We start from the raw sequence: 57,671 nt of genomic DNA on the forward strand, positions 1-57,671 counted from the left end.
TCGCTTTATCGTTTGTTCAGTGTCTATAATAGTGTCTAAGACCATAAACATGATGTCCATTTAATAAATAATGGACACTATCGGGATGTTAAGCAGATAAGAAAAGTGGGGTTCAGCGGACGCTTACCAATTAATTATATTTATGACCAATGGTTTTGGAATCTTTTGTTATTCCCATCATCCTTTAATAAGAATATAAAAGATATTAAGCTTATTATAAGAATAAAAACTCTAATGAATAAAATTGAAATCTTTATAGTTGGATTAGCTATATTAGTTATATCTTTAATTATTTACTCCATAGGACAGACATTCAATTAGAAAAGCATTACTCCAAACCATGGTTTTTTAACAATTGAACCCCTAAGTAATTATCTAATATTTCGATAGAAAAATACTTAAAATGGCTAAACATAATATTACAAAAGTATCTGGAAATGTAATCGGGTAAATTAAAAAAATAATGTAAAGTTTCGCTCTAAATAAAGAGACGGCGCTTTATGAAGAATTTAGGTATATTGATATTTATTGCAATATTAGCAGGTTGCAGCTATCAGGAATTCAACGAGCAGAAACCTGATCCGAACGTATTGATAGAACAGCAGCTCAAATCTGCAAGAGCGATAACCAAAAAATTCCTTCTAAATCCTGATTCGGCTAAATTTCGTAATCAAATAAGAGATTGCGGGGAAGTTAGTTATAAAAAAGAAGGAGGTAACATTACTAATGCTTTTCAGCGTTTTATTGTGCTGGATAAAAATATAGTCCTTTTAGAAAACGGGATAGATCAAACACAGTTTGAGTTATCTTGGAAGAGCGCTTGTACACCAAGCTGGATGTGAAAAATATAAAGCCCTACGAGAGGGCTTTTTTAAATCATCCGATGATTCTGATTTATTCTCTTTTCAGCTGCATACTCTAAAGCAATTTGTTGTGCTTCAGCGGCAGCTGAGGCTTCTATGGGTATAGGTTCAGCTGCAATAGCTAAAGTTCCAGTGAGTCCGAATAAACTTAGTAATAGAACTTGCGAATACTTTTTCATTTGAATTTTCTCTCCGTTTCTAAGACTAGATTTCAGCGTATAGTCTAAATTAAAACCCACATGTATCAGCTATGTCCGGATATGTAAGATAGTCAAGCTTAAAGTTATAGATATACCGGGTTATGTAAGAGCAATTATCTAAAGATTTTTTTTGTTATTGTTTTAAAAAATCAGTAACTCCTAGTGATTAAACATTTTATTTTTAGTATATGGAATGCAGTTATAGGTGAGGGTGTATAAATAAAGCCTGCTTTAACGGGGGGGGGCTGCCATTTTTTCATTTGTAAGATACAGTAAATTTTTGGCAGTCTTAATGTTATCAAGTGTTCACTTTATTTATTATATAAATAATAAAAGGTGGAAGTTTGACTCGCTAACAAAGTAAAAGTTCTTATGATTGAGGGGAATACTACTAACTTTAAGCTGACTGTTTATGAAATGGGTGAGGAAAGTCATTGGACATTCTATTAGTTAGGCTCTGGTACAGGTGCTAAATTAAGTCTTAAATCATTAAGAATCACCTTCGTATAATTATGGTTAAGTATAAGTACCCAGCTAAAGATTGGTTATATAGTGCTAAAGAAAAGATAAGAAAGTATTTCTTTCTCATATGAAGTGAAATCGTAGTAAAGTTTAAAAAATATAGGGATAAATATGAAAAATGGTTTATTAAGAGTGCTGGTTGTTAATGCAAACGATTCTCTCGTTGTAGAGAAGAAGGAGACACTACCTATTACTTTGAGTGTAAATGGTCAGCTGATTAGTGGTGAATTAATATCTAGAAGTGAATTCTTCACCCTCGAACAGAATGCGACATTGAAATACCACGTGGATATTATTGATGCCGAGATAGTTCAGAAAAAAGGTGAAATTCCAGAAATACCAATGGAAGAAATCCAGTTTCTTCACCTCAAAAATGCGGCGTATTGGGTTAATGGGGTCAAAGTTCCTTCCAGTCAAACCAGCATAATCGTTAATATCGATTCAGTAGATGCCTTCAATATTGGCATGTTGCAATGCAGTTAAGGGGCTGCTCAAAAAGCCAGCCTTAAGTTTCTTCAGGATGGCTTTTTGAGCTAAGGCGTACAGCAAATAGACAGGGCTTTGTTGCATAAAAATTTAAAAGATAAAGCTACCTAACCTGCTTAAATTTAAGTGGCTTCTTGGATATGAAGTCGACCTGATTCCGTGAAACTTTTGAGCATGGCTATAGGTGCAGGAATTGCATTGACCTGGCGGTGAAAGTTCTTTGCATTGGGGGCATCTCCTCATAAGTTAATGTAATACATTTTGTTTTCTATCCAACTTTGACGGTGATAACCTGCCTATTTTTTCAGATCATTGTTCCTAAACTTTTGGCCATTTTCAGTAATTCATTTCTCTCAACTGAGCGGGCGCTTTTGTCTTTCTATAAGATTACATTTTTTTTCTGGGTAGAATCAGCACATGTACCTGCCCGTTTGTACTGATCCTACGGCAATGTATAGTTTCATGAGCGCCATCTCAAATTCAATCAGTACAGTCTCTAGCAGTTCACCATGCAAACTTCACATGCACAATAACGGCCTTGATATTACTTAGTCTTTAATATGTGCAGGTGCTAAACCAGCAGTTCCTTTCACGGGATCACTTTTTCTATGCATAATTGCATAATCAGAAAAGTCTTGTCGTGCTAAAGAATAGATATTCTTCTCGGAAATATCTAAACTAGCGATATGCTGTAGTGCTCCTGTTTTTGTCCTGGCAAAGCTGCCTGCTTCTTCCAAATACTGAAAAATGAATTCTCTGAGTATTTTGTGCTTTATTTGCACTGCCGTATTCAAGATTTTTTCAGGGTACAATTCGATTTCTGCTTCTGTACGTTAAATCCAGTCCTTAGCTAATGATTTCTTGCTGAAGGTCTCGGACTTTTTTAATTTAGGGTAGCCTTGACGTTGTACACGGACTTGAGCTCTATACTGAGGTGTTCCATCTTTTGTTTGTCGCCTAGTGACAGTTCCCATGAATTTGCATCATTAAAATATTGGGGTGCAAGTAAGGTGTAATCAAAGGACACTAAAATTCACTACGATGCGGCTAAACAAAGTTAAACGAGGTTAAAGATTTTGAGCAAAAACAATGTAATTGAAGAATTGTTTGGAAGATCAATAGATAGGAAACTTTGGGTGGCTCCCATGGCAGGTGTGACCGACCGTCCGTTTAGAACCTTGTGTAAATACTTTGGTGCAGGCCATGCGGTTAGTGAAATGATGACATCCGACAAAACTTTGCGCATGAGTAAAAAAAGCCTATATCGTGCCAATTTTGATGGAGAGCTGGCACCAATCTCGGCGCAGATTGCCGGTTCAGACCCGCATGATCTGGCCGAGGCTGCACGTTATCAGGTAGCCAATGGCGCACAAATTGTGGATATTAATATGGGCTGTCCAGCCAAAAAGGTCTGTAACCGACTGGCTGGTTCAGCTTTGTTGCAGGATGAAGGTCTGGTGGCACGCATTCTGGATACTGTCGTTGCTGCAGTGGATGTACCGGTGACTTTGAAAACCCGTCTCGGGTATTTGAATGGTCAGGAAAATATTATGCGGGTTGCAAAACGTGCTGAACAAGCCGGAATTGCAGCGCTCGCCTTGCATGGCCGTACCCGTGAAGACATGTACCTGAATACCGCACGTTATTCACTCATTAAAGATGTGAAGGAAATATTGAATATTCCCGTAATTGCCAACGGTGATATCGATAGTCCTGAAAAAGCCAAATATGTACTGGATTATACTGGTGCAGATGCGATTATGATTGGTCGTGCAGCACAAGGTCGGCCCTGGATCTTTCGTGAAATTGCACATTATTTAAAAACCGGTCAACATCTGGATGCACCGAGTATTGCAGAAGTTAAAAATGTACTACTAGGACATTTGGCAGAATTATATGAGTTCTATGGCGAGTATTCTGGCTGCCGAATTTCCCGTAAACATATTGCCTGGTACACCAAAGGTCTGCGTTCCAGTAATGAATTTCGCCAGAATATGTATCAGGTAGAAAACACGGCTGATCAATATCGTGTGGTAGAAGATTATTTTAATGCCCTGCTGGAACATGGTTTAACCATGAATGATGTACAGGTCGAGCAGGTGAATTTACTGGAAACCAAGTAATAACTGGCAAAAATCTGCGAAGCTATTAATATTTTTTGTGTGAAATCCCTACCTTTTTTATCTTGAGCAGGCGGATTTTAGCATTCTGTTTACACTTCAGCCTGTCTAATACAGAGCAACATATTTTGTTCACTTAAACTGGACAGGACTTGGACATTGCTTACTGAAGCTTCCTCTATGATGAACCTATCTATATATGAACCAGATGTGAATCGTCTGGTTGATTGTTATCATTGAGGGAGATTTATATGACAAATACCAATCGTCCAGTTACAGAATTTAGTCATAAAACGTCAACTGAATTGCCACAAGAACGTAGTGAAGGCCTGAATATAAATCCTACAGATACCAATGCACGTCCAGATTTGAATACACCCGTGAAAGATAATCCTCATGTTCCAGATATGAATGAAGGTAAGGATAACCTGGCTGCGACAGGTGCCGGTACTTTAGGTGGGGCTGCTATAGGGGCCGTTGCAGGTTTGGTAGGTGGCCCTCCAGGTGCAGTGGTAGGTGGTATTATTGGTGGAATTGTTGGCGGTATTGCAGGTAATGACATTGCAACGCCGGATCATCAAAAGCAGACAGATAATTACCAGCATCCAGAGAATTTACCTGAAGCAGATAACTATCAACATCCAGATCATCTCAGTGCTGAAGATAACTACTGGAGAGATGAGTATCATAACCGCCCGTATTTTAATGAAACACGGACTACATATAGCGATCTAGATTATGACCGTGATTATCGTGGGGCCTATCGTGTGGGTTATGAAAACCGTGCGATGTATGATCGTGATACTGATTTTGATCATGCGGAACCTGAATTACGTACCAAGTGGGAACAGGTGAAAGGTGATTCCCGCTTAAATTGGGAAGAAGCCAAGTTTGCAGTCAAAGACGCCTGGCATCGACTTACACACTGAAATCTGAATAAATTAAAAACCTCTCCTATTGGAGAGGTTTTTTATGATTGCACTATATCCTATTAAGGATGTCTCATTTCCAGAACAAGTTGGTTAATCAGATCAGAAGCTTCCATTTCACGAATCTGTGCCACATTTGAGCCTGCCCAGAAGGCGCCATAACCCTGATCGCCCTGTTTGGCTGCGGCGGCATGTAATTGTTTGGCCAGATCATAAGTATAAGGATAAGCCGGAACATCCAGCCGGTCTGGTGTGTCAACTTCAATATGCCAGTGGTTGATGATTCCGCGTGCAGGACGACCGGAAATACTGGCGCTCACTTGAGTAAGTGGCCTGGAAAGTAACGCTTTACGATAGGCCTCATTGGCATTGGAAGATTTGCACTGTACAAATGCAGTCCCCAGTTGCACGGCATCGGCACCAAAATCCAGCATCTGTCTTGCCTGCTGACCATCCATGATTCCGCCTGCTGCTACAATCGGCAGGGAAGAATGCCGTTTGATCAGCTTCACCAGATTGGAAGTTTTGACTGAGGCATCAAACTTAGTAGAGAAAATCCCGCGGTGTCCGCCGGCCTCAATACCTTGTGCAATAATGATATCAATTCCGGCTGCTTCAATAGCCTTGGCTTCGGCAAAATTTGTCGCAGATACCATAGTCAGAATTCCGGCCTGCTTTAAGGCCTGAATCTGATGCAGATGCGGGATACCAAAATGAAAGCTAACAGCCTGTGGCTTGGTTTCCAGCACCAGATTCAGCGAATCATCATTGTCTTTAAAACTTGTATAAATACAATTTAAATGGTCGGGTGCCTGTACCCCATATTCTGCAAACTTATCTTTAAACTGTGCGATCCAGGCTTGCGCGACAGTTTCCTCTAAAGGCACGCTCTCATGACAGAAAAAATTTACCTGAAAAGGGTGATCTGTCAATTCCTGAGTTTTTAAAATCTGTTGTCGTGCTGCTTCGATACTGCTGGCCCCCAAGCCCAGTGAACCCAAGCCGCCTTGATTGGACACTTCGGCTGCAAGCTCAGGTGTGGAGACACCTGCCATCGGTGCCAAGAAAATAGGATGTTTAATTCCGAGATTTTCTAATAAAGACATAGATTTGCTCCTTGTTATGCTTTTACTTTGCCTTTGAGCACAATATTAAGCAAATCATATTGGTTATTTTATTTTGAAATACTTAAACTTTGTTTATTTGGTGTTTACACCTCTTACGGCACGTTTTGTCGCTAGCATGACGGAGCGCCTATAGAGCCGTAATTTAAGACTTTATAATAGTATTTTGGTCAACTCTTTCTAAGCGTCTGATCGTATCCGTGAAAAAATGCAAATTTTAGCCGATGCTGCCAAGTGTGATGTGTCGTGTTTATTCAGTGGAAGTAATCGTAAAAACAAAGAGAAGGGCGTGGGCAATACCGGAAATGGCATCTGTCATAGCTATACTGAAGATGGCCGCTGTGTTTCCTTGCTGAAAATCCTGTATTCCAATGTCTGTATTTTTGACTGTTCCTATTGCGTCTCGCGCCGTTCCAATGATGTCCAGCGTGCTGCATTTACCGTACAGGAAGTTGTAGATTTGACCATGAATTTTTATCGCCGTAATTATATTGAGGGTCTGTTTTTAAGCTCCGGTATTTTTAAATCGGCCGATCACAGCATGGAACGGATGCTACAGGCAGTCAAAAAATTAAGACTAGAAGAAAACTTTAATGGCTATATCCATCTGAAAACCATTCCGGGTACTTCACAGGAAATCACTACCGAAGCCGGACTGTATGTAGACCGTATGAGTATTAATCTGGAAATGCCGACTGAAGCCGGATTACAGAAATTTGCGCCTGAGAAAACCCATGCCGAAGTACAAAAAGACTTAGGAATTGTACGAGACCAGTTAATCCAGCTCAAAGATGAACGCAAGCTAATCAAGTCGGTGCCAAGATTTGTGCCTGCCGGGCAAACCACACAGATGGTGGTCGGAGCACATAGTGAAACCGACCAGGATATTATTTTGATGGCCGATCGGCATTACAAGGATTTCAAACTGAAATGGGTGTATTTCTCCGGCTATATTCCGATTAATCTTGAAGAAAAAGCCTTGCCTGCAGTCGGTTCCGCACCGCCATTATTAAGAGAAAATCGTCTCTATCAATCCGACTGGCTGATGCGTTTTTATGATTTTTCTGCCGATAAAATTGTCGATGATCAGCATCCGAATCTGGATATTGATCCCAAACTCAGTTGGGCCGTGCGTCATCCTGAAGCCTTTCCGGTGGAGATTAACCGAGCAGATTATAAAATGATTTTACGGGTTCTGGGGGTTGGGGTGTGTTCGGCCAAAAAAATTGTGCAGGCATGCCGTTTTGGTCAGCTTCATATTGATCAGTTAAAACGTATGGGCGTGGCTTATAATCGGGCGCAGCATTTTATCCGCTGTGCCGATACGCCGAAATTCAAGAAAGATCAGCAATCGCATCAGATCCATCAGCAGCAATTATCGCCGCAGCTTGGACTGGCATTCTGATGGCCTGCTACTGTTTTGATGGCAGCATGACAGGCTTGCTCAGTTGTGTATTTCGTGCTTTCGAGTTTAAAGAACTGGATGCCCGCATCACCGCCAATCCTCAAGGGCAAAATGGCCTGTTTGATGAATTTATCCATGTCGCATTCCAGTGATCAACATAGACAACGGGTCTTGCAGGGATTGAAGCAGAAAATATCTTCCAGCAGTTTGCATGCCTTTTACTACACTTTTCTGGCAGAACAGGAAGCAGCGTTTCAGACTCTGTTTGATTTTGCAGTCTATGTATTTCAAAACCAGCGACCCGTCGATAAAGACTATGGTCATCCTGCCGTCATCGGCATGTCGCAGGGCCAAGCAAGTGGGCCGGGAAAAGCATCGTATGGAGGCTTTTGTGCGCTTTAAAAAAGCCAGAGATAGATTGTTTCTAAGTCTGATCAGACCGGATTTTAATGTCTTGCCTATTATTTCCCGACATTTTAGGAGCGCTATCAGGATCAACCCTGGCTGATTTACGATGAGCAGCGTAATTACGGTATTTATTATGATTTAGAGCAGATGCATCAGGTCGAAATGAATGCTGAAGTGATCGATCAACACATCCAGATTGGTCACAATCAGTCCTTCAGTATTGAACTGGATGAGGAAGAGTTACTATATGACGAGCTCTGGAAGGATTATTTTAACAGTGTGAATATTCAGGCGAGCAAGAACATGAAATTGCATATTCAATATGTGCCGAAGCGTTACTGGCGCTATATGAATAAGAAAACACTTTAAACAATACATCTGGCTGCTTTGAGGCATAATAGGTGTTTATATATTTAAATTGAGTGTATAGACATGAAGGTATGGCTAACGTCATTGGCGCTGCTTGTTGGATTAACTGCATGTTCGGAACAAGTACAAAAACCTGTTGTGGATCCAGTCAAGTATCAGGTTCAGACGGCACAAGAACTGCAGCAACGTTTTGATACACTCAATCTCCAGTTAGCGCAGGATTTTCAGAAATTTAAAAAAGTAGAAAGCATTGCTTTCGCGCATCAGTTTCCTTTAGATGTGAATAATTTGCAAAGCTTGAACCGCCACTTGGTCAGCAGTACGGCATTAAAACCAACTAAAATGGCCTATTGCGATATGATGAATGCTTATTTTGCAGATATGTACCGTTTGGGGCATTACAATTTGGACCTGGTCGATGACATCAAACTGCCGAATGCTGCGAATGAAAATTTAAAAGACGATTTTTCAGATGCTGACCATTTTTATAATTTTATTATGGATCGCTATACCACTTATCGTCAGGTACAGCAGATCATGGGTTATGGCTGTAATTTAAAAGCTGCGCTTTAAATCCTGAAGTCAGAAAAAAGCCCATTATTTCCGATGGGCTTTTGATTTCAACCATTAACAGCCGGTCAGTTTTTCAGGCTGGGGTTTTTCATTCGGGAAGAAGATCGGACGAAGTTTTACCCCAATCCCATTACCAATAAAAGCGAAGACCAACCATAACCAGCCATGCAAGCTACCTGAGGCAATACCACTGAAATATGCACCAATATTACAGCCATAAGCTAATCGTGCGCCGTAACCGAGCAGTAAACCACCTATGACAGCAGCAATCAGGGAGCGTCTTGGAATATTTAGATTTGGCGCAAATTTACCTGCCAGACTGGCCGCCAACAAAGCACCCAGCATGATGCCAAAGTTCATCATCGAAGTGATGTCATACCAGAGTGAGTTGGCCAGAGCTTTTGCATTATCTGCTTGTTGCCAGTAATCCCAAGCAGCTACATCAACACCGACTAGCGTAGCGCCTTTTGCACCCCAAACCGCGAGGGCAGAGGTCACACCCCAAGGACGACCCGCCAGTGCTAGCGTAGCAAAGTTGAGTAAGGTCAGGATAATACCGCCCCAAATCAGAGGCCATGGACCACGAGTAAAGCGCTTCCAGCCTTTGTGTTCACTGCTAGGCTCAATTTCGAGACTGCCATGACGTTTCTTTTCGAAATAAATAGTCGTCACAGCAATGATGGCAAAAACCATAAAACTCAATAATAATCCAGGGATTACACCCAAACTTTCTACCAGTGAAATTGGTTCAAGATGTGGCAGGGCAAACCACCAGTCTAAGTGCGAGGTTGCAATTACAGAGCCGATACAGAAGAACAAGAGGGTTACCAGCATACGTGCACTACCGCCACCCACGGTATACAGCGTCCCTGATGCGCAACCGCCACCCAGCTGCATGCCGATGCCAAAAATAAAGGCACCAATCATGACTGACATAGAAACAGGGTTAACGTTACCTTTGACCGGATTGCCAAACAATTCACCTGCACCTAAAGCCGGGAAGAATAACAATACTGCCAGCGCGAGCATAATCATTTGGGCACGTAAACCACGACCGCGACGCTCCTTGATAAAGACACGCCAGCTCGAGGTAAAACCAAATGAGGCATGGTACAGGGTCATACCCAGTGCACCACCAATCAAGAATAACAGGGCTTGATTTAAGCCTACGATTTGATAGGCACCGATCGTACCAATGATAAGCAAAATAAAAGCCACCCAGACCGAAATATTCGACCTTTGGGTAGCAGCAACAATGACTGACATGAGAGATTAAATTTTAAAATAAAGGCTGGTATTCTACTGAATTTCAGCTTAAATACAGCCTGTTTTGCCAAATGAATCACGATTAAGTCATTCTAATAGTTGATAAGTTTTATTAGCTTAACTGATCTTATGGTCTTGTGTAGCTAAAGCATTGATTTCCTCAACAAATCAAGCAGCTTTAACTTTAGCGAATTCAATATCTAAAATCATCTTTGATAAAAAAGCCTGCAGTTTGCAGGCTTTTCAATATCAAGCTGAACGCTAAAATCAGTTTTCAGCTTTTTCCCGCACGTCTTGAGCACCATCTTCAACTGCCGCAGCGGTAGAAGCAGTTGCTTTTCGTGCTGCTTCAGCAGTGGCATCCGCGGCGCGGGAAGCTGCAGCAGCTGCATCATCGGCAGCTCTAGCAGTTTCTTCTGCTGCCTTATCCAGAGCCTGTTTTGTTTTGACTTCAGCTTCACGTGTATCTTCTTTGATATCATGACCGGCTTGATCTGCGGCATTTTCTAGATGTTCACCTGTAGTGGCACCTGTTTCAGGCGCTTTTTCTTTATTACAGCCTACCAGGGCAACAGTTGTAACTAAACCTAAAGCAATAAGTAGTTTTTTCATCGAGTAATATCCTTTTGTTGTTGTAGAGCTGAGATCTAATTTAACAGCTATTTATTTGAATTTATGCTAGAAAATAGATCAAAAATTGTTGATCAAATGTAACTTTTATAAGGTTTAAAGAAGGTGGGTATGCGATTGGGATTTTGTAGCTAAATTATTTTAATTTTCATCGAACCTGATTTAAAGCATAAAAAAGCCCGCATAGAGCGGGCTTTTTCAGGAATAAATTACAGGCCGGCAGCGGCTTTAAGCGCTTCCACTTTATCTGTTTTTTCCCAGGTAAAGGCAGTATCGGAACCTTCACGGCCAAAGTGACCATAAGCAGCAGTTTGCTTGTACATCGGCTGGATCAGGTCAAGCATACGGGTAATACCATATGGACGTAGGTCGAAGTGTTCACGTACCAACGCAATAATCAACTCTTCAGATACTTTCGCAGTATTGAAGGTATTGATGGAAATTGAAGTTGGTTCAGCAACACCAATCGCATAAGATACCTGAATTTCACACTTGTCAGCCAGGCCGGCAGCCACGATGTTTTTCGCAACATAACGACCTGCATAAGCGGCAGAACGGTCAACTTTTGAGGGGTCTTTACCCGAGAAAGCACCACCACCGTGACGCGCCATACCACCGTAGGTGTCTACGATAATTTTACGGCCAGTCAAACCACAGTCACCGACAGGGCCACCAATCACAAACATTCCCGTTGGGTTAATATGGAATTTAGTGTCTGCATGGAACATGTCAGCAGGAATGATTTTTTTCACGATTTCTTCAATCACAGCTTCTTTCAGGTTCGCTTGAGTGATTTCAGGATCATGTTGAGTCGAAAGAACTACAGCATCTAAACGTACTGGCACACCATTTTCATAAGCAAAAGTTACCTGACTTTTTGCGTCTGGACGTAACCATGGCAACGTGCCATTACGGCGTAATTCAGCCTGTTTTTCCATCAAGCGATGTGCATATGAAATCGGGGCAGGCATCAGTACATCAGTTTCACGGCTTGCATAACCGAACATCAGGCCTTGGTCACCGGCACCCTGATCTTCAGGTTTTTGACGGTCTACACCTTGAGCAATTTCAGGGGACTGTTTACCAATCATGTTGATCACGGCGCAGGTTGAACCATCAAAACCAAGATCAGAATGGTGATAACCAATTCCGTTTACGGTATGACGTACAATTGCCTCAAAATCAACATTTGCTGTCGTTGTGATTTCACCGGCAAGTACAACCGCACCTGTTTTTACAAGCGTTTCACAAGCAACCCGTGCATATGGGTCTTCTTTTAAGATTGCATCCAAAATAGCATCACTGATTTGGTCAGCCATTTTATCTGGATGGCCTTCGCTTACAGATTCCGAAGTAAATACAGCGTACTCGCGCATAGTCCTATCACAGTTAATTTTAAAGACCCGGTATGTTACATCGAGTTGCGCTCTAGGACTAGCTTAACACGACAAAATTGGTCGAAATTGTTTCAAATTATTGTGTTTTTAATTGATTAATAGAATTAAAAAAATTGATATGTCTATTTAGTCAGCATTATAGATTAGGGAATAAGAAACAATAATATTTTAACGCTTCAGACAGGCGCAAAATTAAATTGTTAGATTTCAAATTAAATTTAAAAACTAGATGATAGAAAAAATATAAAGCTAAAAATTCAAACCTTATTTAAGCAAGTGATCATTACATCAATAAAGAAAATCCAGATGCTGTGTCATGCGACCAACTGTCTTGTCGATGTTCGGGTATGTATTCATATTTAGCCTAAGTCTTCAACATTCACCGCTTATGAATGGCTACATATTTTTGTATGGACTTCTTGGAGCAAGACTATACGGAGATCAGAAATCATGTATCAAAAGGCATTTACCCTGATTGAAGTACTGATGGTGCTTATAATCATCGCGATTTTAGCCACAATGGCTTTTATGACTTATCAAGGCTATGTCGTGCGTACGCAATTGGCAGAAGTGTTTCAGCAGGCTGGAGCATATCGAACCCAGTTCATTGCCTCGGATCAACCCTGTGATGCTGGACGCCAGATTGGTGGTCGTAGTCAATATATCGAAAAAGTTATCATTAACGCTGCGTGCCGGATCGAGTTCAAAATGCGACAGCAGGGTGTGGATACCGCGATTCGCGGGAAATCACTTGCCTTTGATGTATATAGTGGTAAATGTTACTCAACTGATATTCAGCAGCGTTATTTGCCTAAAGATTGTCAGGGACAATAATATCTGTGGATATCAAAATTTAGCCTAAGCAAATTAGAATTTTATATGGATATGCAAATATTCTGATCAATATTAATTAAAAATTACATCATGTATAGCTCAGTTAAATCTATAAATTTTCTTCAAAAAGACTAATTTAAGAAGTATGAAATAGAGACAAAACCAGCATAAAGTCAATCATGTTTAACAGCTTAAAAGCTGAAGACTGAAAATAAACTCAATAGTGAGATGCGGGATAATTCAACCTGAAAAGCAGCAGAGCGAATCAAAGCTGAAGAAGAAATGTGGAATAATTGTACGATAAGGCAAGAGACACCCAATAAACCAATAAATATTGTTGGTTAGTCTTTACCCCTCGCTGTTTTTTTAAGACAATAGGCAGCAGTTTTGAAAGTCTTTTCATCATTTCCTATTTCTGAATATTTTGGACTCTGATTTATGACAACCCCGCTTAATGAACGTCGTATTGCAAACGCAATTCGTGTATTGGCAATGGATGCTGTGCAAAAAGCAAACTCAGGACATCCAGGTGCTCCAATGGGGATGGCAGATATCGCTGATGTGGTTTGGCGTGAATTCATGAACCATAACCCGACCAACCCGAATTGGGCAAACCGTGACCGTTTTGTATTATCAAATGGTCATGGCTCTATGCTTCAATATGCGCTTCTTCATTTAACGGGCTATGATCTTTCAATTGAAGATCTAAAAGCATTCCGTCAACTTCATTCTAAAACACCTGGTCACCCGGAATTGGGTTATGCACCAGGGATTGAAACGACGACTGGTCCTTTAGGTCAAGGCATCGCAAATGCTGTTGGTTTTGCACTGGCTGAAAAAACTTTAGCTGCACAATTTAACAAAGATGACCTTCAGGTTGTAGATCACTTCACTTACTGCTTCCTGGGCGATGGCTGTTTAATGGAAGGTGTTTCTCACGAAGCATGTTCTTTGGCAGGTACATTGGGTCTGGGCAAACTGATTGCTTACTACGATGACAATGGCATCTCGATTGATGGCGAAGTGGAAGGCTGGTTCTCTGACGATACAGAACAACGCTTCCTGGCATACGGCTGGCAAGTCATTAGAGTTGATGGTCACGATGCTGATGCTTTACGTGCCGCAACTTTAGAAGCCAAAGCTGAAACTGCTCGACCAACGATCATCATCTGTAAAACAGTGATTGGTTTGGGTTCACCAAACAAACAGGGTAAAGAAGACAGTCATGGTGCACCACTGGGTCATGACGAAATCATCCTGACGCGTGAAGCATTAGGCTGGACTGACGAAGCCTTCGTGATTCCTGAAGATGTTTACGCAGCTTGGGATGCGAAAGCCAAAGGTGCTGCAGCTGAAGCAGCGTGGAACGAAAAATTTGCTGCCTATGCTGCAAAATATCCAACTGAAGCTGCTGAGCTTAAACGTCGTTTATCGGGTGAATTACCGGCTGACTTCGTTGCAAAAGCGGATGCCTATATTGCAGAAGTGAATGCCAAAGCTGAAACGATTGCGACACGTAAAGCAAGCCAAAATGCATTGCAAGCACTTGTTCCGTTATTGCCAGAAGTGCTAGGCGGTTCTGCAGATCTTGCAGGTTCTAACCTGACGCTTTGGAAAGGTGCGCAAGGCGTACAGGATAATCCGGCAGGTAACTATGTACACTACGGCGTACGTGAATTCGGTATGACTGCTATTGCCAATGGTGTTGCACTGCATGGCGGTTTCATCCCTTATGTAGCTACATTCCTGATGTTTATGGAATATGCACGTAATGCAGTACGTATGTCTGCATTGATGAAACAGCGTGTGATTCATGTTTATACGCATGACTCAATTGGTCTGGGGGAAGATGGTCCAACGCATCAACCTGTTGAACAGATTGCATCACTTCGTAATACGCCAAACCTGAACACATGGCGTCCATGTGACACCGTTGAAGCAGCAATTTCGTGGAAATCTGCATTAACGCGTGCTGAAGGTCCGACAGCATTGATCTTCTCTCGTCAGAACTTGCCATTCCAAACCCGAACTCAAGCACAAATCGAGAACGTGGCGAAAGGTGGTTATGTACTGGCTGAAGAAAAAGGTGAATTAAAAGCTATCATCATCGCGACTGGTTCCGAAGTATCTTTGGCAATGGAAGCCTATGCACAGCTTGAAGGCGTGCGTGTGGTATCTATGCCATGTGCTGAAGAGTTTATGAAGCAGGACGCCGCTTATCGTGAAGCGGTGCTTCCATCGAATATTCGTGCACGTGTGGCTGTTGAAGCGGCACATGTAGATTACTGGTGGAAATTTGTAGGTCTTGATGGTCGCGTAATCGGTATGACGACATATGGCGAATCTGCCCCTGCAAAAGATCTGTTCAAGTTCTTCGGTATTACCACTGAAGCAGTTGTAGCAGCTGTAAAAGAGATTACTGCATAATCAACTGATTAGGTAGTTTTTAAAAGGCGCTCCAGTTTTGGGGCGTCTTTTGTTTTTTCGCTTTTTAGCGTTGTTTTCATGTGGCAACCGTTAAAAAGTTCTCCCATAGTCGAAATGAAAGAGTGAGATGAACATGAGCTTGTATGAACAAATTAACGATGAAATTACTTTAATGGATGCCGGTGAACTGAAGTGGATCGGACAGGAGTTGCCTCTTGAAGCGATGGTTGCAGTTGATTTAATGCTGCAAGAATTAGCCGAGGAAAAGGTCATTAAAGTACGTCGTAAAAACCATGAAAAGACGACTGGCCTAAAACAGGTAGATCGTATTCTGGTTGAAAAACTTTAAACATAAAGCGTTAAAAAGTCCCTGATCGGGGCTTTTTTTATGCCTAATGATTTTCATCTCACTGTTGCTTATGAACACTAGATAAGATAAAGCTAAGTTTAGGCCGCTATAAAAACTCAGCGACCACTATCGAAACGACTTAAATTAAAGAAATAAGCCAAAAAAGAAGCGGGTAAACATGAACATACAGCCCCAGATCCAGATCAAATCTTTAGAGCAAATATCACAGCCAGAATGGCTGTTTTTATGGCAAGACTATCAACGCTTTTATCAGACGCAAATTTCGGATGAGGTGAGTGAAAATACCTGGGATAAATTAACCAATTATGAATTAGATTCAATGTACGGTTTTGCTGCAATGATGGATAGAAAAGTTGTGGGAATAGTGCATGTTATTGAGCATAATAGTAGCTGGACAGTAAGACCTTATGCCTATTTGCAGGATTTATTTGTCCATCCGGATTATCGTGGCCAGGGCGTGGCGCGCAAGTTGATTGAGCATATCTATCAGGTAGCGCAGCAGCGTAATTGTGACCGGGTTTACTGGTTGACTCAGGAATCGAACCATCAGGCACAAATGCTTTATAACAAAGTTGCCAAGAAAACCGGATTCATCCAGTACCGTATGGATTAATCACCAAAAATTAGAAAAATAACTGACAATTTTATCGTTTCATCACTGCAACAAAACGTTTTATCTTTAGGGCTGTAAACGGTTCCAGATCCTATACACTTGATAACATCCAAAACGAGAGATAAAAACATGAATTTCAAAACATTAGCATTGGGCTTGGCAGTTGCATCTGTAGCTACATTATCTGTGGCTAAGCCGGTTGCTTATACCATTGACCCAACGCATACTGCCACTGTATTTAACTGGGATCATTTCGGTTTTTCTACGCCATCAGGTAACTTCTCAAATATTCAGGGTACCATTAATGTCGATGAGCAAAAACCTGCAAATTCATCTGTTAATGTGACGATTCCATTATCGAGTATCAATACCAACGTTAAAGCTTTAGATGAGCATCTGATGGCAGCGGACTGGTTTGATGCAGCGAAATATCCAAACATTACGTTTAAAAGTACCAAAGTTGAAACTCAGGACAAAAAGAAATTTAAAATTACCGGTGATTTGACCATTAAAGGCATTACTAAGCCTGTGGTACTGGATGCCGTCTTGAACAAGCAAGGCGCACATCCAATGACTAAAGCTGAGACAGTGGGTTTTAATGCAACTACATCGTTCAACCGTTCTGCATTTGGTATCGCAAACTATGTACCAAACGTAGGTGATAAAATTACCGTACAAATTACCACTGAAGCAAGCGTGCCTGCAGCTAAAAAGAAATAAGCATGACTTAATAGAGAAAAGCACCTGAATACAGGTGCTTTTTTATTGCTGTTATTGAAGCTGCAGGTTTTCTAAATAATGCATCAATACCGAACTGGCTGCCTGTTCAAGCAAAGGGGCATAACTTTGATGGTCCGCCCGCAGTGCGGGAATATTTATCTGGGCTTTGCGTAACTCACAGGTATGTCCGATCAGCCATTTTTCCAAACTTTCACTGGCTACTTCAGCGTGGAATTGCAGTGCCAGAATATTTTGTCCTACCCGAAAGGCCTGATTTGGATAAAGCGCGGAACTGGCCAGTAATTCAGCCTGTTCAGGCAAATCAAAAGTATCACCATGCCAATGCAGAACTTCGGTATTTTTTAGAGATTTCAGTGGGTTATTTTCTATAGGGGCAAGGTTGAGTTTAGACCAGCCAATTTCCTTCGCATCTCCCGAATACACTTTAGCATCCAGTACAGCAGCAATTAACTGGGCACCCAAACAGATACCTAAAGTCGGTAAATTCTTTTTTAAGCGAACTTTAAGTAAGTCTATTTCTTCTTGTAAAAAAGGATAATCTTTAGTTTCGTAGACTGCAATCGGGCCACCAAGAATGACCATTAAGCCGGGATGTTCAAAAGCCTTGCGGAGATCATCGATGCCGGCTTCAAAATAACGCACGCGTAGCCCGAGCTGATAAAAAATATCTTCCCAAGCACCTAAGTCTTCGAAAGCCAGATGTTGAATTGCATAAACTGTATCGGGTAAATGGGCGAGGTTCAGCATAGTTTTTTGATATCAAGGGAATGATTTAATTTAACGTGATTCAAAAGCAAAATAAAAGGCTTTATCTACCGATCCTGCGAAAAATAGAAAATAATGAGCATCACTTCAGAAAAGAGTAATTGATGTAGAATCAGCAGATGCCTTCCAATTCGATATTTCATTCGCCAAAAAAATGTTTAGATCTTAGAGTAGCCCTAACCAAAGAAATTCGGCGATTGGTAGATGTAGCAATACATACACACTGGACGATGTATGGTTGACTGAACATTGCTCAATTGCAGACTTTGATCTGGCCTTCATGCTGCATCGTCTGCTGACATACCAACTGAAACTTTCTATAAGAATAATAGAATATATTGAGCGAAATTTTAAGCGTACGTCGGTACAGACTTCGATGACAAAGAACGGAAAGGCTAAAATGTCATCCCTTAAAATGAATAAAACAATTCATAAAAAACTACTTAAATAGATAAAAATTAAGCGTAATATCAATAAGAACAAAGCTGGAAATATACTGAGGATGCAGTCCTCAGCGAATAATAATGCAGGAGTGGCCGGTGGATAATTCACATCATCATGAGCATAGTCATGTCAACGTGACTGCAGGAAATGCCAGAAAATTATCGATAGCTCTGGCATTAACCACCACTTTTTTAGTTGTGGAAGTGATTGCCGGTTTTCTGACTCAAAGTCTAGCCTTACTCTCTGATGCTGCGCATATGTTTACCGATGCTGCTGCACTGGCTATTGCACTGGTAGCCATCAAAATCGGACAAAAACCGGCAGATAATAAACGGACTTTTGGCTATCAGCGTTTTGAGATTCTGGCTGCCCTGTTTAATGCCTTAATGCTCTTTGTGGTGGCGATTTATATTTTATTTGAAGCGTATCAGCGCTTGAGTCACCCACCGGAAATCCAGAGTCTCGGCATGATGATTGTTGCTGCCTTGGGACTAGTCATTAATCTGATTTCCATGAAAATTCTGGTGTCCAGTAGTCAGGAAAGTCTCAATGTTAAAGGCGCTTATCTGGAAGTACTCAGTGATGCGCTGGGATCGGTGGGGGTGATTATTGGGGCACTGGTGATTTATTTCACTGGCTGGATGTGGATAGATACGCTAATTGCGGTATTGATCGGATTTTGGGTATTGCCAAGAACGTGGATTTTGCTGAAACAGAGCATCAATATTTTGCTTGAAGGTGTGCCGGAGGAAATTGATATTGAAAAATTACGTCACGATCTTTTGGCGCTTGAAGGGGTTCAGGATATTCATCAGCTCAAGGTCTGGGCAATTACTTCCAAAAAAGTCATGCTAACCGTGCATCTGGTTGCCCCGAATGTAGATTATCAGAAACTGCGTCATCAGGCCTTTGAGATGCTCCACCATGAGCATCATATTACCGAGATGACCTTGCAGATTGAAGCGGAAGACTGTCCACCGGAACATCGGGGACAATCCTCACATCCGCATGGACATAGCGAGACACCTCAGCATTGAAACAGAAAAATTCTAAGCGTCGGAGATATTAATTCTTTTTTAGAAGTGAACCGATGACATCTAAATAACTAGGCGGAGCCTTGACATAATGACGCTCCCTTAACATCTGATGCATCTTCGCCAGCTTTTGATGCGGAACAGAGGCCATCAAATGATGTTCAATATGATAGTTCACATGAACAGGCGCAACAAAAGCACGCGCCAGCCAACCTGCACGCGTAGTTCGGGTATTACTGAGGGCAGAATGACTGGTTTTTAGCCCGGCATGTTCAGCCATGGCACGGATGCGGATAAACAAAGGGAACGGAGTGATATAGGCAAGAGGCCATAATAAATACAGTTTAGGATGTCCGCTGGCCCAAAGTGCAGAAAAAATTGCTGCATTTGAGATCAGCATACCGGAACTATTTTTAAGCAGATTTTTTGCTAACTCTAAATTGCTGCGATCCCCACGCGGAATTGGCTTGGGGTCGTTGGAAACACTCCATTCCAATAATTCAAGATCCATCAATACTCGACCTGCAAGAAACTTAAGTCCAGACTGCCCATTCAGATCACGGAAGAGTTTTCTGAATAATGATCTTTGAGTAATGGGGAAATTTTTTACCAAGCCCAAGTCGGGATCATCTGGCTGCGAGGTTTTAGCATGATGTTTCAAATGATGGGGACGATACTTACTGACATCATTCCAGATCGGGCGTGCACAGAACCAGTCAGTCAAATGGGTATTTAACCATTTGGTTTTGAAAAGGCTATGATGTGAAGCATCATGCATCAAGATGGCCATTGCAAGCTGGCGTCCGGCCAGAATGGCCAATGCCAGCGCGCACATCAGTACTTTTCCCCATGCAGGCAGATATTCCCAGCTATAGGCTACCGTCCCAAAGGTCATGACAATCACGGCCCAGGTCGAACCCACTGCCCAAACTCCCTGTACATCGGAGGTCGTGGTAAGTTCTTTAATTTCGTCGCGACTAAAAAGTTCTGTGACGCTGACCTTGCTGTTCATTTATCTGCCTGTATTTAGTTCTTATCGCTGTATCTAATATATTTACAACAAATATTACAGTCAATTTATTTTTGTGTGTAAAAAAGAAATGAATTAGACCCCTTGGTCTTTAAAATATTGTTGCCATAAAAATTGTCCCTGTTTTTCTATTTTGCGGACTGTGAGCTCAAATTGATGTCGAGCATCGGCATCTATCCATTCTGCAGGAAGCAGGGGATCTGCACGCAAACTAAATAGGGCAGATTTACCCAGATAAAAAGCACTCTTTGCAGCATCTGCTAGAGTTGGATCCGGGTGGTTTTTAAACCATTCATTGATATCATGCTGGACTGCGTGATAGGTCTGATGTAGCGTAGGAATGTTCCATAAGCTACGAACGTCAGTTTCATTTTCCAGCTGACTGACTTGAAAAAAACGTGCATCTGGATCTAAACCAAACTCAATTGTGGCTGTTTTTAGTATACTTAGGCTCAGTGTTAAATTATCTGGACGAATAAAAACATTTTGCTCTAATTCCTGAAAACCATAATAACGTAGTGCTTTTTCCCTTTTAGATAATGCCGTACGATCTACGCGTCCTAAAGCACCCGTATAGACCAGTACATATTTTCCATCCCAGGTGGTCGCCGTTTGCATATAGGGTTGTTTATTTAAACTGATAAAAGAAGTATCGAACTTTTTCTCTACCAATTGATACACCCCGCGCTTTACAGATTGAATGATATTTTCCTGATTTAATCGGGCCACAGCGACACGAATGCCATTGTCAGATATATCTAATAATTCAGCTGCCGCTAACATCCGCTTGATAGAGAGGGTTGAGTCTTTAGAAGCGTAAAGAAGGTCTAAAACAAGATGACGTGCGTTCAGTTTATAAGTCATGAAACGATATCGTAATTAAAGGAATTGAAAGTTTTGAAGTTTATTTACAATAGCACTTTGTTGTGAATAACCCAAAAAAGTTGTCGAGGTAGAAGTAGGACAAGACGTGATTTTAGATCTGCTTTTTATCAATAAAAATTTTTAAAATACAATAAAAAAACCCTCATCTTTCGATAAGGGTTTTTCGTATTCTGGAGCGGGAAAGGAGACTCGAACTCCCGACCCCAACCTTGGCAAGGTTATGCTCTACCAACTGAGCTATTCCCGCAATGAGGGCTATTATAGAGAATCCTAGATCTGTGTCAACTCTCTATAAATCTGTTTGACTAATTAATCAGCACGGCGCCAAACAGTACCTTGACGGGTATCCTCAAGAACAATCCCCTGATCAAGCAGGGATTGGCGAATTTCGTCTGCACGCGCAAATTCTTTGGCTTTCTTGGCGTCTTTACGTTGTTGAATTAAACCTTCAATTTGTTCAGGTGACAACCCTAGAGCTTCCTGACCAATGTCAGATTTGAGGAACTCATCTACATCTTGCTGTACCAGACCGAGAATATTGGTCAGATGGCGTAAAGTAGCGTAGTAGATCGCTGCCTGTTCCGCATTTTCTTCTTTCACCGCACGATTCAGCTCTTTGTTAATTTCAAATAGCACTGCAATGGCTTCAGGCGTATTGAAATCATCACGCATGGCAGCATTAAAACGCTCAACCAAAGCGTCATCCAGGGTTTCCACCCGATGATCGCCATAAACAGCCTGATAGGTTTTAAATGAATGGTAGAAACGAGACAATGTGTTTTTCGCTTCTTTTAGCGCAACATCGGAATAGTTCACCGGGCTACGATAGTGTGAAGACACAATAAAGTAACGCACCACTTCCGGATGGAATTTTTCAATCACGTCGCGAATGGTAAAGAAATTGCCTAAAGACTTAGACATTTTCTCGCCATCCACATTAATGAATCCGGCATGCATCCAGTAGTTCACATATTGTTCACCGGTTGCTGCTTCTGATTGAGCAATTTCATTTTCATGATGCGGGAAGGTCAAATCGGCACCGCCGCCATGAATGTCGAAGTGATTGCCCAGGCAGCAGGTCGACATCGCTGAACATTCAATATGCCAGCCTGGACGGCCATTGCCCCAAGGTGATGCCCATGAAGGCTCGTTCTCTTTGGCATGTTTCCAGAGGACAAAGTCAAACGGATGCTTCTTTTGCACTTCAACGTCTACACGCTCAGAAGCACCAGCCTGCATATCTTCCAGTTTACGGCCAGAAAGGCGACCATATTTGGCAAATTTCTCGACTTCAAAATAGACATCGCCATTATTGGATGAATAAGCCGTACCTTTGTCGACCAGATTGCCGATCATGTCTTGCATTTGATCGATGTAATCTGTCGCTTTAGGGGCAGCATCAGGCGGGAGACAGCCCAGCTTGGCAAAGTCTTCATTCATCGCATCAATAAAGCGACTGGTCAACTCCGAGATACTTTCGCCATTTTCATTGGCACGTTTAATAATCTTGTCATCAATATCAGTAATGTTACGCACGTATTTGACTTTCCAGCCTTGGCTACGCAAGAAACGGATAATATAGTCAAATGCAACCACTGTACGTGCGTGTCCTATATGACAGTAGTCATAGACTGTCATTCCACAGACATACAGGTCAATCTGACCTTCAACACGAGGTACAAATTCTACTTTTTTGCGTTGCTCTGAGTTATATAGAACAAATGGTTGCATAGCTGTTCAAAAGACTTCAAATGAAAGGATGAATCATCTTAACCTAAGCATAATTTTTCATAAAGATAAAAGCGTAAAAAGCCTCAGTTATTTAGCAAAGTTAGGCAGAGCGACTGATTGAGAAAAAGATAATTTTTGAGCGAAAATGGAGATGTTGAGCTCAGCTTTTTAGAGGCAGTGTTTACTAGGAGGATTAAGTGATATGGGGATGGGTATGATCTCATTGAAACTCTACTTATTGAAGAGAGAGTGAGCGTGCTCCGATAGAAAATAAAACAAGCACATTTTACAGCGCTAAAAATGGAGTAAATGTAGAGGCAGAGATACCAGATTACGCAAGTCAAATACAATCGAAATATATTAAAAATGCGTAGAATCTTCTACATTTAGAAAGCTCGTAATTGCATAGCTATGCTAAAATTGCGAAAATTATACCCATCAAACCAGAGTTTTTCTCTGTCCTTAGCGTAGGTAAACAGGCTTTGAATTCACAAAAAACAATGAATCAACTAGATTTCCAGAAAGTCGCACTTGAAACACTGCGCATCGAAGAAAATGCGTTACAGATTTTAGCAACACAGATTGATGACCGTTTTAGCCGTGCCTGTGAAATCATTCTACAGTGTACCGGCCGTCTGGTGATTACCGGAATGGGCAAGTCAGGTCATATTGGCCGTAAAATGGCGGCGACCTTCGCTTCGACCGGAACCCCGTCGTTCTTTATGCATCCTGGGGAAGCAGGTCATGGTGATCTGGGGATGCTGGTGGCAGGTGATGTACTGATTGCAATTTCAAACTCGGGCAAGAGTGATGAAATCATGATGCTGATGCCACTCATCAAGCATCTAGAAATTCCTCTGATTACCATCAGTGGTGACGACCGTGGTCCAATGCCACAAAACGCCGATGTGGCTTTGACGCTCGGTAATATTCAGGAAGCTTGTCCACTCGGTTTGGCACCGACATCTTCAACCACGGCAACTTTGGCCTTGGGTGATGCTTTGGCGGTGGCTTTGCTGGACGCTCGCGGCTTTACTTCGGATGATTTTGCACGTTCACATCCTGCGGGTGCGTTGGGTAAGCGTCTGTTATTACATGTGAAGCATCTGATGCATACTGGCGCTGATTTACCTAAAGTCTCGCCGGATACTGCCATGAACAGAGTATTGTACGAAATTTCCAATAAGCGTTTGGGCCTTACTACAGTGGTCGATGAAAATGATGTTCTGCTGGGAATTTTTACTGACGGTGACTTGCGTCGCTTGATTGACAAGCAGCAAGGCTTTGATGTCAATCTCGCAGTTAAAGATGTGATGACCAAGAATCCGTTGACTATTTCTCAGGAAGTACGTGCAGTGGTAGCGCTGGAGCGTATGAATGAACATAAAATTAATCAATTTGTAGTCGTGGATGATGCCAATAAAGTCATTGGCGTGATCAGTATGCATGACCTGATTCAGGCTGGGGTAAATTAATAAATGGCATCTTATGTATTATTAGAGCAAGCACGTCATATTGCAGCACTGGTGCTTGATGTAGATGGTATTTTAAGTGATGGCTTTGTAACGTTGACCAATACTGGCGATGAAATCAAATCATTCGATATTCGTGATGGTCTGGGCATGAAACTGGTTCAGCAAGCTGGGATCAAGGTCATTATTATCACGGGACGTAAAAGCAATATCGTAGAAAAGCGCATGTCGGATCTTGGTGTTGATCTGGTCTATCAGGGTCGTGAAGACAAAGGTACAGCACTTCGGGAAGCATGTGCACAGCTTAATATTGATCCTGAAGGTTGCCTGTACATGGGCGATGACTGGCCTGATCTGTCTGCTTTTGCCATTGCGGGCATGAAAGTGACAGTGCCTAATGGTCATGTCGAAGTTCGCCGCCGTGCCGACCTGGTAACTCAGGCTCAGGGTGGACGTGGTGCGGTTCGTGAAATCTGCGATATGTTGTTAATGTCCAAAGGCATGTACCAAGAGTTACTTGAAAAATATATTCGTGCGCCTTATTAATAAGTCCTATCTTTTGGATTAAGTACACCGCTTATGGATACTAAAGTTTTATACATTACGGCTGTGATTATTGCCGCAATAAGTGGTGGTTATTACTATTACAGTGGCAAGGGCAACAAGCTGCAGGCAGATTCTGCGCGCAGCATGACCTACTCCGCTCAAAATATTAACTTAACCCAGACAGATGAATCAGGTCAGGTTTCGGTTCGTGCTCAGGTGGACCGACTTGAGCAGAACCTTCAGCTAGAAACCTCAACGCTGGAAAATCTGCGTGCATCGACTTATGCCAATGGTAAAGTCGATGCAACTTTCTTTGCCAAAATGGCGCATGGTTATGATGACAATACAAAAGTTGTACTCTCTCAAGAAGTGCTTGCCACCAAAATCATGCAAAATGGGAAATTGCAGTTCCGTACTGAAGAACTGACAGCTTTTCCAAAAACGCGTGAAATTGAAACAGACAAGACAGTGATTGTGGAATCTCCACAGGCTGAATTTGTCAGCCAGGGTCTTAAAGCCAATCTTAATGATGGTCAATACGAATTCTTTAATATTCGAGGAAAGTATGAACCAAACTCCTAAAGCCAAAATGATGCACACTTTCCTGAAGCGTATGACGCTGGCAACTGTGGTTGGACTCGGTTCAATCTCTGCTTTTGCCTTGCCATCTGACCGTAACCAGCCAATCACCTTGCTGGCTGATCGGGCGACTTTCAATGAGCGGACTGGTGTGACCACGTATTCGGGCAATGTCATCATTGAGCAGGGTACCATGAAACTGCAAGCCAACTCGATTGTGGCAAATCTGAACAACAAGCGTCAGATCAGTCTGATTACGGCTACAGGTAGCCCGACACAGTTTCAGCAAAAAGTGGATCCGGCCAAAGGTTTAACCAAAGGGCAGGCGCAGAAAATTGTCTACAATGCTGAAACTGGGATCATTACCCTATCTGGCAATGCATTCTTGCAACAGGATGGCGCCAGTATTCGCGGTAATACCTTGAAGTACAGCATGAACAAAGGCGATATCGAAGCCACAGGAACACCAAATAAAACCGGTTCATCAGCGGGCCGTGTACAAATCGTGATTCCACCATCCACTTCAAAATCCTCTCCGGGAGCGCGTGATTAATGGAGCAATCGCAGCAGGTTCAAACCTTAACCATTAAGCATCTGGCGAAAAACTATAATAAACGCTGGGTAGTGAAAGATGTGTCGTTCAGCATGCAAAGTGGCCAGATTGTCGGTCTGCTGGGGCCGAATGGGGCCGGTAAAACCACCAGTTTTTATATGGTGGTCGGTCTGGTGCGGATGGATAAGGGCGAAATTTATCTGGATGATTTGGATCTTTCCGACCTGGCCATGCATGAACGGGCACGTAAGGGAATTGGTTATTTGCCGCAGGAAGCTTCGATTTTCCGGAAACTGACGATTTCCGAAAATATTATGGCGATTCTGGAAACCCGTAAAGGCATGACCAAGGTACAACGCCAGCAACGTCTGGCGGAGTTACTGGCAGACTTTAAAATTACCCATATTAAAGATTCCTTGGGAATGAGTGTATCCGGTGGTGAGCGACGTCGTGCCGAGATTGCACGTGCCTTGGCCGCTGATCCTAAGTTTATGCTACTCGATGAGCCTTTTGCCGGCGTCGATCCGATCTCGGTTGGTGATATTAAAGATATTATTACCAACTTGAAAGATCGTGGGATTGGGGTGCTGATTACCGATCATAATGTGCGAGAAACATTAGCAATTTGTGAGCATGCCTATATTGTCAGTGAAGGTGCATTGCTCGCTGAAGGCACACCGGAAGAAATTCTGGCGAATGAGACCGTGAGAAAAGTTTATCTGGGTGATGATTTCACTGTTTAAATGATTCTGTTCTATATAAAAAAAACCTGCATCTGACGTCAATTATCGGGTGCAGGTTTTTTTAATTAACGGCAAAGAGCCATTTCATTAAATGATCTGATCAATTATCAGGCTAAAACACAAAACCTTAAGAATTCAATGTCCTTGCCGAAGCAGAAAAATGAGTAAAAAGCAGGCAAGAAGGCAAGTTTTCCGGATCTGATGACTTTTAAAGTCCCTTAAAACAATCGAGTAAAATCAGGTCTCTCCGTAGAGAGGCTTTTTATTTGTCTGTGTAAAGCGGGTATACTGCAACAGTGAGAGTTTAAAGCCTGAAATTATGCCATTTACCATTGCCAGTCTGGTCAGTTTTGAGGAAGACATTAAAAAAAGCCGCTTTCAGGCATTTGCCATACCTGTAGAAAATGAACAGCAGGCTAAAGATTTTCTGGAAGCCTATCGCGATCCAAGCACCACGCATCAATGCTGGGCCTGGAAAATTGGTCATCAGGTACGTTTTAATGATGATGGTGAACCTTCAGGTGCCGCAGGACGCCCGATACTGGCCACCATTGAAGGCAATGAGCTGACCAATGTGCTGGTGCTGGTCAATCGCTGGTATGGCGGAATCAAGCTGGGAACAGGTGGTTTGGTGCGGGCCTATGGCGGTTGTGCTGGACAATGCCTGCTACTAGCAGAAAAAATTGAACTGATTGAAAAGAAAAAAGTGCAATTTTCCTGTCAATTCAATGAGTGGGCCATCTTTCAATATGAACTGAATCAGCTGCAGATCGACTATCAGGAAGATTATACCCCCGATGGGGTACAGGTTAGTGCCTTATTTCAGTTAGACCAGATTCAACCCTTTGCCCTGAAAATTCAAGATGTGACTCGTGGCCGTGAGCAGCTAAAAATCATAGAAGAAGCAACAGATGACTGACCAAGATCCATTACTGAAATATCGTGAGCAGCACAAACATCGTCTGAACTATATGCCCTGGCTGTACTGGTCCTTAAAGCCGAAAAATCGCGTTTGGGCAGAAGCATGGCAAAAGGAATACCAGGCTTATCTGATGGAGATGGAAACCGTCGAAATTGGTGAAAACTGTTTTATTTCACCACTGGCACATATTTTTGCCGAGCCGGGACGCAAAATTATTATTGGTGATAATACCTTTATTGCCGCACATTGCACATTGCATGGTCCACTGGACATCGGTAATGAAGTAGCGATCAATCATCACTGCATTCTGGACGGTGGCCGGGTGGGAATTAAACTGCATGATCAGGTGCGTATTGCCGCTTATTGTCATCTTTATGCCTTTGATCATGGTATGGATCCGGAGCAGCCGATTTATCAGCAGCCGGTACGTTCGCAAGGCATCGAAATCGGCCGGGACGTGTGGCTCGGTGCACATGTGGGCATCAAGGATGGAGTCAAGATTGCAGATCAGGCGGTGGTGGGGATGGACAGTATGGTGACCAAGAATATCGAGGCACGCGCGATTGTTGCCGGCAATCCGGCCAAATTTATTCGCTATCGTGAATAAGCTTTTTGAAGTCAATTGCTTGACAGGAAAGTCTGACTCGGCAGATAGGTCAACATGCCGATCTATCGGTGTTCACATAAAAGTTAACATATTTCAAGTCCAGCCTTACAGATTTCGCTGCACATTTTTATATGCTTATGCTAAGTTAAAAATAACTAAGAAATTTTTATCATAAATAGAGAGGCTAAACATGAAACGTGTCATCGCCTGCATCGACTCATCACCATGTATAAACGCACTGGCAGACGCGGCTGCATGGATTGCCAAACAGACGGGACGTGAACTGGTCTTGTTACAGGTTTTGGATTACTACCCAGCCAGTTATCATCTGGGGGAAATCAGCGGGGTTATCGGTTTTGAAAGTAATGCGATGTTACTGAAAGAACTGGCCGAGCTTGAACAGAAACAAAGTGAAATCGCGCTGGATTATAGCAATAACCTGCTGCAACACATTTCCGAGCGGATTCTGGCAGAACACGGTATTCCAACCACCCATATTCAGGAAAAGGGCGATTTTCTGGAACAAAGTTTCTTGATTCTGCAGCCTGATGATATCGCGGTGATCGGATTACTTGGTGAACGCTCGGCTGAAAAAAACAAACCGATCGGCACCAATGTCGAAAATTTTATTCGTGGCGCCAATTGTACTGTGATGACAGTCGGAGAACAGTTTAAGCCACCGACACGCTTTATTTTTGCTTATGAATATTCACCGACCTGTATCAAGATGATGAAACGGATTGCGGAAAGTGATCTGCTGCGCTTATTGCAATGTCATCTTTTATATATCGGTGATCATGCTGAAATTCTGAATGAGCCTTTGCAATATTTAACTCAGGCCGGTTTGGATGTGGTGCCACAATATCGCTATGGCGATGTCGCAGAAAATATTCTGAGCTATCAACAGGAACAGGGGATTCAACTTATTGTTCTGGGTGCATTTAGTCACAGTAAAATTCACCAGTTCTTCTTGGGCAGTGTTGCAACCACGATTTTCCGTAATTCCAAAGTCCCTTTACTGGTTGCGAAGTGAGGATTGCATAAAATAGCCAAGTGCGAAGTCTAATGTTAAATTGTTACAGCTTGATTTAAAAGTGATCAGAGTTATCCTCATATATTGTGGATAACTCTGTGGTTAATTTTTATAAGTACATGTTATTTATGATGAATACTGTATTGGGTGATTTTTGTTCTTCTTGTTTTATTTGACAATCGCGAGTGCAAAACCATCATGTCCTTTGCTACCAACGGTCTGCAAAGCGGTACATGACAAGATACGTGGATGATTTTGCAGGGCTTTAAACATGTCACGAATGCCTTCAATACTTGGCTTATTATTGTCCGGATTAATGATTTCACCCGCACGAATCACATTGTCCAGAAAAATAAGCGTGCCTGAATGCGACAGGTTTAAACTGAGTTCCAGATATTCCGGATAACTCTGTTTATCTGCATCAATGAAGATAAAATCAAAAGCTTCAGTATCTTCAGGCAGCGCTTTCAGTACATCTGCTGCACGACCACACTTTAGTTCGACAGTTTGTTTGAGCTGGGCGCGATCAATATTTTCCTGACCTATGGCTGCATGGGTATCACGTCCTTCAATAGTCAGGATATAACCGTCATCCGGCAAGGCGCGTGCCAGCCACATGGTGCTATATGCCGCAAATGTTCCAAGTTCCAGTACCCGTTTACATTGGTTCATCTGGATCAGCATCTGCAACAACATGCCTTGATTAGGTGCCACTGCCAGATGATCGGGAAAACCGTGCGCTGCGGTATTTTCAAGGGTCTGATTCAGGATTGGGTCTTCAGGAATTAAATGTGAATCAATGTAGTGATCAATATCTGTCCACATTTTTTGCATAGTCTTAGCACCTTGATTGCGATGCCTGCATTTTAAACTTTTCGCGGCAGAGCGCAATTTATTGTTCTATGGCTGCTGATTTTTTAGGCTATACAAAGTCCTAAATGAACTTTGTATAGCACCTGTAATGGCTTAGTAATTACACATCGAAGAGTTTCGGCCTAAACTCGGTCCCCAGGTACGGTAACCTTGGGTGTCGATATGGATCTGACCAGAAGCATACATGCCGAGTCCCATATTGAAACTTTGACCATGCTGCAACCAGAACTGGCACAGTTTGAACTTGGTATTTTCAATATAACTATAATCTTGCGCCTGAGGATATTCTGGGCCAATCCGGAAATCGATAGCAGAGTTATACAGATGGCGTGAAGAATTGGCCCCACCGGCACACTGGTTCAAAGGCAGGTCACGATAGACCGAAGTGACTTCAAAATCAGTCAGCACATTGGCTGCGATCAGATATTTAAAGACTTTTAACGTCGGCACCTGATTGGCCCATAATTCACGGCTTGGAATCATGTATTGGGAACGACCACACTTGGCCCAATCACGTGCAGTACGCATCAACTCGAAACTCGGAATGATATTGCCAACCCCGTTACGTTCCAGAAAAACTTCATATTCGCGTACACGTGACAAATTATCCAGTGCCGATACCCAGTGGGTATAAACATATGGGACAGTTTTCGGGTAGGCTTTGCGGTCATATTGAACACGTTCTTGTGGAATGTAAATCCGTTTTCCTGCAGGTGTGGTGGTCTGACCAGGTTGTTTTGTGGTGGCACAGCCCACAAAAACGAGAGGAATTATACAAAGACTCAATAATCCCTTTAACAAGTTCTTCATTTATACAAATCAGATATTTACAAAATAGCGCTATTTTAGACTAAATATAGGGAGAAATTTGGAGAATATTGCAATGAAATGTGTGCATTGAGTATAAAAAAGATCAGCCTATGCTGATCTTTTAAAGTTAAAAATAATTACTTTTCAAGATATTGTAATTTATCTGGTTTGCCATTCCATTCTTCACGGTCTGCTGGCTGTTCACCGATTTGTGTGATATTTGGCCATTTTTGCGACAGGTCTGCATTCAGTTCAATAAAGACTTCCTGACCTTCTGGCAATTCGTCTTCAGAAAAAATTGCATTTGCCGGACATTCAGGTTCGCATAACGCACAGTCGATACATTCGTCCGGGTTAATCACAAGGAAGTTAGGACCTTCATAGAAACAGTCTACAGGGCAAACTTCTACACAGTCTTGATATTTACATTTAATACAATTTTCAGTGACAACGAAGGTCATGGCGACAGCTACCTAAAAAATATGGTTCTAATTACGAATGATGTATTTTAGGCAAAAACAGGGGTAACTAACAATTCCTTTTATTGATATTTGTTATATATAGGGCTGTTAAATTTGAAAAAAGGCAACATACTGCTGAATTACAGCATTCATCAGTATGATCGGGGCATTGACCCCATACAAGATGAGGTCTGATACTCAGAATTAACTTGGCTGCTTGAGCAGATCTTTTAGTGCATATAATTGCTGTAAGGCCTCACGAGGAGTCAGGCTATCTATATCGAGATCTTCGAGTAAGTCCAGTGCAGGCGACTCTTTCTCGATTTCGATGATGCGTTCCACAGGCTCCATAATTTCAGGCATTGCAAACAGATCATGCTGCGGACTCAGCGGTTTCGCCTGATGCTGCTTTTCCAGAATCCTTAAGCGGTTTTGCGCTTCTTTGATCACTGCAGCCGGAATACCTGCCAGTTTGGCGACCTGCAAGCCATGACTCTGACTGGCTGGGCCATGTTGCACCTTATGCAATAAAATCAGATTGCCATTCAGCTCTTTGGCCGTAACATGGTAATTATCAATGCCACTTTCTTTATCCAGTTCGGTCAGTTCGAAATAATGGGTAGCAAATAGACACAAACATTGAATACGTTTCGTCAGATCCAGCACACATGCCCAGGCTAGAGACAAACCATCATACGTACTGGTTCCACGACCGACTTCGTCCATGAGTACCAAAGACTGACTGGTGGCATGATGCAAAATTTGCGAAGTTTCAGTCATTTCCACCATAAAGGTCGATTTACCTGTAGATAAATCATCAGCAGAGCCAATACGCGTGAAGACACGGTCAACCGGACCTAAAGTTGCAGCTTTGGCCGGAACATAGGCACCGCAATAAGCCAGTAACACGATCAATGCCGTCTGGCGCATAAAGGTTGATTTACCGCCCATATTAGGGCCGGTAATAATCGCCATCCGATGGGAGAAATCCAGTCGTGTATCGTTCGGAGTAAAGGCTGTTTTACTCAGGGCTTCTACCACCGGATGTCGACCGGCAGTGATGCTTACACCGACTTCAGGGCTGAATTTTGGACGCGACCAGTTGCGTAAACGCGCCTGGTGGGCAAAGTTAGCAATCAGATCAATCTGTGCAATGGCGCTGCTCATCATCTGTAAATTGCCGATATCCTGACGCAGCTCATCCAGCAGCATTTCAAACAGCATTTTTTCACGGGCCAAGGCGCGTGATTCGCTGGACAGGACTTTATCTTCAAATGCTTTCAGTTCAGGCGTGATATAGCGTTCGGCATTTTTTAAAGTTTGCCGGCGAATATAGTGCTCGGGCGCCTGTTCGGCCTGTGCCCGGGTCAGTTCGATATAATAGCCACTGACGCGGTTGTAACCGATTTTCAGTCCCGGAATGCCGCTGGCTTCACGCTCTTTAATTTCCAGATCAATCAGGAACTGGCTGGCATGATCACGAATCTGACGCAACTCATCCAGTTCACTATCGAAGCCTTCGGCAATCACATTGCCATCGCGTAAGAGCACTGGCGGATTCTCCACAATGGCGGACATCAGACGTTGATGCAGACCATGAAAATCACCCAGTTCTGCATTGAGCTGGACTAAGAGCCCAGACTGTTGTTGGCTTACAATCGGTTGTAAAGCATGACGTAAAAACGGAATTTGTGCGCAGGCCTGACGCAGTTGCACCAGATCACGCGGACGGGCACTGCCAAGCGCAATACGGCTCAGCACACGTTCAATATCGCTAATCTCTTTAAGTACAAGACGTACCGGTGTCTCGTGGAAACCCTGCAGCAGGGCCTGGATGGCATCCAGACGATCATCTAACAGGGCTGTATCCCGTAAAGGTTGCATCAGGGTGCGACTCAGTAAACGTCCACCCATGGCAGTCTGGCAATCATTGATGAGTTGGAATAGCGAAGTACCATGGTCAAATAAAGGCTCAATCAGTTCCATGTTACGGCGTGTCACCGGATCCAGCGCAATAAAGTCTGAACTCTGTTCTAACTGAATCGAACGAATATGCGGTAAAGCGGTTTTCTGGGTTTCTTTGGCATAGTGGATCAGGGCCGCCGCAGCAGCTTTGGCGAGCGGTAAATGATCAATACCAAAACCGGAAAGCGTGCTGACGGCAAACTGGTCACACAAGGTTTTTTGCGCATTGTTCAGGTTAAAGTCGACATTAGGACGTTTAGTGACAGAGATATCCAGCTGCTGTTTGAGTTGCTCGGTCAGCGTCGGATCAGCAATATTCTCATCCAGCAGAATTTCGCTTGGCATCAAACGCGCCAGTTCAATCATCAGCTGGTTAATATTATAATCCTGCTGCTGCACTTTGAATAAGCCGGCGCTCAGGTCGAGAAGTGCAATCCCGATCTGATTTTGTTGAATGCATAAAGCCACCAGGTTTGAGCTCTGATGTGCACCGAGCATGGCATCATCGGTCAGGGTGCCCGGTGTGATGATTCGCACCACACCACGCTCAACCGGTCCTTTCCCCGTAACCTCGCCGATCTGCTCGCAGATCACCACCGTTTCGCCTTTTTTGACCAGACGTGCCAAATAGCCCTCGGCTGCATGGTAAGGTACACCCGCCATTGGAATAGGCTCGCCATTGGCTTTACCGCGATGGGTCAGGGTAATGCCTAAAATTTTGGCTGCCTTATGTGCATCTTCAAAGAACAGTTCATAAAAATCGCCCATACGATAAAACATCAATGAGTGCGGATGCTGCATTTTCACCGACATGTATTGCTGCATCATGGGCGTTAAGGTAGAAAGATCAGCCATAATTTCTGAACTGGTCATTAAAAATAAATCCTTTCAACAAGAGAGAAATGCAAATACTGATAAGCAGCTTATGCAAAAAAATTTAAAGCACATCTAAACAGATCTATAAAAATATTTTATCGAGGATCTGCTCAGGAGCATAGTGAATGAAGTCGCTTAGCTTAGGGTGCTTTAAACCAAGATTGAAGCAAGTCTATCAAATTTAATTTTCAGAAAGAAATGAAATTCCTGATGAATCTTTAAGTCAGTGCCCGGATCTGCCGCTTTAGGTTCTTATTCATCACTATTTGTATTTTTAAAAAAATGAACCACCGGATGCGAACATACGGTGGTTCATCTCAATCAAGATGATGGTTGTTTATTTCGGATCATAAAGACCGAGGTCTGACAGATGTAATCTGAGAATCCGGCGTAATTCCAGTACAGCTTCCGGAGTTTCCTGAATTGAATGACCGCTCTTAATGACCTTGTTGGATACCGCACCATTTAGGTAAGCACTCTCATATGAAACGATATCATCGCTCATCAGCTTAGGATCTTGCGTATCTACCATGTTGCCGATAATAGAATGAAATTTGATATTTTTAGAAGGCTGAATATCCTCGGTCAATGCAGTAAACTTCGAATTTTCACTCAGATCACTCGGACCATTCTGAATCAGGTCATGTCCCAGTTCTTTAACAAACTCCTTTAACCCGATCTCACCTTGCAGGGTATCGGCAAAGGCCCCCAAAAATGCGCCCGGTATCCGGATAATTTTACGGGCCAGTTTGGTATGCCAGCGATCGGCATATTCCGTTCCACGATGTGGAGTTGCCAGAAAAATGGCGCGGCTAAAGTTCGGAATAGGCTGCATTTGCAGGCGTGCTTTAAATAGGGGATTATCCTTAAACTGTGCAATGCGGGTATTTTGTACCAGCTTAAATGCATCTTGGGTAATATCGGCCTGGCTGACCATCAGGCGGGCAATCACACCTCCCATACTGTGTCCGACCAGTACCGCATCTTTTTTGGCGGGTGCATTGTTCGCGACTTGGGCAAAGCCTTGCTGAACCAGGGCATTAATTTGAAAACGACTTTCCAGAATCGGCATATTAGTTGAGTAAAATATCTGCCAGACCTGAAAATTTTCTCTTAATACCGGATCACCCATAATATCATTGGTCAGACGAATCCAGGCTTCAGGACTGCTAGCCAGACCATGAACCAATACCAGCACTTTCTTGTCCGGATTATAAGGTTCCAGCATATACAGGTGCGGCATGCTCAGGCTGTCATCACGATTAATCAGGGTCAAATAGGCCAAACGGCCCAGATTGTTCTCGGCCAGCCATAAACCGTAGGGTGCGGAAAAGTTGGCAGCCAACGCGTATTCTTTTGAAGCCACCTTGATCTTTTCATATTTATAAGGATCATGCAGTTTCAGCTGGAATTCCGAAGTAGATAAAATCTGTTCAGTCGAATTTGCTGATTTGGGTGCCGCAGTGATAGTAGTCGCCAGATATCGTGCTGAATGAATATTAGGATTTATGCCATTGGGGTAGTTGTGCTTGAGTGGATCGGCAGTATATTTTTCATCCTCCTCAGATTGCTGTTCTTCTGGTAAAACCACCAGAAATTCCGAGCCAAAACCGTCACGGCGGGTAATAGAACGTAGACCCGAGAAATTCATATTATAAGTAGACAGCAATTGCTCAATGGTCTGGTTTTTTAGTTGCGGAAAATTTTCCAGATCAATGCTATAAACACTGTCACCGACCTGAATCCGCTGGCCGGAACGCTTGGTTTCATAACGTTCAGCATAACGCTGAATCAGATGAGCAATTGCCAGGTTATAAAAATCACGGATCTGGACCTGACGGTTGTCAAAAATACGGTCTTGCGGTGCACGCTCGGTTTTAAACAGATAGGCGTAGCTATAACGAATGCTTTTATCCAGCATGGTGAGCTGCTGATCCAGACATTTCTGGATGGTCTGTTTTTGCAGCTGCTGTTTTTCCTGTGACCGGGTTTTGCTCAAAACACTCGTGTTGCACTCGGCTGACTTGGCATTTTGCAAGGCATTAGCCAGATATAATTCACTTGCTGTAGACAGTAATTGTTCATCTAAAATCTGAGGAATATCTTTAAGATCATTCACACATTCTTCAGGCTGATCAACACAGACCTGCGCTTCACGGCCGGTCATGGACAACACATTCAGACTGGCTTCGCTGAGCTTGTCACGGGTCAAGATACTGTCACGTTCATTGTTGAGTGTGACATTAATGGCCTGTTCCTTAACACTGACCACCTGACAGCCGCTGAGTACGCTGGTGAGGAGTAAAGTGCAAAGTATTAATCTTTTATTAATTTTCTGGGGCATAAAAACTTTTCACTAAATCAAGCTATAAAGCGGAGTAATGTTTTGTATTTTACTAATTTTTTCTCATAAAAATAGACCGCCGTAGCAGTCTATTTGTAATCGGATCAAACGCAGAGGTGTGGATTAGGGCGTGGCAGGGGCTGGTGCCGGAGCTGCTGTGGAAGTCTGCATGACTTGCCATACATTCCAGCGGCCATTATTTTCAATTTCCTGAATTAAGCGATCCGCCACTTCAGCTTCTTGTGGATATTTGACCTTGTAGTTGTTCAGGGTCTGAATGGCATTTTTCTTATGCTCTAAGGCAATATAGTTATTGGTTGCAGAAAGATAGGCTTCCTGAACACCTGCTTTCATGGCTTTGTCCAGATATGGAATGGCTTCACGTTGACCACCCCCTTCTGACAGGCCAAAACCAAACCAGAAGTTGACTTCAGGATCATCTTGGTTAACTCTCAGAATACGTTGTGCGTAGGTGAGAGACTTGGTGGTATAGACTGACCCCAGATCCAGATTACGTGCCATGACACTGGCTTTAAAAGCGCGTAACAAAACATCGAAAGAAGCATTTGGAAGGGCTGCTAAAGTATCCAGTTGCTGGGTGACTTCTCGCAATTTGGCTTCAAAACCGCGGCGTTCCTGACGATCACTGAAACGTGGTGGATAATGACGTGCCTTACCCTCAACCAATTGCAGGAAATCATCGATTTCAGTGATATCGATTTCATTGTCATTTGCCAGCGCAGCATAACGCATATTACGGGTATTGCTGTCGACAGTCGGAATAATCAGTTTATTCACATCCAGAGTCAATTGCTTGGATGGATCATTAGGATCTGTCACCACCATCTTGGTCACAGGCTGTGCTGCTGCTTTTTGTAAATGCAGCTCAAACGGAGGTGGTTCATTATAATTAAAGGGATTTAGAGCGTAAAATGGAGGACTAAGAGCAGGTTCAACAAAAACAAATTCTTCAGATTGTTTTGATGGAGACTGTTTTTCGGGCATGGTTGAACACGCCGCAATGCTGAGTGTTAAGCAAGCAAGTGCCAAGGGCTTAAAGGTCATAATATTCATCCATTCTGTTATTTTTAAAAAACAGCCAGTACATAAGTTGCATGAACGTCAGTCTATGAAAAGTATAACGATCATGCAAGTAAACCCGTGTTACAGAGTTAAATGTTAAATTCAGGCTTTGGATTGGCTGGTTTGCGCTTCACATTCACGCCGCGCTTCTTCCAGAATCTTTAATTCTTTTTTGCTCAAAGGCTGGCCATCTTGTTGCTGCTTGTTGAAGGTCGGATCAAGCAAAGAAAGACGGTTGCACAAGTTGTTCATGCGTTTTTCATTTTGCTGAATACGATCCAGCAAAATCCGCATACCTTCCAGAATTGGATCAGACTGGTCTTCAGTTGCAGCATAGGGCTGGAAACCAATACTTTCTGCATAGTCACGACGACGGGTTTCAGCATCATCTTTAGGTTTTTCTTTGATAATCAAACGTGCCGGATTGCCCACAGCCGTAGCATTTTCAGGAACGGCTTTGGTAACCACCGCATTTGAACCGACCTTGGCATTTTTCCCTACGGTAAAGGGCCCTAGAATCTTGGCACCAGCACCGACGACCACGCCATCTTCTAAGGTCGGGTGACGTTTGCCTTTATTCCAGGTCGTTCCACCCAAAGTCACACCATGATATAGGGTGACATCATCGCCAATTTCAGCAGTTTCACCAATCACGACACCCATACCATGATCGATAAAGAAACGGCGGCCAATTTTGGCACCGGGATGGATTTCAATACCAGTCGCAAAACGGCTAAACGAAGACAACGCACGCGCAGTTCCTTTACAGTCTTTATTCCATAGCTCATGTGCCATGCGATGCATAATCAGCGCATGGATGCCAGGGTAAGTCGTTAAGACTTCTAAAGTATTGCGTGCTGCAGGATCGCGCGCAAAGACAGCTTGTATATCTTCTTTGAGCTGTTTTAGCATTAGATTTGATCCTCGTCCTGTGATGATGTGTTTGAAGATTTTTTCCAGGTGCCGTTATTCATGGCCTGAACACGGCTGAAAATACCACGAAGTAAATGATATTCCATACGATCTAATTGTATACGTCCAAAGAGACGACGCAAGCGTAAAGGTAATAATCTTGGATTTTTTGGGTCCATAAATTCAATTTCTGCCAGCATTTTTTCCAAATGCGGATAGAACTGTTCCATCTGGGCATGATTCACCAAAGGCTCATCCCATTCCATTTCAATGCCATCAATCACTTGCATGGTTGCCTTAGCATCACGCGGTTGTTCAATTTGGCTCATGGCTGCCATGCGCATTTCATAGCAGATTACCTGAATTGCCTGCGCCACATTCAGTACGCCGTAATCAGTATTAACTGGAATGGTCAGGTGATAGTTGGCCATTGCCAGTTCTTCATTGGTCAGACCACGGTCTTCACGGCCAAATAGAATCGCGACTTCCTGCTGTTCTTGTACTACGGCACTCATGGCTTTTGTCGCAGCGGGGCGTACATCTAAAAGTGGCCAGGGAATGGTACGGCTGCGCGCACTGGTTCCAAAGACAATCTGGCAATCTTTAATTGCATCTTCGAGTGTTTCTACAATCTCAATCTGCTGGATCAGATCGGATGCGCCAGCTGCCAGCGCATCAATATCCGGATGCGGGTAGGTTTTAGGTGCCACCAGAACCAGCTTGGACAGACCCATGGTTTTCATGGCACGTAAGGCACTGCCAATATTGGCAGGTAAAGTGGTATTGACCATGACAATACGCACATGGGAGAGATGTGCTGAAACAGCAGCATTGTCAATTTGACTCATGAGGATTCCAATTTTAAGGTTTTTAAAGATCAGGATTTATGAAAATTGTGGCTGGGATTCAGCCTGATACAGTTCCAGTGCATCATCCATGCTCATGCCAACAGGCGGCGGAGGAATATCCACTGGTTTGGCCTGTTCATAAGACACGGCTTTAGCAGCTTTGGATTTGACCTGATATTCAATGTGCAATGCTTCTTTACCAAAATAATCACGTAATTTGGCTAATAACTCATCCAGTGGGGCAACTTTCCAGTTGAGACCCAGATGAAGTTCAGTCGTGGCATAAGGATAGTCTAGATACAGAATTACCGGAATATGTGCTGACATATCGATATTGGTATAAGGAGTCAAAATCTGCTGCAAGTCACGACTCAGGCTTTTGCTGAAATGCTCGGCAGTTAAGGTGATTTTGATACTGTTGGCACGTTTCTGGCGAATTTCGTTCAGGCTAAACGCTTTTGTGAGACGCCCCATCGGGCGGTCAAAGCCTTCACGCTCATAGATTTCACCTTCGATCACCACGACTTTATCGAGCTGGATAACTTCTTTAAAGCGGTTAAAGCGTTCGTGATTGGCTGAAATCTCAATTCGTGCCGTACCATCATCCAGGGTCATCATCATCCGGTTCGGGAAGTTGGCAATATCCACCACTAGTCCTGCAAACACGGTGGTGACACCACGGCGGGTGGGGGTGAGTTCATTAATCTGACAGGGCACAAAGGCTTTCAGCTCATTGCGATAGACATCAATCGGGTGGCCGGTTAGATAAAGTCCCAAGGTGTCTTTTTCACCTTTCAGGCGAACTTCATCTGCCCAAGGCTTGACTGGTTTAGATGGCTTGCGCTGAACTTCTGCAACCTCACCAAACAGATCCATGATGCCAGTTTCACGATTGGAACGGGCTTGATCCGCGGCTTGGACTGCCTCAGGCAATTGTGCCATCAGGTCAGCCCGATCAATCCCTAAGCAATCCAGCGCGCCGGAGCGAATCAGTGCTTCCAGGGTACGCTTATTGATTTTTTTCAGGTCAATACGGTGACAGAAATCAAATAGGTCGCGGAATGGACCTTCTTGTGTACGCGAGTCAATCACTGACTGCATCGCAGCTTCACCGACGCCTTTAATTGCACCCAGACCATAGACAATGGTTTGTTCATCCGTGGCATGGAATTGATACAGCGACATATTTACGGAAGGTGGTAAAACTTCTAGATTATTTTTACGACAGTCATCGATCAGGAATACCACGTTGTCGGTGTTTTGCATTTCCGAGGTAAGCACCGCAGACAGGAACTCAGCCGGATAATGCGCTTTTAGCCAAGCCGTCTGATAAGCAACTAAAGCATAAGCCGCAGCATGTGATTTGTTGAAACCATAGCCGGCGAATTTTTCCATATAGTCGAAGATATGGTTGGCTGTTTGCTCATTAATATCTTTTTTCGCCGCACCTTCAATAAAGATCTGACGCTGCTTGACCATTTCTTCAGGTTTTTTCTTACCCATGGCACGACGCAGTAAGTCCGCGCCACCCAGAGTATAGCCAGCACAATACTGTGCAGCCTGCATCACCTGTTCCTGATAGACCATAATCCCGTAAGTCGGTTCTAAAACACCTTCAAGCAGTGGATGCAGGTATTCAAAGTCGCCCCCATGCATACGGTGGATAAAGTCGGGAATCAGATCCATCGGACCCGGACGGTACAAAGATACGAAGGCAATAATTTCTTCAAATTTGCTTGGGCGTGCCTCTTTCAGCATCTTTTTCATGCCCACGGATTCAAACTGGAATACCGCGGTGGTGTTGGCATTGGCAAAGACTAGATACGCGTCTTTATCTTCAAGCGGGATATAGGCAATGTCTAAAGCTTTGTCGCTTGGGAGGCGTTTATTAATATTTTTAACCGCATCTTCAATTACGGTCAGGTTACGCAGACCCAAGAAGTCGAATTTGACCAGACCGGCGGATTCGACATCGTCTTTATCAAATTGTGCCACGCGTCCAGTACCATCAGCATCACACATGACCGCAGAGAAATCGGTAATCTTGGTTGGTGAGATGACCACACCACCGGCATGTTTACCTGTATTTCGGGTAATGCCTTCCAGTTTCAGTGCCATTTCCCAGATTTCGGCTGCATCGTCGTGGTCCGGATTGGATGGATTGGTGACGATATCCTTGAGCTGTGGTTCGGCTTCTAGCGACTCAAGCAGGCTTAAACCTAAAGGCTTGGTCGGGATCATTTTCGAGATACGATCCGCCAGACCATAAGATTTCCCAAGTACCCGCGCCACATCACGAATCGCACCTTTGGCAGCCATGGTACCGAATGTTGCGATCTGCGAAACTGCATCACGTCCGTAAGTACGCGCCACATAGTCAATCACGCGGTCACGGCCTGCGATACAGAAATCGACGTCGAAATCGGGCATCGAGACACGTTCTGGGTTCAAGAAACGTTCGAACAGCAGTTCATAACGCAGCGGATCAAGATCGGTAATTTTTAGGCTGTAAGCTACCAGCGATCCTGCACCTGAACCACGACCCGGACCTACCGGGACGCCGTTACTTTTCGACCATTGAATAAAGTCCATCACGATCAGGAAGTAGCCTGGGAATCCCATCGAGTTAATGATATTAATCTCGTATTCAATTCGCTCATCATAAGGCTTGCGAATTTCCGGCCAGTCTTCATCACGTTGTTCAGGTGGATAAAGGAAATTCAGACGTTCTTCCAGACCTTCTTTGGACAAGTGTGCAAAGAAGGTGTCAATGGTATGACCTTCAGGAATCGGATAATCGGGCAGGAAGTATTTACCCAGTTGCAGCGTTACATTACAACGCTTGGCAATATGATAGGTGTTCTCAATCGCAGACGGAATATCCGAGAACAGCGCCGTCATTTCTTCAGCAGATTTAAAATATTGTTCAGGTGAATAGGTTTTAGGGCGGCGATTGTCACCAAGTACATATCCATCGGCAATGCACACCCGTGCTTCATGGGCTTCATAATCGTCACGGGTCATAAAGTGCACATCGTTATGTGCGACCACACCGATATTATATTTTTTTGCCAGCTTGACAGCTTCCAGAATGAAGTCATCTTCATCCGGACGACTGGTGCGGGTCAGGGCAAGATAAACACGATTGCCGAATTTTTCGACCCATTCTTCTAGCAGCGGTTCGGCTTTTTGCGGATTTGAACTCATCAGCATCTTGCCAACATCGGAATGCATGCCAAGCAGGGCAATCATGTCCTCAGACTGATTTAAAATCCATTGTTTTTGAACGCAGGGAATATCCAGTTGCTGACCACGGATAAAGCCTTCAGATACCAGTTCAGTCAGACTGCGCCAACCCTTATTGGTCATGGCCAACAAGGTCATGCGATGTTCGGCATCATTCAGGCGAATTTCAGAACCTAAGATGGGCTTGATGCCTTTGCCTAGGCATTTGCCATAGAACTTGACTGCAGCATGCAGGTTAGAAAGATCCGTTAGCGCAAGGGCAGGCATCTGTTCTTTTTCGGCAGCTTTGACCAAGTCGGGTATCCGTACGATGGATTCAGTAATCGAAAATTCTGTATGAATACCAAGATGAACAAAGTGCATAGATGAGTCCCTGCTAAAACCATTGAATAGTTTAACATGGGATTTATTGTTGCAGTTTGAAAATGAGGGGGGAATGGCGAAGTTTTCATTAAATGAATGAGGTTTTGCCTCACTTACTTTTAAGAGATGAGCAGCGCGGCTGAGCAAGGAAATAAAAATCTTTTGTTAGCTTGATGATACATCCTTGTCTGACCAGCCAATCGGCGATATCCATGTCGCTATCCTCGATAGCTAGTAGGGGTATCAGGGAATTATCAGTTTTTATATAAGAAAAGCCCTCTTTTTAGAGGGCTTTATATTTAAATAAATGGTTTAGCGAAGTCGGGATAACCAGTCACCTAAACTTTGTACAATCTGTACCAGAATCAATAAAACGATTACCGTCATAATCACCACAGATGTATCAAAACGCTGATAACCGTAAGAAATTGCCAAGTCACCTATACCTCCGGCACCAACAGCACCAGCCATTGCAGTTGCACCAATCAAGCTGATGGTTGCGGTTGTGAGGTTTAAAATGAGTGAGCTACGTGCTTCAGGTAAGACAAATTTAAAAATAATCTGCATGGGGGTGGCACCCATCGCTTGCGCGGATTCGATAATACCTTCATTCACTTCTAGCAGTGAGGTTTCTACCAAGCGCCCAATATAAGGACCAACATAAATAGTTAATGGCACAATTGCAGCCCATGTGCCAATCGACGTTCCTACCAAAAACTTGGTCAGTGGAATAACGGCAATAAGTAAAATAATAAAGGGTAGTGAACGTAGCGCATTCACAATTGGATTGAGACCATGATAAATCACGCGATTTGGCAAAATTCCATTAGGACGCGTTACCACCAAGGTGATTGCCTGGATAAAGCCCCAGATACAGCTAAACAGCATCGCGAAAAATACCATATGAAAGGTTTCTTGCAACGCTGTCACAAACTGATCCATCGACAGGGAGCTTTTCCAGAATGGCGCAGTGATCGTCGTCAGCCACTGTACAATTAAATCTCTCATGCCTGTACTCCCGCCTGATTGACTTGTACGCCGTGTTGTTCAAGAAATTTTATTGCTGCCTGAATTTCTTGCGTATCACCTAGTAACTGAATAAACATCTGGCCAATAACCACGCCATTAATTTCAGTCATGTTGGCAAACAGAATATTTAAACTGATATCAAACTGTTTAATCACTGCTTGAATCATAGTTTCCTGTGCCGAACTGCCAAGAAATTTCAGGCAATAAATACTGTGATGATTCTGGTTTTCCAGATTATGCAGAATATTGACCGGTAAATGTTGCTGGAGCACGGTCTGAATGAAATTTTTGGTCGTTGGATGTTGTGGCTGACTAAATATTTGTAAGGTACTGCCAGTTTCAATTACATCGCCTTTTTCCATTACAGCAACATAGTCACAGACCGTTTCAATCACATCCATTTCATGGGTGACCATGACAATAGTAATGCCTTGTTCTTGATTGATTTTTTTAAGTAATTGCAGAACCGATTTGGTAGTTTGCGGATCAAGTGCAGAAGTCGCCTCATCACAAAGTAAAATTTTTGGATGATTGGCAAGGGCACGAGCAATCCCGACCCGTTGCTTTTGACCACCCGACAACTCATCTGGAAAAGCATGTCGTTTATGTTTTAGGTCAATGAATTCTAATAATTCTTCGAGGCGTTTTTCCCGCTCTGCCTTGCTCCAGCCCAGAAGCTTCATTGGCATTTCGATATTGGCTGCCACGGTTTTGGTTTGCATTAAATTAAAATGCTGAAAAATCATGCCGATGCTGGCACGTTCTTGACGCAATGCCTTGGCGTCCAGTGCGGTAAAGTCTGTTCCGTTAATGATAATCCGGCCCGAGCTTGGACGTTCAAGCAGGTTGATCAGACGGATGAGGGTGCTTTTACCGGCACCACTATAACCGATGATGCCAAAAATGCTGCCGGTTGGAATCTGAAGATTAATCTGATTCAAGGCATGCAAGGTTTGACCCTTAAGCTCATACTGTTTTGAAATATCTTTAAATTCAATCATAGTGTCAAAAACTGCATCACGGATAAAAAAACAGGCAAGAAATCGTCCTTGCCTGTTCTAAAAGTCTATTATAGTACTATTTTGATTCAGTTAAATACGTCACAGGTTTGTTTACCGCAACTTTAGTACCGCCAAAATGCTCATCTACATAGGTTTGAACTGCTGGCGTATGATACAACGTACCCACTTTTTGCAGTACTGGATCATTTTGACGGTCTGCTGCAACCGCTAATACGTTTACATTCATTTTTGTGCTTTGGTCAGTCGGCTCATAGTAAATCGCATCTTTCAATACGTTTAAACCACCTTCCATTGCCAGGGTATTGCCCAGCACAATCGCATCGACTTCGTCTTTTACGCGTACTGCGGTCGCCATTTGAATCGGTTTAATCACGATTTGTTTTGGATTTTCGGCCACATCAGAAGTTGTACCTTTGACATTATCAAAACCAGGTTTTAATTTTACCAAGCCTGCAGATTGTAAAAGTAATAATGCACGTGATTCGTTTGCGCCGTCATTTGGAATGGCAATGGTCGCACCTGGTTTAAACTCATTTAAAGATTTTACCTTGCTTGAGTAAATACCCATAGGCTCTAAATAAGTCGTAGACAGTGGTGCAATTTTTGCTGTGTTGGCATCATTATAGGCAACCATATAGGCATAAGACTGGAATGCATTAACATCGATTTCTTTGTTGGCTACCGCTGTGTTCATTGACACGTAGTCAGTGAAATTTTTCACATCAAGTTTGATACCAGCTGCTTTGGTTTCAGGCAGTGTTGCGATATAACGCCATACATCTGCATCTGAACCGGTCGAAGCCATGGTTACAGTCTGAAGACCATTTGCATCTTTGGTTTGCGCTGCATCGGTAGCAGGCGCTTCTTGTTTGCCACACCCAGTTAAAGTCAATACAGAGGCACTCAAGATAACGCCAAGTAACTTTTTCATGAAATTGTCCTAATTCTATTCTGGCCTAGAGTATAAGCATTTTTAAATCGTGTTAAATAAAAGTTTTATTACGATCTAAAGTAGGTGGCCTGATCATTGTTGAAGAAGGCTCGAAGTTGGAAGATACAAGCCTACAACTACAGTTTTGATGAACTTGATCAAGTCAGAGACAGCCCAAACCCGATGTGAATGATCTATTTTAGAGAGAGAAAATAGATATTTTATAAGTACATGGTAGGGTTTGGGTGTTCCGAAGTTGCCGATATCATAGCAATAAATCTATATTCGATATACTGGATAGAAAAGCCTTACTTATCTCTTTAGTTGAATATAAAAATAATTCTTAAGAAAAATATTAATTAAAACAATATATTATTTATATTGAAATTGTGGTTTTAATAGCTATGTTTAAATAGTGAGCTTTATAAGATTTTATCCAATCTAAATCATAAAAATGGATATATGTGATTCATTGATGGAAGCGGGTTTCTCTGGAGACAACTTCATTTGGGAAATAGTGCGTGAATTTATCGTCCGCACACATTTGGATAAAGGGTGCAGTATCGGAGTCTTGCCATTGGTGGAGGATGAGGTGAGGGGTTTGGATAGATAGTATGTTTAAAATTTATTTAACTGCTTTTGAAATAAAAGTATTGGTTGATTTAAATCGTATTAAAGTTAACATTTATTAAAATTTGACAGAATTTATTACTTTTATGAATCAAAAAATTATAAAAAATTTACTAATGGGTTATGTGGTTATCATTGTTGTTATGGCGGTTATAACCCATTTCATGGTTTATCCACTGGCTACAGATAAAGGAACGGCGATAGCAACCATGTTTGGATGGTCAGCTGGAATATTTGCACCTGTATCTGCCTTTATTTTATTGAACGCTTGGAAAGAACAAAATAATTTTATCGTAAAGTGAGATTTAATGATTAACATGTTAGATCATCTGGATGAAGCATTTAGAGCGATAGGGCAAATTTATTGGTTAATATTTATTAATAAAACAAACAGTTATTTCTATCCATATAATGAAGAACCATTACCACTTGAATTACATAAATTTATTATGGATGAACACACAATATTTGTTAAAAATTTGGGGAAGTTTCATAAATTAGGACTAAGAATAATAATTGAAAATGAAGAGTTTGAAGAGTTATATAAAAAGCTAAATAATTTTCATGATTCAATTGTTTATGCACTAAATGTGAAGAGTCAGAAGATTGAAGTGGATATAGAAACTTATAACGGAAAATTTCCAGATTTATATGACTATTACCACGAAATTTTAGAATATAAGAATAATTTTGAAAAGATAGCTCATGACTATTTAATTGCTAAGTAAAAAAACCCCGCTCTCAGCGGGGTTTTTCTTAATCAAAATTAAGATTAAGCATTTTCACGTGCAATCGCACGGTAACCAATATCTTCACGGTATTGAACGCCGTCGAACGTCACTTTTTCGCAAAGTTCTAATGCTTTCGCCTGTGCTTCGCCAATGGTGTTACCGAGTGCAGTCACACAAAGAACGCGACCACCGGCAGTCACAATCTCGCCATTTTCATTGGCTTTAGTCCCTGCATGGAATATTTTGGCATCGGTCATTTCAGTATCTAAACCTGAAATAACATCGCCATTGCTTGAAGTTTCTGGGTAGCCTTTAGATGCCAGTACGATACCGACAGTCTTGCGCTCATCCCATTCAGCTTCAGCAGGCAGGTTGCCCGCAATGCCAGCTTCAACCAGATCAACTAAAGACGATTTTAAACGCATCATGATAGGTTGAGTTTCAGGGTCACCAAAACGGCAGTTGAACTCGATCACTTTAGGCTGACCCTGTTCATCAATCATCAAACCAGCGTATAAGAAACCTGTATATACGTGACCGTCTTTTTTCATACCTTCAACGGTAGGACGCATCACTTCATTCATGGTTTTTTCAAATACGTCAGCAGTTACAACAGGCGCAGGAGAGTAGGCACCCATACCGCCCGTATTTGGACCCTGGTCACCTTCAAAAATACGTTTGTGATCTTGTGAAGTCGCCATTGGCAGGATGTTGTCACCATCAATCATACAAATGAAAGAAGCTTCTTCACCGGCAAGAAACTCTTCGATGACAACACGAGAACCTGCGTCACCAAATTTGTTGCCAGCAAGCATGTCATCAATTGCATCGAATGCTTCTTGATTGGTCATGGCAACAATCACGCCTTTACCTGCAGCAAGACCGTCAGCCTTGATCACAATCGGCGCGCCATTTTTTTCAACAAAGGCTTTCGCAGCGTCTACTTCTGTAAATACATCGTAGAACGCAGTTGGAATATTGTGGCGTTTAAGGAAGTGCTTCGCAAATGCTTTAGAGCCTTCAAGCTGTGCAGCAAATTGCGTTGGACCCCAGATTTTAACCCCTGCAGCACGGCAAGCATCGACTACACCGTTTACTAATGGTGCTTCTGGGCCAACAATGACAAGCTCAACTGCATTGTTTTTTGCGAAATCGATAATCGCAGCATTGTCTAAAATGCTTAAATTTACGTTTTCACATTTATTTTCAGTGGCTGTACCTGCGTTGCCCGGAGCAACAAAGACTTTAGCGACTTTATCGTCTTGTGTGATTTTCCATGCCAATGCATGTTCACGACCGCCATTACCCAAAACTAAAATATTCATCGGTTCATACTCCATGAATCGAAAATGACATAAAGTCCTCAGCCTGAAAGCAGGAGAGGACTTTATGCAAGATTAGAAATCTATTTTACTCAGCATAGCTAACTGAATATATGTCATGACTATTGTCGAAAATTAATGACGGAAATGACGCATGCCAGTGAACACCATGGCAATACCAGCTTCATCAGCTGCTGCAATCGTTTCTTCATCACGCATAGAACCACCCGGCTGGATAATGCATTTGATACCCGCTTTCGCAGCGTTATCAATACCATCACGGAATGGGAAGAATGCATCAGACGCCATTACAGCACCTTCAACCACGAGTCCAGCATGTTCAGCTTTAATTGCAGCAATACGAGCAGAGTTAATACGGCTCATTTGACCTGCGCCTACACCAATCGTTTGACGGTTTTTAGCATAAACAATCGCATTAGATTTCACGTATTTCGCTACTTTCCAAGCAAAGATCATGTCATCAATTTCTTGTTCAGTCGGAGCACGTTTGGTGACTACTTTAAGATCATCTTTAGTAATCATGCCCAGGTCCTGGTCTTGAACCAGTAAACCGCCGTTTACGCGTTTGTAGTCGAGTTGCGATTGACGCGCATCGATTGCTGGAAGTTCACCGCACACTAAAACACGTACGTTTTTCTTCGCGCCTGTGACCTCAAGCACACCTTCAGCAATGCTTGGTGCAATAATCACTTCAACAAATTGACGGTCTACAATGGCTTGTGCTGTTGCAACGTCTAATTCACGGTTGAATGCAATGATGCCGCCGAATGCAGATTCAGGATCTGTTGCATAGGCAAGGTCATAAGCTGCTTGAATGCCGTCTAAAGACACTGCAACGCCACATGGATTTGCGTGTTTCACAATGACACAGGCAGGTTTCGCAAAAGATTTAACACATTCAAGTGCTGCATCTGTATCTGCGATGTTGTTATAAGAAAGTTCTTTACCTTGTAGCTGTTTCGCAGTTGAAACAGAAGCTTCAGCCGCAGTGCTTTCTACATAAAAAGCTGCTGACTGATGCGGGTTCTCACCATAACGAAGGTCTTGCGCTTTAATTAATTGAGTGTTGAAAGTACGTGGGAATTTATCCGCTTGTCCTTCTTCTTTACCTACGCGAGCGCCTAAGTAAGATGCGATTATGCCGTCATATTGCGCAGTATGTTCAAATGCTTTCACCGCAAGGTCAAAACGAGTCGCATGCGATAACGTACCGTCAGCTTTAAGCTCGGCGATGACAGTGGTATAGTCAGAAGCATTCACCACGATACCTACAGATGCATGGTTTTTTGCCGCAGCGCGAACCATGGTAGGACCACCGATGTCGATGTTTTCGATAGCATCAGCCAGTGAACAGTTTGGTTTTGCTACAGTTGCAGCAAATGGATAAAGGTTTACAACGACTAAATCAATAGCATCAATGTTGTGTTCAGCCATTACAGCTTCGTCTAGACCACGACGAGCCAGAATACCACCATGAATTTTAGGATGTAGCGTTTTTACACGGCCGTCCATCATCTCTGGGAAACCAGTATGCTCTGAAACTTCAACTACAGCTACATTATTGTCTTTCAACAATTTGTAGGTACCACCTGTAGATAAAATTTCTACCCCTAGAGCAGCAAGTTCTTGTGCAAATTCAACAATACCAGTCTTGTCAGACACAGAGATTAAAGCGCGTTTCATAGTCATGATCTTCGTCACAGTTTTCAAGGAACAGAATAAAACAAAATCAGCAATTTACAGGTTAAAAAAAATGCCTGCGGAAGCCGCAAGCATTTTATCATTTATTCACTCATTAAACCGTGAGCTTTTAACTTTTTACGTAAAGTACCACGGTTGAGTCCGAGAATCTCGGCAGCACGTGTTTGGTTACCACGTGTATATTCTAGAACTACAGATAGAAGAGGTTTCTCCATTTCTGCTAGCACCATGTCGTATACCTGAGATGGTTGCTCGCCCTGTAGTTGCGCAAAATAATGGCGAACTGCGCGATCTACGTGGATACGTAAAGCAACATCAGATTGTGCAGTAAAAATAGGAGATTTGCTATTCATGCGAATTAATCCGAAAAACAAATATCGCTTGGGTAAAGCGATATAAAAAGTGGTCTAGAAATTGAATGAACTCCGCTTTAGATCCTAAAACTGGAGTTCTAAAACTTAATCATTGCATTGAGCCAATAGCTTGACACATCTCAACGTTTTGGTCGAAAAATAAGCGTAACAATAGTTAAAGTTTTGTTACAGACCAAAATCAAAACAAAAAAATCTGCACGATACGCAATAAATTTTATAGCGCATTAGGCAAGACTGTATTTGTTGTGAAAAAGTCGCGAGGAGTTGCAGCACATGGCTTTCGTGGCGCGTATCATACCATTGTCTAAGCAAAAGTGAGCAAGAAAACTGCATTTTTTTTAAATTTTTTTAATTTTCTAATGCTTTCTCAGGGGATTATGGGCGAATTATTTCCAAAGTATAACGATCAAAGCTTTTGCGATCGACTGGAAGCTTAAATTTGAATTTAAACGGGCTGTTTTTCGGAATGCGTTCAATATTGACCAGACTTTCAATCAGGTACTCTTTGGAAGACAGGTTATAAGTCGCAACAACTTCACCGCGATGTTCCAGATTAATTCTTAAAATCGGTAAAGCCAGGCTACGATCATGGAAATTGATCAGCTCCCCGCTAAATTCAGTTTCATTTTTACTGGTTGCCTTAATCTTGACTTTATTGGCCTGAATCAGCGTGTAGTATTTTTCCAGATTGGAACAATTAAACACCTCGCATACACTGTTAAAAGCCAGACTCATCACATGACTGTTTTTGATGTATTGCGGATTGAACCAGAAAAATTGAAACAGCAACAGGCTAAACAGCGAAAGATTAATTAAACTCCAGCCTATATAGTACATCGGCCCGTGTTTAGTTTGCTTTTCTGCCTGATCTTCCCAGTTCATGCTTGGCAGCGCTGAAATTAGCTCGGTACTGAAATAATTCAGGTTGTTTAAATAGGTTTCCAGATCAATATTGGAATGCTCAACTTTCTGATCGAAAATCTGTAGCAGACTATGACGATTATGCTGCTGATCAGGACTATAACCAGTGGATTTATTTTGAACATCAGTTTTGCTGGCTTCGTTAGAAACCAGCTGAGCGTGAGAAACTGAGGTGGTGACCGAATTTCGTGCTTCGGTCACCAAATGCGATAAGGCATTAAAGGAAGTGGTACATTTGGGACAGCAAACCATACCCTGCGCAATGGTAAGTTGAGCAACTGTGACCTTATAGGTAGTGGAACAGGTAGGGCAATGGGTTCTTTTGTCACTCATAGATTCTTTATAGGCTCATTCATTCTTATGGCGTTTACCTGAGATGCGGCACCAGTGCTCGTCTCGTTTTTCTACCTCCAATATATCAAAATAATTTGAGTAAATGCTAGTAACATCAGCAACTTGCTCTTCGATAACTCCGGCAAGTGCGAACTGTCCCTCAGATTTAATTAAAGTTGCGAACTCAGGAGCCAGCATCATCAGTGGGGCTGCCAGAATATTGGCAACAAATACGTCAGCTTTGGTGTTGCCGAGCTCATCTCTAAATTCTTCTGGCAGGCCGACATAAAGTTTGTCCAGTACGCCATTCAGTTCAGCATTTTGCTTAGTGGCCAGTACGGCTTGTGGGTCGATATCGGTGGCATATGCTTTTTTCGCACCTAATAATAGTGCAGCTACCGCGAGAATGCCTGAACCACAGCCATAATCGATGACGATTTTGTCTTTTACATCAATCTTGCCGAGCCATTGTAAACATAGGAAGGTTGAAGCATGGTTACCTGTTCCGAAAGCCAGACCTGGATCCAGTTTAATATTTACTGCATCGGCGTCAGGTGCTTGCATCCATTCAGGTACGATCCAGTATTTGTCAGCAATCTGAATGGGCTCATAGGCATCCATCCAGGTGCGTTCCCAAGCCTGATCTTCAATCAACTCATGACAGATTGGAGCATCTGGTATTTGCGCACGAATAAAGGTTTCTAGTACAGCGACATCAATTTCTTCATCATCTTCCTGCGCATAAATACCGGTCACAATCACTTTGTTCCAGAGCGGTGTTTCACCTGGAAGTGGTTCCAGCAAATCCTGGTTTTCAGCATCATCCAAAGTCACACTCACTGCACCTAGCGAGCTGAGTAATGTCTCAGTAAAATCAACTTGAGCCTTTTCAACCGTAATATGAATTTGTAACCACTTCACAGAAATAACCTATACATTTTTCAAAAAGCTATTGTAGCGGAAGTTCGGACTCAACGCTGCTATCTTATTGATCCATTCCCAAAATAAAAAAGGATGCCTGGGGCATCCTTTTAGCAGTTCCTGACTTTGTCTAATCCATGTTTGTCAGTGGTTTTTGCGCTGGAAGTGGGGCAAGCCGATTCAGCAAGCTGCCAAAAATTGCAGCAAAGATATACATAAAAATAGAGTAAACCGCAGCTGGCATTGCGACTGCAGCACTGCCAATAACTGTCAGGGCAATCGTCATGGCAAGGGTACTGTTATGAATGCCAATTTCAAAAGCACTGGCACGAGCTTGAGCGCTATTAATATTAAGTAGCCGCGGAATCAGATATCCAATACCTAGGCTCAGTATGCAGAACAAGGCAGTCGCCAGGCCAACCTGGGCCAGGTATTCGCCGATATTACTGCGTTCTTTAATGATCGTGGCAATAATAATCAGGACCAAAAAACCAATGGAAAAAATCCGCAGTGGACGATTCAGTTTTGCAGTCACGCCTGGTGCATAGTGCCGAATCAACATGCCAATCCCAACCGGAATCAGGATAATCGCGAAGACTTGCAGGATTTTACCGAATTGCAGGCCGATTTGCTGGCTGTCCTGCATGAAATGCATAATCGAAAAATTAATAATGAAAGGTAGGGTAATTGCTGCAATGACTGAATTGATTGCAGTCAGGGTGATATTAAGAGCTAAGTCACCTTTAAACAGGTAGCTAAACAGGTTGGCCGTTGCACCGCCTGGTGAAGCTGCCAAGAGCATTAATCCGACTGAGAGTAATGGTGGTAAAGCGAATAGCTTGCAGAGTAAAAAGGCAATTCCCACCAGAATTACCAGTTGGCAAAAAAGCGCTATAAATACGGCTTTGGGGTGGCGAGTCACACGGCTAAAATCCCGAGGCGTCAGTTCAAGGCCAAGCCCCATCATGATGATTGCAAGTGCCAGCGGCAGTAATATAGTTATAAGGCCAGAATCCATCTGTATGCTCCTTGTCAAAAAATATTTTAATACTTCTGATTTTTTCTTTGGAAAATCATACCGTTTTATAGCGGAATCCGCTAAATAAATTACAAATCTGATAAGCGACCATTGTTGTTATAAACCACTTGCTGGCGGCTGATGAGTACACCGAAAATGGTCGCGAAACTATACATGACAATCGTATAGATCCCTGCAGGAATAGCTATGGTGACATTATTCAATACCGAAATTGCAATGGTCAGGGCAATGGCTGTGTTATGAATGCCAATTTCAAAAGTGCAGGCACGTGCCATTTTTTCTGGAATTTCCATCAGTAGCGGAATGCAATAGCCAATAAACAGACTGGAAAAACATAAAATCGCAGTTGCTGTTCCAATGCTGGCAAAATATTCGACCAGATTAAAGCGTTCCCTGAAAATGGCGAATATCAACAGTATTACTAAAAATGCGACGGAAAGTAAGCGCATAGGCTTGCTGACTGTAATGGATAAATTCGGAAATTTGGCCCGAAGCAGCATCCCGATAATCACGGGAATTAGGGTAATCAAGAATATCTGCACAATCTTTTCAACTGGAAAAGTCATATTTGAGTCATGACTCGTAAAATAATGCAATGACAGATTGATAATAAAGGGCAGGGTAATAATAGAAATGAGAGTGTTAATGGCGGTCAGGGTAATATTGAGTGCTACATCACCTTTATATAAATAGCTAAACAGGTTCGCTGTTGGGCCACCAGGTGAGGCAGCCAGAAGCATCAGACCTACAGCAAGTAAAGGGGGTAAATCCAGAATCAGACAAATAAAAAAGGCAATACTGGGCAACAGCACCAACTGCGAAAATAAAGTAATAAAAATGACTTTAGGATAGCGGCTTAAGCGCAGGAAATCTTTGAGGGTTAACTCTAGTCCCAGTCCCATCATCATGATTGCCAATGTAATTGGCAAAAAAAAGCTAAAAAACCCCGAATCCATGTATCTGCCTTTTTATTATACATTTTTAAGTATATTTCGAGTTTAGCTTAGATCAATAAATAAGCAATAAAAACGGGCAAAATGCAGTCACTTTACCCGTCATAACTTTTACTTGTAATGTAGTCAATTTATAGATATGACTGCTTACATATTACATGCCGGGCTGTGTTTGAGAGCCCTGCTGCATTGGCTGAGTGTTGTTTTGTTGTTGCATACGCTGATTTTGCATTTGTGACTGATTCTGCATCTGTGATACAGGAGGGTGTGGTGGGGTAAAGCCTAAGGCGCACTTACCGCTCATTTGCGTACCATTGATGGTCGCTGTGGCTGTACCACTTGTGGTTGTGCATGTAGTATAAAGTTCAGGCTCATCACCTATGATGGAGCTAGGATTACCGGCAGGAAAGAAGCGTGGTTCACAGGTACCATTCCAGAGAATCCCGCGCGCAGCATAACTGACCCAAGCACCTTGGGTTTTGCCTTTACAAACTTGTTGCCACTTTTGAGGATTATAACTGGTCGCAACTTTATCATTTGCGATAGCCGCAAATGGAGCAAGACATAAGCCACATAAAACAGTTGAGAGCAAAATATTCTTATTCATCTTCTATACCTTTGTTTGTAATGTCATCAATGTATAGATTAAAAAATATGCGAAATTAAACAATGCAAATCGAGTAAATTTCTTGGCTTATATGTTTAATTTATATAGTTACTCTGCAAAGTTAAATTACATTGCATTATCCAATTGCTATATAAAGGTTGTTATATCAGGATAAAATCGATTGAATTCGTCTACTTTAGTATGAAATTTGCTATAATGCTCAGCTATTCTTTTTATCTCTCAATTTACTACTATGCATTATCCTAAAGTATACGATGTTATTGTTATCGGTGGCGGTCACGCCGGTACGGAAGCGGCCTTAGCTGCGGCGCGTATGGGTCGACAGACTTTACTCTTAACTCACAACATTGAGACTTTAGGGCAGATGAGCTGTAACCCGGCCATCGGTGGTATTGGTAAATCGCATTTGGTGCGTGAAATTGATGCTTTGGGCGGTGCAATGGCGCTGGCTGCCGATAAAGGCGGTATTCAATTTCGTATTCTAAATTCACGTAAAGGTGCTGCGGTACGTGCAACTCGCGCGCAGGCTGACCGTGTGCGATATAAAGCTGCGATTCGCGAAACCTTAGAAAACCAGGCCAATCTGGATATCTTCCAGCAAGCGGCAGACGACCTGATTCTTGAAGGCGATACCGTTAAAGGTGTTGTTACCCAAATGGGTATCCGCTTTGATGCGAAAACAGTGGTATTAACCGCGGGTACATTCCTGGGTGGTGTGATTCACGTCGGTCTGGAAAAATCCAGTGGTGGCCGTGCCGGTGATCCTCCGTCTACGTCATTGGCAGCACGTTTGCGTGAACTGAATTTACCAGTCGGTCGTTTAAAAACAGGTACGCCACCGCGTATTGATGCACGTTCGGTTGATTTTTCTGTGATGACGCCGCAACCGGGTGATTTCCCGTCTCCGACCATGTCATTTATGGGGGATGCTTCGATGCATCCGGAACAGGTGAATTGCTATATCACCCATACAAATGAGCGCACCCATGAAATCATTCGTGGCGGTTTAGACCGTTCACCCATGTATACCGGTAAAATTGAAGGTGTGGGTCCACGTTATTGCCCATCGATTGAAGATAAAATTCATAAATTTGCCGATAAAGACTCGCATCAGGTATTCCTTGAGCCTGAAGGTCTAGATACACACGAGCTTTATCCAAACGGTATTTCAACATCATTGCCATTTGATGTGCAGTATGAATTGGTTCGCTCCATCCGTGGGATGGAGAATGCACACATTCTTCGTCCAGGTTATGCAATCGAATACGATTACTTTAACCCTCAAGCATTAAAATTTACGCTTGAAACCAAAGCGATTAATAATCTGTACTTTGCTGGTCAAATTAACGGTACAACCGGTTATGAAGAGGCGGGTGCCCAAGGTTTACTTGCAGGTCTAAACGCAGCACGCCGTGCCTGGGATCAGGAACAATGGACTCCGAAACGTGATGAAGCATACATGGGTGTTCTGGTCGATGACCTGATTACACTCGGTACTAAAGAACCGTACCGTATGTTTACCTCACGTGCAGAATACCGTTTGATGTTGCGTGAAGACAATGCAGACCAACGTTTAACGGCAATTGGTCGTGAAATGGGTCTGGTAGATGACGCGCGTTGGGCAGTTTACTGCGAAAAAATGGAAGCAGTTGAAAAAGAAACAGGCCGTTTGCAACACCTGTGGGCTGCGCCAAACAACCCGATGGGTAAAAA

Annotated in this window: 52 protein-coding genes, 1 tRNA gene and 2 pseudogenes (1 of these 55 running past the window's edge); 24 read left to right on the plus strand and 31 right to left on the minus strand. The window is 42.8% G+C overall.

Going from position 1 to position 57,671, the window contains the following annotated elements:
• The first annotated feature begins 500 nt into the window (after positions 1–500).
• Positions 501–842 carry a hypothetical protein gene (locus KUG37_RS09375; RefSeq protein WP_216935623.1) on the plus strand — a complete coding sequence of 114 codons (342 nt, stop codon included), beginning with the start codon at positions 501–503 and terminating at the stop codon, positions 840–842.
• Between the two features lie 29 nt (positions 843–871).
• On the opposite strand, the gene KUG37_RS09380 is transcribed toward KUG37_RS09375, so the two are convergent.
• On the minus strand, positions 872–1,102 hold the full coding sequence (locus tag KUG37_RS09380; RefSeq protein ID WP_216935696.1) for a hypothetical protein: 231 nt from the start codon (positions 1,100–1,102) through the stop codon (positions 872–874).
• Between the two features lie 594 nt (positions 1,103–1,696).
• Between KUG37_RS09380 and KUG37_RS09385 the strand changes: the two genes are divergently transcribed.
• Complete coding sequence (locus KUG37_RS09385) at positions 1,697–2,068, plus strand: hypothetical protein (protein WP_216935625.1); 372 nt, start codon at positions 1,697–1,699, stop codon at positions 2,066–2,068.
• Positions 2,069–2,538: 470 nt separating this feature from the next.
• Here KUG37_RS09385 and KUG37_RS09390 read toward each other — a convergent pair.
• A pseudogene (locus KUG37_RS09390) lies at positions 2,539–3,045 on the minus strand (site-specific integrase); the annotation flags it as partial.
• A 129-nt stretch (positions 3,046–3,174) separates the two neighbouring features.
• Here KUG37_RS09390 and dusB point away from each other — a divergent pair.
• Both dusB and KUG37_RS09400 read left to right on the plus strand, forming a co-directional pair.
• Positions 3,175–4,194 (plus strand): tRNA dihydrouridine synthase DusB, encoded by a 1,020-nt coding sequence (gene dusB / locus KUG37_RS09395; protein WP_302052323.1) that lies wholly within the window; start codon positions 3,175–3,177, stop codon positions 4,192–4,194.
• Between the two features lie 248 nt (positions 4,195–4,442).
• A complete protein-coding gene (locus KUG37_RS09400) occupies positions 4,443–5,120 on the plus strand; it encodes a hypothetical protein (protein WP_216935629.1) in 678 nt (225 codons plus the stop codon).
• 62 nt (positions 5,121–5,182) lie between these two features.
• Here KUG37_RS09400 and KUG37_RS09405 read toward each other — a convergent pair whose 3' ends face one another.
• Positions 5,183–6,226, minus strand: coding sequence for a nitronate monooxygenase family protein (locus KUG37_RS09405; RefSeq protein WP_216935631.1), 1,044 nt, complete (start codon positions 6,224–6,226; stop codon positions 5,183–5,185).
• A 226-nt stretch (positions 6,227–6,452) separates the two neighbouring features.
• Here KUG37_RS09405 and KUG37_RS09410 point away from each other — a divergent pair, with 226 nt between their 5' ends.
• From KUG37_RS09410 to KUG37_RS09420, 3 genes and pseudogenes are all read left to right on the plus strand, one after another.
• Positions 6,453–7,649 carry a putative DNA modification/repair radical SAM protein gene (locus KUG37_RS09410; protein WP_216935633.1) on the plus strand — a complete coding sequence of 399 codons (1,197 nt, stop codon included), beginning with the start codon at positions 6,453–6,455 and terminating at the stop codon, positions 7,647–7,649.
• A pseudogene (locus KUG37_RS09415) lies at positions 7,649–8,426 on the plus strand (TIGR03915 family putative DNA repair protein). Before KUG37_RS09410 ends, KUG37_RS09415 begins: the two are co-directional and overlap by 1 nt.
• 63 nt (positions 8,427–8,489) lie before the next feature.
• Positions 8,490–8,999, plus strand: coding sequence for a hypothetical protein (locus tag KUG37_RS09420; RefSeq protein WP_216935635.1), 510 nt, complete (start codon positions 8,490–8,492; stop codon positions 8,997–8,999).
• 54 nt (positions 9,000–9,053) lie between these two features.
• Here KUG37_RS09420 and KUG37_RS09425 read toward each other — a convergent pair whose 3' ends face one another.
• From KUG37_RS09425 to metK, 3 genes are all read right to left on the minus strand, one after another.
• Positions 9,054–10,265 carry a YeeE/YedE family protein gene (locus tag KUG37_RS09425; RefSeq protein WP_216935636.1) on the minus strand — a complete coding sequence of 404 codons (1,212 nt, stop codon included), beginning with the start codon at positions 10,263–10,265 and terminating at the stop codon, positions 9,054–9,056.
• Positions 10,266–10,532: 267 nt separating this feature from the next.
• Positions 10,533–10,877: a hypothetical protein gene (locus KUG37_RS09430; protein WP_216935637.1), complete on the minus strand. Its 345-nt coding sequence runs from the start codon at positions 10,875–10,877 to the stop codon at positions 10,533–10,535.
• Positions 10,878–11,104: 227 nt separating this feature from the next.
• A complete protein-coding gene (metK, locus tag KUG37_RS09435) occupies positions 11,105–12,271 on the minus strand; it encodes a methionine adenosyltransferase (RefSeq protein ID WP_216935638.1) in 1,167 nt (388 codons plus the stop codon).
• Positions 12,272–12,742: 471 nt separating this feature from the next.
• Between metK and KUG37_RS09440 the strand changes: the two genes are divergently transcribed.
• From KUG37_RS09440 to KUG37_RS09460, 5 genes are all read left to right on the plus strand, one after another.
• Positions 12,743–13,126 carry a prepilin-type N-terminal cleavage/methylation domain-containing protein gene (locus KUG37_RS09440; protein WP_216935639.1) on the plus strand — a complete coding sequence of 128 codons (384 nt, stop codon included), beginning with the start codon at positions 12,743–12,745 and terminating at the stop codon, positions 13,124–13,126.
• A 438-nt stretch (positions 13,127–13,564) separates the two neighbouring features.
• Entirely contained in the window at positions 13,565–15,553 is a 1,989-nt protein-coding gene (gene tkt, locus KUG37_RS09445) for a transketolase (protein WP_216935640.1), read from the plus strand.
• A gap of 133 nt (positions 15,554–15,686) precedes the next feature.
• The gene (locus tag KUG37_RS09450) at positions 15,687–15,902 is read left to right on the plus strand and encodes a hypothetical protein (protein ID WP_004729883.1); all 216 of its coding nucleotides are present in this window, start codon (positions 15,687–15,689) and stop codon (positions 15,900–15,902) included.
• A 178-nt stretch (positions 15,903–16,080) separates the two neighbouring features.
• A complete protein-coding gene (locus KUG37_RS09455) occupies positions 16,081–16,536 on the plus strand; it encodes a GNAT family N-acetyltransferase (protein ID WP_216935641.1) in 456 nt (151 codons plus the stop codon).
• Positions 16,537–16,665: 129 nt separating this feature from the next.
• Positions 16,666–17,256 carry a YceI family protein gene (locus tag KUG37_RS09460; RefSeq protein WP_216940396.1) on the plus strand — a complete coding sequence of 197 codons (591 nt, stop codon included), beginning with the start codon at positions 16,666–16,668 and terminating at the stop codon, positions 17,254–17,256.
• A gap of 51 nt (positions 17,257–17,307) precedes the next feature.
• Here the strand turns inward: KUG37_RS09460 and KUG37_RS09465 are convergent, their stop codons facing one another.
• Complete coding sequence (locus tag KUG37_RS09465; RefSeq protein WP_216935645.1) at positions 17,308–18,024, minus strand: glutamine amidotransferase; 717 nt, start codon at positions 18,022–18,024, stop codon at positions 17,308–17,310.
• Positions 18,025–18,566: 542 nt separating this feature from the next.
• Between KUG37_RS09465 and KUG37_RS09470 the strand changes: the two genes are divergently transcribed.
• Positions 18,567–19,523, plus strand: a complete 957-nt coding sequence (locus KUG37_RS09470) for a cation diffusion facilitator family transporter (protein ID WP_216935647.1) — start codon at positions 18,567–18,569, stop codon at positions 19,521–19,523.
• Positions 19,524–19,551: 28 nt separating this feature from the next.
• Here KUG37_RS09470 and KUG37_RS09475 read toward each other — a convergent pair whose 3' ends face one another.
• From KUG37_RS09475 to cysS, 4 genes are all read right to left on the minus strand, one after another.
• The gene (locus KUG37_RS09475; protein ID WP_216935649.1) at positions 19,552–20,532 is read right to left on the minus strand and encodes a fatty acid desaturase family protein; all 981 of its coding nucleotides are present in this window, start codon (positions 20,530–20,532) and stop codon (positions 19,552–19,554) included.
• Positions 20,533–20,625: 93 nt separating this feature from the next.
• Positions 20,626–21,414, minus strand: a complete 789-nt coding sequence (locus KUG37_RS09480; RefSeq protein WP_216935651.1) for a hypothetical protein — start codon at positions 21,412–21,414, stop codon at positions 20,626–20,628.
• Positions 21,415–21,606: 192 nt separating this feature from the next.
• A tRNA-Gly gene (locus KUG37_RS09485) sits at positions 21,607–21,682 on the minus strand.
• Positions 21,683–21,744: 62 nt separating this feature from the next.
• Positions 21,745–23,166 carry a cysteine--tRNA ligase gene (gene cysS / locus KUG37_RS09490; protein WP_216935653.1) on the minus strand — a complete coding sequence of 474 codons (1,422 nt, stop codon included), beginning with the start codon at positions 23,164–23,166 and terminating at the stop codon, positions 21,745–21,747.
• A 500-nt stretch (positions 23,167–23,666) separates the two neighbouring features.
• Here cysS and KUG37_RS09495 point away from each other — a divergent pair, with 500 nt between their 5' ends.
• The 8 genes from KUG37_RS09495 (at position 23,667) to KUG37_RS09530 (ending at position 29,621) form a co-directional block, all read left to right on the plus strand.
• Positions 23,667–24,641, plus strand: a complete 975-nt coding sequence (locus KUG37_RS09495) for a KpsF/GutQ family sugar-phosphate isomerase (protein ID WP_216935655.1) — start codon at positions 23,667–23,669, stop codon at positions 24,639–24,641.
• Between the two features lie 3 nt (positions 24,642–24,644).
• A complete protein-coding gene (locus KUG37_RS09500) occupies positions 24,645–25,184 on the plus strand; it encodes an HAD family hydrolase (RefSeq protein WP_216935657.1) in 540 nt (179 codons plus the stop codon).
• A gap of 33 nt (positions 25,185–25,217) precedes the next feature.
• On the plus strand, positions 25,218–25,766 hold the full coding sequence (gene lptC / locus KUG37_RS09505) for an LPS export ABC transporter periplasmic protein LptC (protein ID WP_216935659.1): 549 nt from the start codon (positions 25,218–25,220) through the stop codon (positions 25,764–25,766).
• Positions 25,750–26,316: a lipopolysaccharide transport periplasmic protein LptA gene (gene lptA, locus KUG37_RS09510; RefSeq protein ID WP_216935661.1), complete on the plus strand. Its 567-nt coding sequence runs from the start codon at positions 25,750–25,752 to the stop codon at positions 26,314–26,316. The genes lptC and lptA overlap by 17 nt, the downstream gene beginning before the upstream one ends.
• Complete coding sequence (gene lptB / locus KUG37_RS09515) at positions 26,316–27,059, plus strand: LPS export ABC transporter ATP-binding protein (protein ID WP_216935662.1); 744 nt, start codon at positions 26,316–26,318, stop codon at positions 27,057–27,059. The genes lptA and lptB overlap by 1 nt, the downstream gene beginning before the upstream one ends.
• A 319-nt stretch (positions 27,060–27,378) precedes the next feature.
• Positions 27,379–27,978 (plus strand): YigZ family protein, encoded by a 600-nt coding sequence (locus KUG37_RS09520; RefSeq protein WP_216935663.1) that lies wholly within the window; start codon positions 27,379–27,381, stop codon positions 27,976–27,978.
• Complete coding sequence (locus tag KUG37_RS09525) at positions 27,971–28,588, plus strand: acyltransferase (protein ID WP_216935664.1); 618 nt, start codon at positions 27,971–27,973, stop codon at positions 28,586–28,588. Before KUG37_RS09520 ends, KUG37_RS09525 begins: the two co-directional genes overlap by 8 nt.
• Before the next feature lie 190 nt (positions 28,589–28,778).
• On the plus strand, positions 28,779–29,621 hold the full coding sequence (locus KUG37_RS09530) for a universal stress protein (protein ID WP_216935665.1): 843 nt from the start codon (positions 28,779–28,781) through the stop codon (positions 29,619–29,621).
• Between the two features lie 168 nt (positions 29,622–29,789).
• Here KUG37_RS09530 and KUG37_RS09535 read toward each other — a convergent pair whose 3' ends face one another.
• From KUG37_RS09535 to KUG37_RS09590, 12 genes are all read right to left on the minus strand, one after another.
• Positions 29,790–30,455: an O-methyltransferase gene (locus KUG37_RS09535; protein WP_216935666.1), complete on the minus strand. Its 666-nt coding sequence runs from the start codon at positions 30,453–30,455 to the stop codon at positions 29,790–29,792.
• Positions 30,456–30,587: 132 nt separating this feature from the next.
• On the minus strand, positions 30,588–31,304 hold the full coding sequence (locus tag KUG37_RS09540; protein ID WP_216935667.1) for a D-Ala-D-Ala carboxypeptidase family metallohydrolase: 717 nt from the start codon (positions 31,302–31,304) through the stop codon (positions 30,588–30,590).
• Positions 31,305–31,441: 137 nt separating this feature from the next.
• Positions 31,442–31,765 carry a ferredoxin FdxA gene (gene fdxA, locus KUG37_RS09545; RefSeq protein ID WP_005019709.1) on the minus strand — a complete coding sequence of 108 codons (324 nt, stop codon included), beginning with the start codon at positions 31,763–31,765 and terminating at the stop codon, positions 31,442–31,444.
• Between the two features lie 204 nt (positions 31,766–31,969).
• Complete coding sequence (gene mutS / locus KUG37_RS09550; protein WP_216935669.1) at positions 31,970–34,603, minus strand: DNA mismatch repair protein MutS; 2,634 nt, start codon at positions 34,601–34,603, stop codon at positions 31,970–31,972.
• A gap of 340 nt (positions 34,604–34,943) precedes the next feature.
• Complete coding sequence (locus KUG37_RS09555) at positions 34,944–36,950, minus strand: triacylglycerol lipase (protein WP_216935671.1); 2,007 nt, start codon at positions 36,948–36,950, stop codon at positions 34,944–34,946.
• A gap of 123 nt (positions 36,951–37,073) precedes the next feature.
• Positions 37,074–38,015: an ABUW_2363 family tetratricopeptide repeat lipoprotein gene (locus tag KUG37_RS09560; protein ID WP_216935673.1), complete on the minus strand. Its 942-nt coding sequence runs from the start codon at positions 38,013–38,015 to the stop codon at positions 37,074–37,076.
• Between the two features lie 120 nt (positions 38,016–38,135).
• The gene (cysE, locus tag KUG37_RS09565) at positions 38,136–38,945 is read right to left on the minus strand and encodes a serine O-acetyltransferase (RefSeq protein WP_216935675.1); all 810 of its coding nucleotides are present in this window, start codon (positions 38,943–38,945) and stop codon (positions 38,136–38,138) included.
• On the minus strand, positions 38,945–39,793 hold the full coding sequence (locus KUG37_RS09570) for an RNA methyltransferase (protein WP_216935677.1): 849 nt from the start codon (positions 39,791–39,793) through the stop codon (positions 38,945–38,947). Before KUG37_RS09570 ends, cysE begins: the two co-directional genes overlap by 1 nt.
• Before the next feature lie 36 nt (positions 39,794–39,829).
• Positions 39,830–43,402, minus strand: coding sequence for a DNA polymerase III subunit alpha (gene dnaE, locus KUG37_RS09575; protein WP_216935678.1), 3,573 nt, complete (start codon positions 43,400–43,402; stop codon positions 39,830–39,832).
• Between the two features lie 312 nt (positions 43,403–43,714).
• Positions 43,715–44,410 carry a methionine ABC transporter permease gene (locus KUG37_RS09580; protein WP_216935680.1) on the minus strand — a complete coding sequence of 232 codons (696 nt, stop codon included), beginning with the start codon at positions 44,408–44,410 and terminating at the stop codon, positions 43,715–43,717.
• Complete coding sequence (locus KUG37_RS09585; protein ID WP_216935681.1) at positions 44,407–45,432, minus strand: methionine ABC transporter ATP-binding protein; 1,026 nt, start codon at positions 45,430–45,432, stop codon at positions 44,407–44,409. Before KUG37_RS09585 ends, KUG37_RS09580 begins: the two co-directional genes overlap by 4 nt.
• 76 nt (positions 45,433–45,508) lie before the next feature.
• Positions 45,509–46,384: a MetQ/NlpA family ABC transporter substrate-binding protein gene (locus tag KUG37_RS09590; protein WP_216935682.1), complete on the minus strand. Its 876-nt coding sequence runs from the start codon at positions 46,382–46,384 to the stop codon at positions 45,509–45,511.
• Positions 46,385–47,100: 716 nt separating this feature from the next.
• Here KUG37_RS09590 and KUG37_RS14740 point away from each other — a divergent pair.
• Positions 47,101–47,316, plus strand: a complete 216-nt coding sequence (locus tag KUG37_RS14740) for a hypothetical protein (protein ID WP_254202667.1) — start codon at positions 47,101–47,103, stop codon at positions 47,314–47,316.
• A 15-nt stretch (positions 47,317–47,331) separates the two neighbouring features.
• The gene (locus tag KUG37_RS09595) at positions 47,332–47,742 is read left to right on the plus strand and encodes a hypothetical protein (protein ID WP_254202668.1); all 411 of its coding nucleotides are present in this window, start codon (positions 47,332–47,334) and stop codon (positions 47,740–47,742) included.
• A gap of 44 nt (positions 47,743–47,786) precedes the next feature.
• Here the strand turns inward: KUG37_RS09595 and purD are convergent, their stop codons facing one another.
• The 8 genes from purD to KUG37_RS09635 form a co-directional block, all read right to left on the minus strand.
• The gene (gene purD, locus KUG37_RS09600) at positions 47,787–49,070 is read right to left on the minus strand and encodes a phosphoribosylamine--glycine ligase (protein WP_216940398.1); all 1,284 of its coding nucleotides are present in this window, start codon (positions 49,068–49,070) and stop codon (positions 47,787–47,789) included.
• Positions 49,071–49,202: 132 nt separating this feature from the next.
• The gene (gene purH, locus KUG37_RS09605) at positions 49,203–50,777 is read right to left on the minus strand and encodes a bifunctional phosphoribosylaminoimidazolecarboxamide formyltransferase/IMP cyclohydrolase (RefSeq protein ID WP_216935684.1); all 1,575 of its coding nucleotides are present in this window, start codon (positions 50,775–50,777) and stop codon (positions 49,203–49,205) included.
• Between the two features lie 95 nt (positions 50,778–50,872).
• Positions 50,873–51,142 carry a DNA-binding transcriptional regulator Fis gene (gene fis / locus KUG37_RS09610; protein ID WP_001086304.1) on the minus strand — a complete coding sequence of 90 codons (270 nt, stop codon included), beginning with the start codon at positions 51,140–51,142 and terminating at the stop codon, positions 50,873–50,875.
• Between the two features lie 396 nt (positions 51,143–51,538).
• On the minus strand, positions 51,539–52,417 hold the full coding sequence (locus KUG37_RS09615) for a DUF3426 domain-containing protein (RefSeq protein ID WP_216935685.1): 879 nt from the start codon (positions 52,415–52,417) through the stop codon (positions 51,539–51,541).
• 15 nt (positions 52,418–52,432) lie between these two features.
• Positions 52,433–53,338, minus strand: a complete 906-nt coding sequence (gene prmA / locus KUG37_RS09620; RefSeq protein WP_216935686.1) for a 50S ribosomal protein L11 methyltransferase — start codon at positions 53,336–53,338, stop codon at positions 52,433–52,435.
• Positions 53,339–53,468: 130 nt separating this feature from the next.
• A complete protein-coding gene (locus tag KUG37_RS09625) occupies positions 53,469–54,356 on the minus strand; it encodes a bile acid:sodium symporter family protein (protein WP_216935688.1) in 888 nt (295 codons plus the stop codon).
• 89 nt (positions 54,357–54,445) lie between these two features.
• Positions 54,446–55,333, minus strand: a complete 888-nt coding sequence (locus KUG37_RS09630; protein WP_216935690.1) for a bile acid:sodium symporter family protein — start codon at positions 55,331–55,333, stop codon at positions 54,446–54,448.
• Between the two features lie 151 nt (positions 55,334–55,484).
• A complete protein-coding gene (locus KUG37_RS09635; protein ID WP_216935692.1) occupies positions 55,485–55,937 on the minus strand; it encodes a hypothetical protein in 453 nt (150 codons plus the stop codon).
• 253 nt (positions 55,938–56,190) lie between these two features.
• Between KUG37_RS09635 and mnmG the strand changes: the two genes are divergently transcribed.
• A protein-coding gene (gene mnmG / locus KUG37_RS09640) for a tRNA uridine-5-carboxymethylaminomethyl(34) synthesis enzyme MnmG (RefSeq protein WP_216935694.1) crosses the window boundary here: on the plus strand, positions 56,191–57,671 show its 5' portion. 400 nt of this gene lie beyond the right edge of the window; 1,481 of the gene's 1,881 nt are visible here — the first part of the coding sequence; the start codon lies at positions 56,191–56,193; the stop codon falls past the right edge of the window.

The sequence above is a fragment of the Acinetobacter sp. BY419 genome, assembly GCF_019038395.1.
Classification (GTDB): domain Bacteria; phylum Pseudomonadota; class Gammaproteobacteria; order Pseudomonadales; family Moraxellaceae; genus Acinetobacter.

Coding starts and splice junctions, on each gene's coding strand:
- KUG37_RS09375 (WP_216935623.1), top strand. CDS start 501: ATGAAGAATTTAGGTATATTGATATTTATTGCAATATTAGCAGGTTGC.
- KUG37_RS09385 (WP_216935625.1), top strand. CDS start 1,697: ATGAAAAATGGTTTATTAAGAGTGCTGGTTGTTAATGCAAACGATTCT.
- KUG37_RS09400 (WP_216935629.1), top strand. CDS start 4,443: ATGACAAATACCAATCGTCCAGTTACAGAATTTAGTCATAAAACGTCA.
- KUG37_RS09405 (WP_216935631.1), bottom strand. CDS start 6,226: ATGTCTTTATTAGAAAATCTCGGAATTAAACATCCTATTTTCTTGGCA.
- KUG37_RS09410 (WP_216935633.1), top strand. CDS start 6,453: ATGCAAATTTTAGCCGATGCTGCCAAGTGTGATGTGTCGTGTTTATTC.
- KUG37_RS09420 (WP_216935635.1), top strand. CDS start 8,490: ATGAAGGTATGGCTAACGTCATTGGCGCTGCTTGTTGGATTAACTGCA.
- KUG37_RS09425 (WP_216935636.1), bottom strand. CDS start 10,265: ATGTCAGTCATTGTTGCTGCTACCCAAAGGTCGAATATTTCGGTCTGG.
- KUG37_RS09430 (WP_216935637.1), bottom strand. CDS start 10,877: ATGAAAAAACTACTTATTGCTTTAGGTTTAGTTACAACTGTTGCCCTG.
- metK (WP_216935638.1), bottom strand. CDS start 12,271: ATGCGCGAGTACGCTGTATTTACTTCGGAATCTGTAAGCGAAGGCCAT.
- KUG37_RS09440 (WP_216935639.1), top strand. CDS start 12,743: ATGTATCAAAAGGCATTTACCCTGATTGAAGTACTGATGGTGCTTATA.
- tkt (WP_216935640.1), top strand. CDS start 13,565: ATGACAACCCCGCTTAATGAACGTCGTATTGCAAACGCAATTCGTGTA.
- KUG37_RS09450 (WP_004729883.1), top strand. CDS start 15,687: ATGAGCTTGTATGAACAAATTAACGATGAAATTACTTTAATGGATGCC.
- KUG37_RS09455 (WP_216935641.1), top strand. CDS start 16,081: ATGAACATACAGCCCCAGATCCAGATCAAATCTTTAGAGCAAATATCA.
- KUG37_RS09460 (WP_216940396.1), top strand. CDS start 16,666: ATGAATTTCAAAACATTAGCATTGGGCTTGGCAGTTGCATCTGTAGCT.
- KUG37_RS09465 (WP_216935645.1), bottom strand. CDS start 18,024: ATGCTGAACCTCGCCCATTTACCCGATACAGTTTATGCAATTCAACAT.
- KUG37_RS09470 (WP_216935647.1), top strand. CDS start 18,567: ATGCAGGAGTGGCCGGTGGATAATTCACATCATCATGAGCATAGTCAT.
- KUG37_RS09475 (WP_216935649.1), bottom strand. CDS start 20,532: ATGAACAGCAAGGTCAGCGTCACAGAACTTTTTAGTCGCGACGAAATT.
- KUG37_RS09480 (WP_216935651.1), bottom strand. CDS start 21,414: ATGACTTATAAACTGAACGCACGTCATCTTGTTTTAGACCTTCTTTAC.
- cysS (WP_216935653.1), bottom strand. CDS start 23,166: ATGCAACCATTTGTTCTATATAACTCAGAGCAACGCAAAAAAGTAGAA.
- KUG37_RS09495 (WP_216935655.1), top strand. CDS start 23,667: ATGAATCAACTAGATTTCCAGAAAGTCGCACTTGAAACACTGCGCATC.
- KUG37_RS09500 (WP_216935657.1), top strand. CDS start 24,645: ATGGCATCTTATGTATTATTAGAGCAAGCACGTCATATTGCAGCACTG.
- lptC (WP_216935659.1), top strand. CDS start 25,218: ATGGATACTAAAGTTTTATACATTACGGCTGTGATTATTGCCGCAATA.
- lptA (WP_216935661.1), top strand. CDS start 25,750: ATGAACCAAACTCCTAAAGCCAAAATGATGCACACTTTCCTGAAGCGT.
- lptB (WP_216935662.1), top strand. CDS start 26,316: ATGGAGCAATCGCAGCAGGTTCAAACCTTAACCATTAAGCATCTGGCG.
- KUG37_RS09520 (WP_216935663.1), top strand. CDS start 27,379: ATGCCATTTACCATTGCCAGTCTGGTCAGTTTTGAGGAAGACATTAAA.
- KUG37_RS09525 (WP_216935664.1), top strand. CDS start 27,971: ATGACTGACCAAGATCCATTACTGAAATATCGTGAGCAGCACAAACAT.
- KUG37_RS09530 (WP_216935665.1), top strand. CDS start 28,779: ATGAAACGTGTCATCGCCTGCATCGACTCATCACCATGTATAAACGCA.
- KUG37_RS09535 (WP_216935666.1), bottom strand. CDS start 30,455: ATGCAAAAAATGTGGACAGATATTGATCACTACATTGATTCACATTTA.
- KUG37_RS09540 (WP_216935667.1), bottom strand. CDS start 31,304: ATGAAGAACTTGTTAAAGGGATTATTGAGTCTTTGTATAATTCCTCTC.
- fdxA (WP_005019709.1), bottom strand. CDS start 31,765: ATGACCTTCGTTGTCACTGAAAATTGTATTAAATGTAAATATCAAGAC.
- mutS (WP_216935669.1), bottom strand. CDS start 34,603: ATGACCAGTTCAGAAATTATGGCTGATCTTTCTACCTTAACGCCCATG.
- KUG37_RS09555 (WP_216935671.1), bottom strand. CDS start 36,950: ATGCCCCAGAAAATTAATAAAAGATTAATACTTTGCACTTTACTCCTC.
- KUG37_RS09560 (WP_216935673.1), bottom strand. CDS start 38,015: ATGACCTTTAAGCCCTTGGCACTTGCTTGCTTAACACTCAGCATTGCG.
- cysE (WP_216935675.1), bottom strand. CDS start 38,945: ATGCTAAAACAGCTCAAAGAAGATATACAAGCTGTCTTTGCGCGCGAT.
- KUG37_RS09570 (WP_216935677.1), bottom strand. CDS start 39,793: ATGAGTCAAATTGACAATGCTGCTGTTTCAGCACATCTCTCCCATGTG.
- dnaE (WP_216935678.1), bottom strand. CDS start 43,402: ATGCACTTTGTTCATCTTGGTATTCATACAGAATTTTCGATTACTGAA.
- KUG37_RS09580 (WP_216935680.1), bottom strand. CDS start 44,410: ATGAGAGATTTAATTGTACAGTGGCTGACGACGATCACTGCGCCATTC.
- KUG37_RS09585 (WP_216935681.1), bottom strand. CDS start 45,432: ATGATTGAATTTAAAGATATTTCAAAACAGTATGAGCTTAAGGGTCAA.
- KUG37_RS09590 (WP_216935682.1), bottom strand. CDS start 46,384: ATGAAAAAGTTACTTGGCGTTATCTTGAGTGCCTCTGTATTGACTTTA.
- KUG37_RS14740 (WP_254202667.1), top strand. CDS start 47,101: ATGAATCAAAAAATTATAAAAAATTTACTAATGGGTTATGTGGTTATC.
- KUG37_RS09595 (WP_254202668.1), top strand. CDS start 47,332: ATGTTAGATCATCTGGATGAAGCATTTAGAGCGATAGGGCAAATTTAT.
- purD (WP_216940398.1), bottom strand. CDS start 49,070: ATGAATATTTTAGTTTTGGGTAATGGCGGTCGTGAACATGCATTGGCA.
- purH (WP_216935684.1), bottom strand. CDS start 50,777: ATGACTATGAAACGCGCTTTAATCTCTGTGTCTGACAAGACTGGTATT.
- fis (WP_001086304.1), bottom strand. CDS start 51,142: ATGAATAGCAAATCTCCTATTTTTACTGCACAATCTGATGTTGCTTTA.
- KUG37_RS09615 (WP_216935685.1), bottom strand. CDS start 52,417: ATGAGTGACAAAAGAACCCATTGCCCTACCTGTTCCACTACCTATAAG.
- KUG37_RS09625 (WP_216935688.1), bottom strand. CDS start 54,356: ATGGATTCTGGCCTTATAACTATATTACTGCCGCTGGCACTTGCAATC.
- KUG37_RS09630 (WP_216935690.1), bottom strand. CDS start 55,333: ATGGATTCGGGGTTTTTTAGCTTTTTTTTGCCAATTACATTGGCAATC.
- KUG37_RS09635 (WP_216935692.1), bottom strand. CDS start 55,937: ATGAATAAGAATATTTTGCTCTCAACTGTTTTATGTGGCTTATGTCTT.